Origin of the sequence: Allobosea sp., assembly GCF_035999205.1 — a bacterium.
In the GTDB taxonomy this organism is placed as follows: domain Bacteria; phylum Pseudomonadota; class Alphaproteobacteria; order Rhizobiales; family Beijerinckiaceae; genus Allobosea.
On the sequence record NZ_DASYHA010000025.1, the window covers coordinates 957,784 to 1,013,693 of the forward strand.

53 protein-coding genes (2 of these 53 only partly in view) are annotated in these 55,910 nt (G+C 67.3%); 15 read left to right on the forward strand and 38 right to left on the reverse strand.

Features of this window, described 5'->3' with window-relative positions; translation table 11 throughout:
* From ileS to VGN82_RS19955, 3 genes are all read right to left on the reverse strand, one after another.
* Positions 1-579: the start of an isoleucine--tRNA ligase gene (ileS, locus tag VGN82_RS19945; RefSeq protein WP_327528783.1), read on the reverse strand. It extends 2,442 nt beyond the left edge of the window; 579 of the gene's 3,021 nt are visible here — the first part of the coding sequence; the start codon lies at positions 577-579; its stop codon lies off the left edge, out of view.
* Between the two features lie 207 nt (positions 580-786).
* Positions 787-1,755: a bifunctional riboflavin kinase/FAD synthetase gene (locus tag VGN82_RS19950; RefSeq protein ID WP_327528785.1), complete on the reverse strand. Its 969-nt coding sequence runs from the start codon at positions 1,753-1,755 to the stop codon at positions 787-789.
* A gap of 84 nt (positions 1,756-1,839) precedes the next feature.
* Positions 1,840-2,307 carry a MaoC family dehydratase gene (locus VGN82_RS19955; protein ID WP_327528786.1) on the reverse strand — a complete coding sequence of 156 codons (468 nt, stop codon included), beginning with the start codon at positions 2,305-2,307 and terminating at the stop codon, positions 1,840-1,842.
* A gap of 265 nt (positions 2,308-2,572) precedes the next feature.
* Here VGN82_RS19955 and VGN82_RS19960 point away from each other — a divergent pair, with 265 nt between their 5' ends.
* A complete protein-coding gene (locus VGN82_RS19960) occupies positions 2,573-2,959 on the forward strand; it encodes a response regulator (RefSeq protein ID WP_327528787.1) in 387 nt (128 codons plus the stop codon).
* Between the two features lie 30 nt (positions 2,960-2,989).
* Here the strand turns inward: VGN82_RS19960 and VGN82_RS19965 are convergent, their stop codons facing one another.
* From VGN82_RS19965 to VGN82_RS19975, 3 genes are all read right to left on the reverse strand, one after another.
* Positions 2,990-3,859, reverse strand: coding sequence for a TIGR01459 family HAD-type hydrolase (locus tag VGN82_RS19965; RefSeq protein WP_327528788.1), 870 nt, complete (start codon positions 3,857-3,859; stop codon positions 2,990-2,992).
* Positions 3,860-3,994: 135 nt separating this feature from the next.
* Positions 3,995-5,476, reverse strand: a complete 1,482-nt coding sequence (locus VGN82_RS19970; RefSeq protein WP_327528789.1) for an EAL domain-containing protein — start codon at positions 5,474-5,476, stop codon at positions 3,995-3,997.
* A gap of 161 nt (positions 5,477-5,637) precedes the next feature.
* Entirely contained in the window at positions 5,638-7,356 is a 1,719-nt protein-coding gene (locus VGN82_RS19975; protein WP_327528790.1) for a hypothetical protein, read from the reverse strand.
* A 248-nt stretch (positions 7,357-7,604) separates the two neighbouring features.
* Here VGN82_RS19975 and aptA point away from each other — a divergent pair, with 248 nt between their 5' ends.
* Together aptA and VGN82_RS19985 are read left to right on the forward strand one after the other, a co-directional pair.
* Positions 7,605-8,945 carry an omega-aminotransferase AptA gene (aptA, locus tag VGN82_RS19980; RefSeq protein WP_327528791.1) on the forward strand — a complete coding sequence of 447 codons (1,341 nt, stop codon included), beginning with the start codon at positions 7,605-7,607 and terminating at the stop codon, positions 8,943-8,945.
* A 245-nt stretch (positions 8,946-9,190) separates the two neighbouring features.
* Positions 9,191-10,393 (forward strand): ABC transporter substrate-binding protein, encoded by a 1,203-nt coding sequence (locus VGN82_RS19985; protein ID WP_327528792.1) that lies wholly within the window; start codon positions 9,191-9,193, stop codon positions 10,391-10,393.
* A 7-nt stretch (positions 10,394-10,400) separates the two neighbouring features.
* Here VGN82_RS19985 and VGN82_RS19990 read toward each other — a convergent pair whose 3' ends face one another.
* The 6 genes from VGN82_RS19990 to VGN82_RS20015 all read right to left on the reverse strand — a co-directional run bounded on the left by VGN82_RS19990 (position 10,401) and on the right by VGN82_RS20015 (position 18,048).
* Positions 10,401-10,895: a peptide deformylase gene (locus tag VGN82_RS19990; protein ID WP_327528793.1), complete on the reverse strand. Its 495-nt coding sequence runs from the start codon at positions 10,893-10,895 to the stop codon at positions 10,401-10,403.
* On the reverse strand, positions 10,895-11,689 hold the full coding sequence (locus VGN82_RS19995; protein WP_327528794.1) for a class I SAM-dependent methyltransferase: 795 nt from the start codon (positions 11,687-11,689) through the stop codon (positions 10,895-10,897). Before VGN82_RS19995 ends, VGN82_RS19990 begins: the two co-directional genes overlap by 1 nt.
* Complete coding sequence (locus VGN82_RS20000) at positions 11,686-13,884, reverse strand: 3-hydroxyacyl-CoA dehydrogenase NAD-binding domain-containing protein (RefSeq protein ID WP_327528795.1); 2,199 nt, start codon at positions 13,882-13,884, stop codon at positions 11,686-11,688. The genes VGN82_RS19995 and VGN82_RS20000 overlap by 4 nt, the downstream gene beginning before the upstream one ends.
* Positions 13,885-13,895: 11 nt before the next feature.
* A complete protein-coding gene (locus tag VGN82_RS20005) occupies positions 13,896-15,104 on the reverse strand; it encodes an acetyl-CoA C-acetyltransferase (protein ID WP_327528796.1) in 1,209 nt (402 codons plus the stop codon).
* A gap of 147 nt (positions 15,105-15,251) precedes the next feature.
* The gene (locus tag VGN82_RS20010) at positions 15,252-17,048 is read right to left on the reverse strand and encodes an acyl-CoA dehydrogenase C-terminal domain-containing protein (protein WP_327528797.1); all 1,797 of its coding nucleotides are present in this window, start codon (positions 17,046-17,048) and stop codon (positions 15,252-15,254) included.
* Between the two features lie 253 nt (positions 17,049-17,301).
* Entirely contained in the window at positions 17,302-18,048 is a 747-nt protein-coding gene (locus VGN82_RS20015) for a MerR family transcriptional regulator (protein WP_327528798.1), read from the reverse strand.
* A gap of 74 nt (positions 18,049-18,122) precedes the next feature.
* On the opposite strand from VGN82_RS20015, the gene VGN82_RS20020 reads away from it, so the two are divergent.
* The 3 genes from VGN82_RS20020 to VGN82_RS20030 all read left to right on the forward strand — a co-directional run bounded on the left by VGN82_RS20020 (position 18,123) and on the right by VGN82_RS20030 (position 23,422).
* Positions 18,123-21,515, forward strand: coding sequence for an SEL1-like repeat protein (locus VGN82_RS20020; RefSeq protein ID WP_327528799.1), 3,393 nt, complete (start codon positions 18,123-18,125; stop codon positions 21,513-21,515).
* 207 nt (positions 21,516-21,722) lie between these two features.
* Positions 21,723-22,652 (forward strand): sulfite exporter TauE/SafE family protein, encoded by a 930-nt coding sequence (locus VGN82_RS20025; RefSeq protein WP_327528800.1) that lies wholly within the window; start codon positions 21,723-21,725, stop codon positions 22,650-22,652.
* Positions 22,649-23,422, forward strand: a complete 774-nt coding sequence (locus VGN82_RS20030) for a TIGR02186 family protein (protein WP_327528801.1) — start codon at positions 22,649-22,651, stop codon at positions 23,420-23,422. The genes VGN82_RS20025 and VGN82_RS20030 overlap by 4 nt, the downstream gene beginning before the upstream one ends.
* A gap of 16 nt (positions 23,423-23,438) precedes the next feature.
* Here the strand turns inward: VGN82_RS20030 and VGN82_RS20035 are convergent, their stop codons facing one another.
* The 12 genes from VGN82_RS20035 to VGN82_RS20090 all read right to left on the reverse strand — a co-directional run bounded on the left by VGN82_RS20035 (position 23,439) and on the right by VGN82_RS20090 (position 34,715).
* Positions 23,439-24,695 carry a molybdopterin molybdotransferase MoeA gene (locus VGN82_RS20035; RefSeq protein ID WP_327528802.1) on the reverse strand — a complete coding sequence of 419 codons (1,257 nt, stop codon included), beginning with the start codon at positions 24,693-24,695 and terminating at the stop codon, positions 23,439-23,441.
* 7 nt (positions 24,696-24,702) lie between these two features.
* Positions 24,703-25,233: a molybdopterin-guanine dinucleotide biosynthesis protein B gene (mobB, locus tag VGN82_RS20040; protein ID WP_327528803.1), complete on the reverse strand. Its 531-nt coding sequence runs from the start codon at positions 25,231-25,233 to the stop codon at positions 24,703-24,705.
* Between the two features lie 101 nt (positions 25,234-25,334).
* Positions 25,335-26,345 (reverse strand): formate dehydrogenase subunit gamma, encoded by a 1,011-nt coding sequence (locus tag VGN82_RS20045; protein WP_327528804.1) that lies wholly within the window; start codon positions 26,343-26,345, stop codon positions 25,335-25,337.
* Positions 26,346-26,413: 68 nt separating this feature from the next.
* Complete coding sequence (fdh3B, locus tag VGN82_RS20050; RefSeq protein WP_327528805.1) at positions 26,414-27,010, reverse strand: formate dehydrogenase FDH3 subunit beta; 597 nt, start codon at positions 27,008-27,010, stop codon at positions 26,414-26,416.
* A 14-nt stretch (positions 27,011-27,024) separates the two neighbouring features.
* A complete protein-coding gene (locus tag VGN82_RS20055) occupies positions 27,025-30,003 on the reverse strand; it encodes a formate dehydrogenase subunit alpha (RefSeq protein ID WP_327528806.1) in 2,979 nt (992 codons plus the stop codon).
* A 13-nt stretch (positions 30,004-30,016) separates the two neighbouring features.
* Positions 30,017-30,217: a formate dehydrogenase gene (locus VGN82_RS20060; protein WP_327528807.1), complete on the reverse strand. Its 201-nt coding sequence runs from the start codon at positions 30,215-30,217 to the stop codon at positions 30,017-30,019.
* Positions 30,218-30,249: 32 nt separating this feature from the next.
* Entirely contained in the window at positions 30,250-31,035 is a 786-nt protein-coding gene (locus VGN82_RS20065; protein WP_327528808.1) for a Cro/CI family transcriptional regulator, read from the reverse strand.
* Between the two features lie 109 nt (positions 31,036-31,144).
* On the reverse strand, positions 31,145-31,861 hold the full coding sequence (locus tag VGN82_RS20070; protein WP_327528809.1) for a DUF3306 domain-containing protein: 717 nt from the start codon (positions 31,859-31,861) through the stop codon (positions 31,145-31,147).
* Positions 31,858-32,376, reverse strand: coding sequence for a DUF3305 domain-containing protein (locus VGN82_RS20075; protein WP_327528810.1), 519 nt, complete (start codon positions 32,374-32,376; stop codon positions 31,858-31,860). The genes VGN82_RS20070 and VGN82_RS20075 overlap by 4 nt, the downstream gene beginning before the upstream one ends.
* Positions 32,377-32,393: 17 nt before the next feature.
* On the reverse strand, positions 32,394-33,404 hold the full coding sequence (locus VGN82_RS20080; protein ID WP_327528811.1) for a DUF6352 family protein: 1,011 nt from the start codon (positions 33,402-33,404) through the stop codon (positions 32,394-32,396).
* Positions 33,405-33,426: 22 nt separating this feature from the next.
* Positions 33,427-33,975, reverse strand: coding sequence for a DUF6505 family protein (locus VGN82_RS20085; protein ID WP_327528812.1), 549 nt, complete (start codon positions 33,973-33,975; stop codon positions 33,427-33,429).
* On the reverse strand, positions 33,972-34,715 hold the full coding sequence (locus tag VGN82_RS20090) for a biotin/lipoate--protein ligase family protein (protein ID WP_327528813.1): 744 nt from the start codon (positions 34,713-34,715) through the stop codon (positions 33,972-33,974). Before VGN82_RS20090 ends, VGN82_RS20085 begins: the two co-directional genes overlap by 4 nt.
* A gap of 174 nt (positions 34,716-34,889) precedes the next feature.
* Here VGN82_RS20090 and VGN82_RS20095 point away from each other — a divergent pair, with 174 nt between their 5' ends.
* A complete protein-coding gene (locus VGN82_RS20095) occupies positions 34,890-36,929 on the forward strand; it encodes a 4Fe-4S binding protein (RefSeq protein ID WP_327528814.1) in 2,040 nt (679 codons plus the stop codon).
* Between the two features lie 31 nt (positions 36,930-36,960).
* On the opposite strand, the gene VGN82_RS20100 is transcribed toward VGN82_RS20095, so the two are convergent.
* A complete protein-coding gene (locus VGN82_RS20100; RefSeq protein ID WP_327528815.1) occupies positions 36,961-38,238 on the reverse strand; it encodes a c-type cytochrome in 1,278 nt (425 codons plus the stop codon).
* Between the two features lie 100 nt (positions 38,239-38,338).
* Here VGN82_RS20100 and VGN82_RS20105 point away from each other — a divergent pair, with 100 nt between their 5' ends.
* From VGN82_RS20105 to VGN82_RS20115, 3 genes are all read left to right on the forward strand, one after another.
* Complete coding sequence (locus VGN82_RS20105; protein ID WP_327528816.1) at positions 38,339-38,563, forward strand: sulfurtransferase TusA family protein; 225 nt, start codon at positions 38,339-38,341, stop codon at positions 38,561-38,563.
* A 152-nt stretch (positions 38,564-38,715) separates the two neighbouring features.
* Positions 38,716-39,837: an Mrp/NBP35 family ATP-binding protein gene (locus VGN82_RS20110; protein WP_327528817.1), complete on the forward strand. Its 1,122-nt coding sequence runs from the start codon at positions 38,716-38,718 to the stop codon at positions 39,835-39,837.
* 71 nt (positions 39,838-39,908) lie between these two features.
* Positions 39,909-40,307, forward strand: coding sequence for an SRPBCC family protein (locus VGN82_RS20115; protein WP_327528818.1), 399 nt, complete (start codon positions 39,909-39,911; stop codon positions 40,305-40,307).
* Here the strand turns inward: VGN82_RS20115 and VGN82_RS20120 are convergent.
* The 5 genes from VGN82_RS20120 to VGN82_RS20140 form a co-directional block, all read right to left on the reverse strand.
* A complete protein-coding gene (locus VGN82_RS20120) occupies positions 40,304-40,429 on the reverse strand; it encodes a hypothetical protein (protein WP_327528819.1) in 126 nt (41 codons plus the stop codon). The genes VGN82_RS20115 and VGN82_RS20120 overlap by 4 nt on opposite strands.
* A 73-nt stretch (positions 40,430-40,502) precedes the next feature.
* A complete protein-coding gene (gene mobA / locus VGN82_RS20125) occupies positions 40,503-41,126 on the reverse strand; it encodes a molybdenum cofactor guanylyltransferase MobA (protein WP_327528820.1) in 624 nt (207 codons plus the stop codon).
* A complete protein-coding gene (locus VGN82_RS20130) occupies positions 41,123-41,644 on the reverse strand; it encodes a YdbT family protein (protein ID WP_327528821.1) in 522 nt (173 codons plus the stop codon). Before VGN82_RS20130 ends, mobA begins: the two co-directional genes overlap by 4 nt.
* Before the next feature lie 7 nt (positions 41,645-41,651).
* A complete protein-coding gene (locus tag VGN82_RS20135; protein WP_327528822.1) occupies positions 41,652-42,542 on the reverse strand; it encodes a formate dehydrogenase accessory sulfurtransferase FdhD in 891 nt (296 codons plus the stop codon).
* 20 nt (positions 42,543-42,562) lie between these two features.
* Positions 42,563-43,078, reverse strand: coding sequence for a DUF2478 domain-containing protein (locus tag VGN82_RS20140; RefSeq protein WP_327528823.1), 516 nt, complete (start codon positions 43,076-43,078; stop codon positions 42,563-42,565).
* 197 nt (positions 43,079-43,275) lie between these two features.
* Between VGN82_RS20140 and VGN82_RS20145 the strand changes: the two genes are divergently transcribed.
* A complete protein-coding gene (locus VGN82_RS20145) occupies positions 43,276-44,526 on the forward strand; it encodes a peptide ABC transporter permease (RefSeq protein ID WP_327528824.1) in 1,251 nt (416 codons plus the stop codon).
* An 8-nt stretch (positions 44,527-44,534) separates the two neighbouring features.
* Here VGN82_RS20145 and VGN82_RS20150 read toward each other — a convergent pair whose 3' ends face one another.
* The 7 genes from VGN82_RS20150 to VGN82_RS20180 all read right to left on the reverse strand — a co-directional run bounded on the left by VGN82_RS20150 (position 44,535) and on the right by VGN82_RS20180 (position 51,150).
* Entirely contained in the window at positions 44,535-45,545 is a 1,011-nt protein-coding gene (locus tag VGN82_RS20150; protein ID WP_327528825.1) for an ABC transporter ATP-binding protein, read from the reverse strand.
* Entirely contained in the window at positions 45,542-46,555 is a 1,014-nt protein-coding gene (locus VGN82_RS20155; protein ID WP_327528826.1) for an ABC transporter ATP-binding protein, read from the reverse strand. The genes VGN82_RS20150 and VGN82_RS20155 overlap by 4 nt, the downstream gene beginning before the upstream one ends.
* Positions 46,556-46,560: 5 nt before the next feature.
* The gene (locus VGN82_RS20160) at positions 46,561-47,508 is read right to left on the reverse strand and encodes an ABC transporter permease (protein WP_327528827.1); all 948 of its coding nucleotides are present in this window, start codon (positions 47,506-47,508) and stop codon (positions 46,561-46,563) included.
* A gap of 10 nt (positions 47,509-47,518) precedes the next feature.
* Positions 47,519-48,502, reverse strand: coding sequence for an ABC transporter permease (locus VGN82_RS20165; protein WP_327528828.1), 984 nt, complete (start codon positions 48,500-48,502; stop codon positions 47,519-47,521).
* 110 nt (positions 48,503-48,612) lie between these two features.
* Entirely contained in the window at positions 48,613-50,214 is a 1,602-nt protein-coding gene (locus VGN82_RS20170) for an ABC transporter substrate-binding protein (protein WP_327528829.1), read from the reverse strand.
* 158 nt (positions 50,215-50,372) lie between these two features.
* On the reverse strand, positions 50,373-50,648 hold the full coding sequence (locus VGN82_RS20175; protein ID WP_327528830.1) for a hypothetical protein: 276 nt from the start codon (positions 50,646-50,648) through the stop codon (positions 50,373-50,375).
* A 268-nt stretch (positions 50,649-50,916) separates the two neighbouring features.
* Positions 50,917-51,150, reverse strand: coding sequence for a hypothetical protein (locus VGN82_RS20180; protein ID WP_327528831.1), 234 nt, complete (start codon positions 51,148-51,150; stop codon positions 50,917-50,919).
* A gap of 59 nt (positions 51,151-51,209) precedes the next feature.
* Here VGN82_RS20180 and VGN82_RS20185 point away from each other — a divergent pair, with 59 nt between their 5' ends.
* A complete protein-coding gene (locus tag VGN82_RS20185) occupies positions 51,210-51,443 on the forward strand; it encodes a hypothetical protein (protein ID WP_327528832.1) in 234 nt (77 codons plus the stop codon).
* Positions 51,444-52,187: 744 nt separating this feature from the next.
* Here the strand turns inward: VGN82_RS20185 and argE are convergent.
* Entirely contained in the window at positions 52,188-53,348 is a 1,161-nt protein-coding gene (argE, locus tag VGN82_RS20190) for an acetylornithine deacetylase (RefSeq protein ID WP_327529188.1), read from the reverse strand.
* A 170-nt stretch (positions 53,349-53,518) separates the two neighbouring features.
* Here argE and VGN82_RS20195 point away from each other — a divergent pair, with 170 nt between their 5' ends.
* From VGN82_RS20195 to VGN82_RS20205, 3 genes are all read left to right on the forward strand, one after another.
* Positions 53,519-54,487, forward strand: a complete 969-nt coding sequence (locus VGN82_RS20195) for a threonine ammonia-lyase (RefSeq protein ID WP_327528833.1) — start codon at positions 53,519-53,521, stop codon at positions 54,485-54,487.
* Positions 54,488-54,662: 175 nt separating this feature from the next.
* Entirely contained in the window at positions 54,663-55,052 is a 390-nt protein-coding gene (locus tag VGN82_RS20200; protein WP_327528834.1) for a cupin domain-containing protein, read from the forward strand.
* 72 nt (positions 55,053-55,124) lie between these two features.
* Positions 55,125-55,910, forward strand: partial view of a M20 aminoacylase family protein gene (locus VGN82_RS20205; protein ID WP_327528835.1) — the 5' portion only. It continues 387 nt past the right edge of the window; 786 of the gene's 1,173 nt are visible here — the first part of the coding sequence; its start codon is at positions 55,125-55,127; its stop codon lies beyond the right edge, outside the window.

Consider the following 55,910-nt stretch of genomic DNA (forward strand, 5'->3'; position numbering starts at 1 on the left):
GCCGCTTTCGGCGAACTTCATGATCTCGCGGGCGATCTGCGCCTCGGCCGGATAGGCCATGGTCAGATAGGGATCGTCCCAGTCGCCCTCGACGCCGAGGCGCTTGAACTCCTGGCGCTGGACATCGACCCAGTGTTCGGCGAAGGAGCGGCATTCCTTGCGGAACTCGACGACGGGCACGTCGTCCTTGTTCAGCCCCTTGGCGCGATACTGCTCCTCGATCTTCCATTCGATCGGCAGGCCGTGGCAGTCCCACCCCGGCACGTAGTTGGAGTCGAAGCCGAGCATCTGCTGCGAGCGCGTGACGAGGTCCTTGAGCACCTTGTTCAGCGCGTGGCCGATATGGATGTTGCCGTTGGCGTAGGGCGGGCCGTCATGCAGGACGAAACGGTCCCTGCCCTTCCCGGCCTCGCGCAGCTTGCGGTAGAGGTCCATCTTCGCCCAGCGGGCGAGCAGTTCCGGCTCGCGCTGCGGCAGGCCCGCCCGCATCGGGAACTCGGTCTGGGGCAGGAACAGGGTCTGCGAATAGTCGACGGCGTCGGTCTTGTCGGTCGGCTTGGCTTGGGGCTTGTCGGTCATGGTCCGGCTCGGGCAATGCGGATGAGCCTGCCATGGTTGCCTGGCCTGGCGCTGATCCGCTGAGAAAATCAGGAAAAGCGATCGTCACCCGGCTTGCGCAAGCGCCCACGCATCAGCGCGGGGCGGCAGCCGGGCCCGTAATTCGCCGGGAAACATCGATGAACTTGGCGCAAAAGGCGAGCATGAGCGGCTTCTAGCAGGCGCACGCTAAGGAAGGAAGGGCGCTGTCTTGGCCAGGATGTCGCGCGCCCGCAGGCTGTCGGCATCCATCTGCGCGATCAGCGCGTCGAGCGAATCGAACTTTTCCTCGCCGCGCAGCCACTCGACCAGCGCGACATCAACCTGCTTGCCGTAGAGATCGTCCGAGAAATCGAAGACGAAGGTCTCGAGCCGCGGCGCGCCGTCGTCGAAGGTCGGCCGACTACCAAAGCTGGCGACACCATCATGCCAGAGGCTGTCGATCTTCATCCGCACGGCATAGACTCCGAACTTTAACCGGCAGTCACGGGCAAGATGCATGTTGGCGGTGGGATAGCCGAGATCGCGCCCGCGCTTGTCGCCATGGGCGACCACACCGCGCACGAACCAGGGCCGGCCCAGGAACTCGCCGGCGCGAGCGACGTCACCCTGCTCCAGAAGGTTGCGGATCAGCGTCGAAGAAACCGGCTCGCCGGCCCAGGCATAGGGTGCGACGACGGTCACGGGAACGCCGGCATGCATCGCCCGCGCCTCGAGCATCTCCGGTGAGCCACTGCGACCCTGCCCGAAATGGAAATCATAGCCGCAGACGAGGCCTGCGGCGCCGAGCTTGCCAAGCAGGAGCTCGTCGACGAAGGCCTCGGCGTGAATCGCGGCGATCTCGCGGTTGAACGGCAGCACGAAGGTCAGCGGCAGGCCGGCCTGTGCCAGCAGTTCAGTCTTCACCGCCGGCGGCGTCAGGCGGAAGACCGGCTGCTCGGGACGGAAGACGCTGCGCGGATGCGGCTCGAAAGTGAGCGCCGCTGCCCGGGCGCCGAGCCTTGCCGCCATTTCGCCTGCGACCCGCGCCAGCTCGGCATGGCCGCGATGGACGCCGTCGAAATTGCCGAGCGCGATGACCGAGCCACGCAAGGCGTCGGGAACCGGCTTGTCGAGATCGAGCACGAAACTTGAGGTGGCGTCGGCGGGAGTGGTCATCGGGCAGGACTATCCGGGCGCCCGAGGCGCTGGCCGGGCAGGCCCGTCATTGGGCAGACGCGGCGAGGCGTCAAGCCGGCAAGCTCAATCCCCCGCGCCAGCGACCTTGCCGTCCTTGGGCCGGGACGGCGGCAGGGCCACCCAGGCCTCTCCCTCCAGAACGGCCTTGCCGTCCACCAGGCATTCGCAGAAGAGCCGTGCGCGGCGGCGTTCGGCCACAAGCTCCACGACCTCGACCCGGGCGGTGACGACATCGCCGATCTTCACCGGAGCGAGGAAGGTCAGGGTCTGCGACAGATAGACTGCGCCCGGCCCCGGCAGCCGCGTGCCGAGCAGGGCGGAGACCAGGCTCGCAGTCAGCATGCCATGGGCGATGCGCTGGCCGAACTTGGTGCTGGCGGCGAAGCGGTCGCAGAGATGAATCGGATTGGCGTCGCCCGACAGGTCGGCGAACAGCGAAATGTCGCGCTCCATCACCGTCCGCATCAGGCTTTCGCTCTGTCCGACGGTCAGGTCCTCGAAGGCGTGGACGGTGTAAAGTGCGCTGTTCATCGGTGTGACCGGCTTTCGTCGCCGGCGCGGCGCGGGGTCCGCTGCCGGGATCGCTGTCTCACGGCGAACCTCTCACAGCCGGCGCGGGCCGGCCATTGGACTTTGGTGGCCTCGCAAGAAGTCGAATTACCCTGCGTCAGTCCGAGATCGGATTAACAGCTTTGAAAGCCGGAGCCGGTATGACCTTCGACCTGTAGCCGCCTTGATCGAGGCAGCGCGGCGTGGGTATCGCCCCGCGCCGTCACTGTTTGCTTGGAGCACCGCAATGGCTCTCGACCCTTCCATGCCCATTCTGGTGGTCGATGATTACCAGACGATGGTCCGGATCATCCGTAACCTCCTGAAGCAGCTCGGCTTCGAGAATGTCGACGATGCCTCCGACGGCCAGGCTGCCATCGCCAAGATGCGCGACAAGCAGTACGGGCTGGTCATCTCCGACTGGAACATGGAGCCGATGACCGGCTTCGAGCTGCTGCAGCGCGTGCGCGAGGAAGACGCGCTGTCGGCGACGCCCTTCATCATGGTCACCGCCGAGTCCAAAACCGAGAACGTCATCGCCGCCAAGAAGGCCGGCGTGAACAACTACATCGTCAAGCCGTTCAACGCGCAGACGCTGCGCTCCAAGATCGAATCCGTCGTCTGCGCCGCCTGAAGAAGAGCCTGCTTCTCGTCGACAGACGTGTCACCAGACGAGATGCGGCAGCGCATAGGCCGGGCGATGGCTCTGCCGCTCGAACCAGCCATGGCGCTGGTCCCATGAAGCTTCCATCAGGTCCTGGGCGTGAATGCCCGCCAGCACCATGATCCCCGTCGCGCCGAAGGTGTCGGCGCCGGCGATGTCGGTGCGGATCGCATCGCCGATGGCGCAGATCCGATCGCGCGCGATCGGAGCGCCGCGCTTCTCCTGTGCGAGAGCGAGCGCGGTGTCGTAGATCGGCCGGTGCGGCTTGCCGGCATAGACCACCTTGCCGCCGCGTTCCTCATAGGCCAGCGCCACAGAGCCGGCGCAGGGTACGATCTGGCCGCCGCGCTCGACGACCAGATCGGGATTGGCGCAGATCATCTCGAGGCGGCGCGCAGCGAAGCCGGCAAGCAGGCCAGCGTAGCTCTCGGCGGTCTCCGTCGTATCGTCGAAGAGGCCGGTGCAGAGCACATACCTCGCCTCATCCGGCCCGACCTCCGGCGCATCGAGCCCCGCGATCAGCGGCAGGTCGCGATCGGGGCCGAGCCGGAAGACCGGCTGGCCGGCGCGAGCCTGGATCAGCGCGCGGCAGACGTCACCGGATGTCACGATCGCGTCCCAGGCCGCCTGGGGCACATTGAAGCCGGCGAGCTGGCGCGCGATCTCGGCGTTCGGCCGCGGCGCATTGGTGACGAGGACGACGTTGATGCCCCGCTCGCGCATCGCGACCAGCGCCGCAACCGCGTCCTCGAAGGCGGCGACGCCGTTGTGGACGACGCCCCAGACATCGCAGAGGCACAGATCGAAACGGTCCGCGATCTCGGAAAAGCCCGACAGTGGACGGGTTGCGGCGATGTTCAGAGACGGCACGGCGGATCACTTCCTCTGGCTGCGAGCTTTCGCTCTACAGCATCAGGGCCGATCCCGCATCCGCAGCGATGCGCCGGCGCCCTGCCCGGGCAGCGGAGATCGCGCGAAGCCTTCGGCTCCTTCGACGATAGCCGCTCAGGCGCTGGCGCGGCGCAGGACCGAGCGGAACGACTGCCGCTCCGGGGGCGCCTCACGCGCCGGCGAGCCCTGCTCCGCGTCCTGCCTCGGGGCGGGCGCGGCGGCGGGATGACCGACGACCTCGGCCGGCGGACGTTGCGCGGCCGGCTGCGGGGCCGGTTCGGGCGCAATCGGGGCGGGTTCGGCGAAGACGTCGGGCTTGACCGGCCGCGGCGGCGAGAAGACGAGCCCCTGCGCCATCATGACGCCGAGGTCGATCATGTCGGCGACTGTCGGATTGTCCGCGACCTCGTCCGCGACCAGGACGATCGAGGCCCGCGCGAGCAAGGTCGAGAGGTCGCCGGCCGCAATGTCCGTCGCGGCGCCGCCCTCGGCATGTTCCATCAGCAGCGCCGCCGGCGCCTTGACGAAGCGGATGCCGCGATCGAACAGCGAGACCGGATCGAGCCGGAGATCGACGAGCTGATCGAGCGCGAAGCGCACACCATTGGCCGACATCGCCCCAAGCAGTCCCAGGCTCGTGGGATCGAGGCCGCGGAAGACGCTCTGCGGCATCTCGATGATCAGGTTGCCCGTATGCTCGCGATACTTGTCGAGAATGCGCGACAGGGTCACCAGCGCCTTGGAAGACGCCCAGGTCGCCGCGCCGAAATTGCAGGAGACGAAAAGCTCGCCCTCCTTCGAGCCAAGATGGCGGGCGATGGCGAGCGCGCGGGTCAGGACGAGCGCGTCGAGCGTTGGGCCGAAGCCGCGCTCCTCGATGACGGACAAGAACTCATGCGGCAGCAGGAGTGTATTCTCGTCGAGCCGCAGGCGCACCAGTGCCTCGTAACCCCGGGTACGACGCTGCGGTAATTGCACGATCGGCTGCAGGTGAACCTCGACCTTGCCCTCGGAGAGAGCGGCGCTGATAACGGCGGCACGCTCCGCCTCCGCCCGCTCCTTGGCCTGTCGCGCGGCCTCGGCCCGCTCGGCCGCCATCGCCTGCAGACGTTCCTGCCGGGCCGCTTCGGGATCGACGACCACGACGGGCGCCTCGACGCGCTGCGGCTGGACGGACTTCGACTGGACCGCGGCTAGCGCCGCGTCATGGTCCGCCAGCGTCGTTGCGACCTGATGTATCAGGTCTCCCAGCAGCCCGACCTCGGCGGTCAATTCATTGATGGCGGCGCGTGCGGGCACCGCATCGGCCTCGCGCATCGGCATCTGCTCGACGCGGGCCGACAGGGCATCGAGCCGGATCGAGCTGGTCGCGAGCCGGACCTTGACCTCGCCTATCGCGGCCAGAACCTGCTCGCGCTGAGCCAGGCCACGCTTCTCGAACAGCCAGAAGGAGCCGATCGAGCCCGCCCCCGCCAGCAGCAAGCCCAGCGCGGTGCCCAGCGGGGTCGGCAGCAAAAGCAACAGGACCGCGCCCGCCGACAGCCCGGTGACGGCGCTGGCGAGAGGATGCAGGGCATTCGGTCGGAGACGGGCCAAGGCAGCGATCGCGCAAGGGGTTGATCGGAAAAGGACGGCGAATCACACCACTGCGACAAAGATTAACCTCACGCCCGACGGCAAGCGAGCATTTGCCCCATTCACCACGCGGCGAAGTGCCGAAACCGGTGATAGACGACTGCGGCCAGGGGCTTTCCCGGTCAGGGCTGCACGATGGCGAGATCGGACAGGATGCGTTCGGTGACCTCGGGACCGAAACCGCGGCGCATTAGCCAGACCTGCGGCTCGGTCTCGAAGAGCCGCGAACTCCGGCGCAGGGCGGCGATCGCCTCGGCCTTGTCGGCTTCCTTGCCGAGCTGCGCCGCCTGGAGGGCCCGACCGAGCATGGCATAGGGATTCGAATCGGCCGCCAGAAACTCGGCATGGCCGCGCGAGATCTGCCGGGCGCCGAGCAGATGGGCGCCGAGCAGGGCGAAGAAATCATAGGCAGGCGGACGGCCGGCGCTCAGTTCGATGGCCCGCTCGAGCAGCGGCATGCCCTCGGCGGGGCGATTCAACTGAATGAACCGCGCGCCGAGACTGGCCATGATGTCCGAATCATAGGGATTGCGGATCAGTGCCTCGCGCCCTGTCCTGATCGCCTCCTCCGACGCCCCGCGCGCGAACAACACCTCCATCATCGCCTGCTGGGCCCGCGCGCTGGAGGGCGACAGCCGCACGGCGGTGAGAGCCGCCGAAAGCGCACGTTCGAGGGGCGAGCCCGGCTGTGGATTGAGGCCGGAGGTGTACTCGGCCAGAGTGAGGAAGGAGAGCTGCACCCAACCGGGGTAGAAAGTCGCATCCTGATCGACCAGTTCCTGCACGCATTTGCGGGCCGCAAGATGATCCTCGGGCTTGAGCGAGCGACGGACATCGATCGCCTGATAGATGCAGCGCATCGGCCCGGAAGTCGCGTTCTGGCGGATATCAGCGTGGATGATGCCGAAGGGCTCGGCCAGACGCGTCGCCAGCCGCCGGGCGACGTCCGGCAGATCGCCATCGCCCGAGCTCAAGGTCCGTGTCGAGGACCCCGACCAGACGATGCGGCCATCGCGTGCCGAGCGCAGGCGGGCGAAGCCCTCCAACGTCCCGTCGATCGTCTGGGTACTGATCTCGAAGATGTAGTCGGCCCCGGGCAGCGGTGCCTGGCCGGGAGACGGAGCCCTGACCGTGACGAGATCGTCGAAGCGGGACATGGCGTCGGCAAGTATGCGGGCAAACCGGCGCGCCGGCTCGGCGAGTTGCGGGTCACTGGGCAGGTCCGGAATCGCAATCGCCACGACCGTCACCTCGAGCGGCCGGGTCCGCGCGGTGGCCTCGTGGCTCGGGGCCGGCGCGACGGCGGGCGCCGCAGTCGAGGCTGCGCGCTCCGGCCTCGGGCTGAGCAGGCCGAAATACCAAGCTGCCAGCGGCAGTGCGACGCATAGGCCCAGGGCAGCGACGAGGGGCCAACGCCTGGCCGCCCGACGCTCGTGAGGCGTCTCCGGCACCGGGTCCGGGCTATCGCTCGCCTCGGGCTGCGGAGCGCCGACGGGTTCCTCCTGCGCGGGCTGATCGAGCCCCGCCGCCTCGGTATCCGGCGGCCCGACAAGGTCGAATGCCGGGACATAGGCCCCGACCGGCATGGTGATCCGCAGGGGATCCGCTGCGCCCTCACCGGCATAATATTGTGCCAGTGCCCGACGCAGGCGGCCGGCCTCGACGCGCACGATCGGATCGGCCTGAGGATCGAAATCGGCGGAACGGCCGAAGGCCTCGACGGCAATCGTATAGCCCTTCAGCTCCGCGCTGCGTCCTTCGACGGCGCGCTCGACGATGAAGCCGAGAAAGGCGGAAAGCTGCGGCGCAGCACGAAAGGCATCGGACGCGAGAACACGCACGAGGCTCGCGCGAATCAACGCATGGAATTCGCCATCCGGCCGCTCCGACGCTGGCTCACGATCGTCCATCGGGGTCCGGTTCAGTTTTGCGCCCCTTCCCAATTTACGCCAGAAGCGACGCAACGTCACCTTGCCGTGCGATCAACCACCCGCTCTCCCGTGGGGCGCAGGGATGCCGCGTCGCGCCGACGATTTACACCCCGTGTCGGGCTGTTAGGTTGAAGGAAGATTAATCTCAGGATGGCCCGATGCCCTTGTCCACAACCCCGATCGCGACCCCCAACGACCTCGAAGCCTTTTGGATGCCGTTCACGGCAAACCGCTCGTTCAAGAAGAACCCGCGGATGGTCGCCCGAGCCGAGGGGATGTTCTACTATACGCCCGACAACAAGCCCGTGATGGACGGCACCGCCGGCCTCTGGTGCTGCAATGCGGGCCATTCGCGCGAGCCGATCATCCAGGCGATCCAGGCGCAGGCGCGCGACCTCGACTACGCCCCCTCCTTCCAGTACGGCCACCCCAAGGTCTTCGCGGCCGCCGCCCGCATCGCGGCGCTGGCGCCGGGCGATCTCGACCATGTCTTTTTCGCCGGCTCGGGCTCGGAGGCGGCCGATTCGGCGCTCAAGATCGCGCTCGCCTACTGGAACGTCTCCGGCAAGGCGGCGAAGACCCGCCTGATCGGCCGCGAGCGCGGCTATCACGGCGTCGGCTTCGGCGGCATCTCCGTCGGAGGCATGTCGAACAACCGCAAGTTCTTCGGCTCGCTGCTCACCGGCGTCGACCACATCGCCCACACCTATGACCGCGAGAAGCAGGCCTTCAGCAAGGGCGAGCCGGAATACGGCGCGCATTTCGCCGACGATCTCGAGCGCGTCGTAGCCCTGCACGACGCCTCGACCATCGCCGCCGTGATCGTCGAGCCGATGGCAGGCTCGACCGGCGCCCTGCCGCCGCCGAAGGGCTACCTCAAGCGCCTGCGCGAGATCTGCGACAAGCACGGCATCCTGCTGATCTTCGACGAGGTCATCACCGGCTTCGGCCGCCTTGGCTTCGCCTTCGCCGCCGAGCGCTACGGCGTGATCCCCGACATGATCACCTTCGCCAAGGGCGTGACCTCGGGCACCGTACCGATGGGCGGCGTGATCGTGCGCAAGCACATCTACGACGCCTTCATGGGCGGGCCGGACAATGTGATCGAGCTCTTCCACGGCTACACCTATTCGGGCCACCCGCTGGCCGCGGCTGCCTCGCTCGCCACGCTCGACATCTACCGCGAGGAAGGTTTGTTCGAGCGCGCCCGCGCCATGGAGGGCGCCTGGGCCGACGCGGTGATGAGCCTGAAGGGCGAGCCGAACGTCGTCGACATCCGCACGCTCGGCCTCGTCGGCGCGGTCGATCTCGCGCCCCGCGCCGAGGGTGCCGGAAAGCGCGGCTTTGATGCGATCGAACGGGCCTTCCATGAGCACGGCCTGATGATCCGCACCGCCGCCGATACGATCGCCTTCTCGCCGCCGCTGATCATCACGGAGAGCCAGGTCGAGGAGCTGATCGGCAAGCTGCGCGCGGTGATCCGCGCCGTGGCGAACTGAGATTGCGTTCGGCGGAACGGACCACGCCGTCATTCCGGAACGAGCCAAGGCTCGTCCTCGGAGTGACGGCCTGCCCGAGCACAGCCCGCGAGGGATGAATTCTCTCATTATACGGCCATCCGGAGATAATTCGTTCTCAGTCAGCGTGATTTTTCCCAGCAACGTTCTTTATTCCGAACGAAGCCTTGACCTTCCCCGAGACATTTCCGTAGAGCCTGCGCTTCCCCGCAGCCCTTCGGATGATCATGTCGCTTCGTATCGTTGCCGCCGGCCTCGCCGCACTTCTCGCCCCCGCGCTTGTCAGCCCTGCCCTCGCCCAGTCATCGAAGCCGCTTCGCATCGGCGTGTTGAACGACATGGCCGGCATCTATGCCGACATGGCAGGCCCCGGATCGGTGATCGCCGCGCAGATGGCGGTCGAGGATTTCGGCGGCGAAGTGCTTGGCCGCAAGATCGAGATCCTTGCCGGCGATCACCAGAATAAGCCGGATGTCGGCTCGGCGCTGGTCAATCGCTGGATCGATGAGGATGGCGTCGATGTCATCGCCGACATCCCAACCTCCTCGGTGCTGCTCGGCATTCAGGAGATCGGCCGGCGCAAGAACAAGCTTGTGCTGGCCTCGACCGGCGGATCATCGGACTTCACCGGCAAGTTCTGCGCGCCGACCGGCATCCACTGGACCTATGACACCTATGCGCTGGCGGTCGGCACCGGGCTGCCCCTCGCCAAGGAAGGTCCGTGGTTCTTCATCACCGCCGACTACGCCTTCGGCCATGCGCTGGAGCGCGATACCTCGGACGCCGTGACGAAGGCCGGCGGCAAGATCGTCGGCGGCGTCAAGCACCCGCAGGGCACGAGCGACTTCTCGTCCTATCTGCTGCAGGCGCAGAGCTCCGGCGCGAAGATGGTCGGCATCGCCTCCTCCGGCGCCGACCAGATCGCCACCATCAAGCAGGCGACGGAGTTCGGCCTGCCGCAGACCGGCGTGAAGCTCGCGGGCTTGTATCTCCACATCACCGACATCCATGCCATCGGCCTACAGGACGCGCAGGGGCTGATCCTGACCCAGGCCTTCTACTGGGACCTGAATGAGGAGACCCGCGCCTGGTCGAAGCGCTTCTACGAACGGCACAAGGCGATGCCGACCATGGGCCAGGCCGGCACCTATTCCTCGATCCTGCACTACCTCAACGCCGTGAAGGCCGCCGGCACCGCCGAGACCGAGAAGGTGGCGGCGCAGATGAAGGCGACGCCGGTCAACGACTTCTTCGCCAAGAACGGCAAGATCCGCGAGGACGGCCGCATGGTGCACGATCTCTACGTGCTGGAGGTGAAGAAGCCCTCCGAGTCGAAATACCCCTGGGACTATCTCAAGTTGATCCGCACCATCCCCGGCGACCAGGCCTTCCGGCCGTTGGCGGACGGCGGCTGCCCGCTGGTGAAGTGACGCCGGTTCAGGCGCGCCGCAGCTTGTCGTAGCGCGCCTTCACCCTGTCGCGCTTGAGGCGCGACAGGCGCTCGATCCAGAAGATGCCGTCGAGCTGGTCGATCTCGTGCTGGTGGCAGACGGCGCGGAAGCCATCCGCCTCCTCGACCCGCTCGTTGCCGTCAAGGTCGCGGTAGCCGATGCGGACGCGGGCGGCGCGCTCGATCTCCTCGGTCACCCCCGGCATCGAGACGCTGCCCTCGGTCGCGCGCTGCGTCTCCGGCGACGACCAGAGCAGTACGGGATTGACATAGGTCCGCACCTCGCCCGGCGTCAGCTCGAGCACGACGAGGCGCTTCATCACCCCGACATGCGGTGCGGTGATGCCGACACCAGGCGCCGCCCGCATCGTATCGAGCAGGTCTGTCGCGAGCTCGCGCACACTCTCGTCGAAATCCACCACCGGCGCGGCCGGCAGCTTCAGGCAAGGATCGGGAAAGCGCAGGATCGGACGGATGGACATCAAATGTCGCCCCAGTCACGACGCCGCGCCGTGAAGCAGCGAAAGACGTAAGGGTAAGGCACGAGGCCGTCGCGGCCGATCAGATCCCTCGCCTCAGCGAGCAGGATCCTGCGCGCCTCGTCCTCGCCAAGTGTATCGAGAGCTCCCCGGGCGTAGGAAGACGACAGCACGAGCTCGGTGAAAGCCGATGGCTCGAGGCTGAGCACCACGCGTTCGCTCGCCTCGCTAACGTTCGCGAAAGCCGACAGACAGGACAGTTCCGCCTGATAATTCGGCCGTGAGTTGCCCCGCGGGCTGCCGTGGCGGCCGAGAAAAGCCGTGGCGACAGCCGGAGCCGGAGCGGTTTCGTCTCTTATGTACTCGACGATGGCGAGCAGACCGTCGCCGGCGAGCACGCGGGCCGCTTCGGCATAGAAGCGCGTCCGCTCGAACCAGTGTGCCGCCGTTGCGGCTGTGACCGCGCGGGCGGCGCGGTCCTCGACCGGCAGCGCCTCGGCGGCGCCAGCCTTGAAGGCGATGGAAGGTTGCGTCGGGCGGGCCGTCGCCTGCGCGCGCATCGCGGCCGAGGGCTCGATGCCGACGAGGTCGACGTCGGCCGGCAGCGCGGCCCGCAACTGGCGGGTGAAAATGCCGGTGCCGCTGCCGACGTCGATGACGAGACCCGGCGGCCCGGCGAGGATGGTGCGCACGAGATCGCCGATCAGCCCGGCCGGATAGTCAGGCCGGGCCTCGGCATAGCGTGCTGCCCCGGCGGAGAAGCGCTCACCGTGCTCGGGCGCACCCGGCAGGGTCACGCCGCCGCCTTCTGCGCACCGTAGTAGCTCTCCCCCGTCTTCGCCATGCGCTTGAGCTGGCGGTTGGGCTTGAAGCGCTCGCCATGCTTCTTCGCCAGCGCCTCGCAGAGCTTCACGAAGGCGGCGGCGCCCATATTGTCGATGAAGCTCAGTGTGCCGCCGCTATACGGTGCGAAGCCGAAACCGATGATCGAGCCGACATCGGCCTCACGCGGGTCGGTGACGACGCCCTCTTCATAGGTCCGCGCGGCTTCGAGCGCCTGCGTGACCAGAAGGCGGTGCTTGAGCTCATCCATGTCGACCTGCTCCGGCGCGAGCTGCTTGCCGACGAGATCGGCAAGCCCCGGCCAGAGGCGCTTGGGGCCGGCTTCCGGATAGTCGTAGAAGCCCTTCTTGTTCTTGCGGCCGAGGCGGCCGTGCTTCTCGACCATGTCGGAGAGCAGCTTCTCCTGCGCCGGATCAACGGCTCCCTCGCCGAGTTGCGACTTCGTCGCCTTGAGCACCTTGAAGGCGAGGTCGACCGCAACCTCGTCGTTGAGCGAGAGCGGGCCGACCGGCATGCCGGCCTGCTTGCCCGCCGCCTCGATCATCGCCGGCGGCACGCCCTCCATCAGCATCAGGTGGCCTTCGCGGATGTAGTTGCCGACGCAGCGATTGGCGTAGAAGCCGCGCGTGTCGTTGACCACGATCGGCGTCTTCTTGATGGCGCGGACGAAGTCGAGCGCCATGGCGAGCGCCTTCTTGCCGGTCTTCCTGGCCATGATCACCTCGACCAGCAGCATCTTCTCGACCGGCGAGAAGAAGTGGATGCCGATGAAGTTCTGCGGCCGCTGGCTCGCCGTGGCGAGGCCGGTGATCGGCAGCGTCGAGGTGTTGGATCCGAAGATGGTCTTCGGCCCGACGACGGCCTCGACCTTGGCGATGACTTCGGCCTTGACCTTCGGATCCTCGAACACCGCCTCGATGACGAGATCGCAGCCCTTCAGCGCGGCGTAGTCGGCCGTTGCCGTGACGCGGCCGAGCAGCGCGTCGCGGTCGGCGGTCTTGGCGCGGCCCTTCATGATCTGGTCGGAAACCAACTTGTGAGAATAGGCCTTGCCCTTGTCTGCGGCCTCTTGATCCCTGTCGACAAGGACAACCTCGATGCCCGCCAGCGCCGTGACATAGGCGATGCCGGCGCCCATGAAGCCGGCGCCTACGACGCCAACCTTCCTGAGCTTGCTCGGTGGGACATCGGCAGGGCGGCGTGCGCCCTTGTTGAGCTCCTGCATCGAGACGAAGAGCGAGCGGATCATCGAAGCCGCCTCCTTCGTCCGCAGGATCTTGGCGAAGTAGCGGCTCTCGACGCGCAGGCCGAGATCGATCGGAAGCTGGAGCCCCTCATAGACCGCGGACAGGATCGCGCGGGCAGCCGGATAATTGTCGTTGGTCTCGCGGCGATAGATCGCGTTGGCGGGCGGCCAGATCTGCATGCCGGCCGGCGAATAGACCTTGTTGGAGGGGAGCTTGAATTTCGGATCGTCCCAGGGCGCCTTGGCCTGCGGATTGGCCTTGAGCCACTCCTTGGCGTTCGCGACGAGCTGGTCACGCGGCACGACGGCGTGGACGAGGCCGGTGTTCCGCGCCGGCAGCGCCTTCACCTGCTCGCCCTTGAACATCATCTGGAGAGCGTCGCCGGTCTGCATGAGGCGGGCGACGCGCTGCGTGCCGCCGGCGCCGGGGAACAGCCCGACCTTGATCTCTGGCAGGCCGACGCGGGTCGAGGCATCGTCCGAAACGACGCGATACTGGCAGGCCAGCGCCAGCTCGAAGGCGCCGCCCAGGCAAACGCCATGGATCGCGGCGGCAAAGGGCTTCCCGCAGGTTTCGAGCTTGCGATAGAGCAGCGAGAGCTTGCGGCTCTCGTCGAAGAAGCTCTGCATCGCGGCCTGCTCGCCCTTCTCCTTGGCGAGGCGGATATAGAGATCGCGCAGGCCCTGGAGCATGGTGAGGTCGGCGCCGCCGGAGAAGGCCTCCTTGCCGGAGGTGACGACGCAGCCCTTGATCGCCTCATCGGAAGCGACCTTGTCGATGATCTGCTCGATCTCGGCCATCAGTTCGGGGGTGATGACGTTCATCGAGCGGCCGGGCATGTCCCAGGTCGCGGTGGCGATGCCGTCTGCGTCGACGTCGAAGCGGAAATTGACGAGGTTCATGACGGCTCTCCTCAAACCCGTTCGATGATGGTGGCGACGCCCATGCCGGCGGCGACGCAAAGGGTGACCAGCGCGGTGTTCTTGTCCGTGCGCTCAAGCTCGTCGAGGACGGTGCCGAGGATCATCGCCCCCGTCGCGCCGAGCGGGTGGCCCATCGCAATGGCGCCGCCATTCACGTTCAGCACCTCGTCGTCGATGTCGAAGGCCTGCTGGTAACGCAGCACGACCGAGGAGAAGGCCTCGTTCAGCTCGAACAGGTCGATGTCCTTCGTCGTCATGCCGGCCTTCTTCAGCACGCGCTCGGTCACGTCGACCGGGCCGGTCAGCATCAGCGCGAGGTCGGAGCCGATCGTGGCGAAGGCCTTGATGCGAGCGCGAGGCTTGAGGCCGGCTGCCTTGCCGCCTTTCTTCGAGCCGACCAGCACGGCGGCGGCGCCATCGACGATGCCCGAGGAATTGCCGGCATGGTGCACGTGGTTGACGTATTCAACATCGGGATGGGCAGCGGTCGCGACCGCGTCGAAACCGCCCATCTCGCCCATCTGGACGAAGGAGGCCTTCAGCGCGGCGAGCGCCTGCATGTCGGTGCCAGGGCGGATCGTCTCGTCACGGGCAAGGATGGTCAGGCCGTTGACGTCGGTGACCGGGACCACCGAATTCTTGAAGCGGCCCGCCTCCCAGGCGGCATGGGCGCGCTTGTGCGAACGCACGGCATAGGCATCGACATCATCGCGCGAGAAGCCGTATTTCGTCGCGATCAGGTCGGCGGAGACGCCCTGCGGCATGAAATAGGTGTCGATCGCGACCGAAGGGTCGACCGCGATGGCGAAGCCCGAGGCGCCCATGCCGACGCGGCTCATGCTCTCGACGCCGCCGCCGATCGCCAGCTCCTTCTGGCCGGACATGACCTGCGCAGCGGCGAGGTTCACCGCGTCGAGCCCCGAGGCGCAGAAGCGGTTGATCTGGATGCCCGGCACCTCCTTGCCGTAGCCGGCCTTGAGCGCGACGGTGCGGGCGATGTCGGCACCGGCCTCGCCGACCGGATCGACGCAACCGAGGACGACATCCTCGACCAGCCCGACATCGAGGTCGTTGCGCTCGCGGATCGCACGCAATGTCGTGGTGCCGAGCTCGATCGCCGTGACCTCGTGCAGCGAGCCGTCGGCCTTGCCCTTGCCGCGCGGCGTGCGGACATGGTCGTAGATGAATGCGTCTGCCATCGAGGGCCTCCCGGGCTGGCCGCTCACGGGCGGCTCGTTGTGTCCCCCCGCCGTCATGGTCGGGCTTGACCCGACCATCTCGTGGCGAGGACGATCCTTCAAGAGACGCCCGGGGCAAGCCCGGGCATCACGCGCCGCGACGGCGCGTCAGAACTGATCGGCGTCAAGCGCCATGGTGCTGTCGGCTCCCGCCGTGATCCGTGCCAGATGCACGGCGGTCTCTGGCAGCGAACGCTCCATGAAGAAGCGGGCCGTGACGAGCTTGCCGTTCATCCGCTCGGTGGCGCCATTGGCGCCGGCCTTGAGCTTGTCCTGCGCGACCCTGGCGATCCTCGCCCACATATAGCCGAGCGAGACGAGCCCGAGCAGGTGCATGTAGTCGGTGGCGCCAGCGCCGGCATTATCGGGCTTGGCCAGCGCGTTGTTCATGAACCACATCGTCGCCTGCTGGAGATGGCCGAGCGAGGCCATCAGCGGCGTCAGCAAGGGCTTCAGCGCCTCGTCCTCGGCGTTCTCCTTGAGGAAGCCGCCAACCTCGTTGAAGAAGGCCATGATCGCGCGCCCGCCGTCGCGGCCGAGCTTGCGCCCGACGAGATCCATCGCCTGCACGCCGTTGGCGCCCTCATAGATCATGGCGATGCGGGCATCGCGCACGAACTGCTCCATGCCGTGCTCGGCGATGTAGCCGTGGCCGCCGAACATCTGCTGGGCCTTCACCGCATTGTCGAAGCCGACATCGGTGAGCACGCCCTTCAGCACGGGTGTCATCAGACCGAGCTGGTCGTCGGCGGCCTGGCGGTCGGCCGCATCGCCGGAGCGATGGGCGACATCGGACTGGATCGCGTTCCAAAGCACGAAGGCGCGGGCGGCCTCGTTGAAGGCCTTGATCGACATCAGGGTGCGGCGCACATCGGGATGGACGATGATCGGGTCTGCCGCCTTGTCTGGGCTCTTCGGCCCGGTGAGCGAGCGCCCCTGGAGGCGGTCCTTCGCGTAGGTCACCGCGTTCTGGTAGGCGACCTCGGACTGCGCCAGCCCCTGGATCGCGACGCCCAGACGCGCCTCGTTCATCATCACGAACATGGCGTTGAGGCCCTTGTTCTCCGCGCCGATGAGCCAGCCTTGCGCCCCGTCATAGTTCATGACGCAGGTCGAATTGGCATGGATGCCCATCTTGTGCTCGATCGAGCCGCAGGAGACGTGATTGTTCGCCCCGACCGAGCCGTCCGCGCCGATCACGTTGCGCGGCACGACGAAGAGCGAGATGCCCTTGACGCCGGCGGGCGCGCCCTCGATGCGAGCGAGCACGAGATGGATGATGTTCTCGGTGATGTCCTGCTCGCCGGCCGAGATGAAGATCTTGGTGCCGGTGACGGCGTAGGAGCCGTCGCCATTGGGGACGGCCTTGGTCTTGATCAGGCCGAGATCGGTGCCGCAATGCGGCTCGGTCAGGTTCATCGTGCCCGACCAGGCGCCCTCGATCATCTTCGGCAGATAGGTGCGCTTCTGCTCGTCCGAGCCATGGACGTTGAGCGCCGCGATCGCCCCCATGGTCAGGCCGGGATACATCGCGAAGGCCATGTTCGCCGAGGAGGCGAACTCGTTCATCACGGCGCCGAGCGTGTAGGGCAGGCCCTGCCCGCCATATTCGGGGTCCATCGCCAGCCCGATCCAGCCAGCACCGGCATAGGCTTCATAGGCTTCCTTGAAGCCTTTCGGCGTCGAGACGCTGCCGTCCGCGCCACGTGTGCAGCCCTCACGATCGCCGGACATGTTGAGCGGCTGGAGGATTTCCTCACAAACCTTGGCGCCCTCGCCGAGCACCGCCTCGACCACATCCGGCGTCGCATCGGCGAAGCCCGGCAGGTTGTTGTGGCGCTCGATGTTGAAGACGTCGTTCAGCAGGAAGAGCGTGTCCTCGACCGGGGCCTTGTAGATCGGCATGACGTTCCTCCTCATGTCGTCGCGGGGCCGCCTATTCACGCTTCAGCGGCACTTGATAGTTTACATATAAACCATCTTCGCGCGATTGGCAAAGGCGCGCCAGTGGAATTTCACGCGGTGGCGCCGCCGCATCGTGCCGCCGCCGGCCGAGAAACGCAAAACGCCCCGGCCAAACGGCCGGGGCGCAAAATCTCACAGCTATGAGGCTGATTGCCCGAGACGCTCGGCGCGTCCGGGTTCGGCGTGTCTCGCCTCAAGCCTTGGCGAAGCGCGCCGCCGAGGCCTCGAGCTCGGCGATGGCGCCGTCGATCTCGGCGCGCTGGGCCCGCAGCAGCTCGAGCTGCTCTGCAACCTGCTCACGGCTGAGCTGAAGACCGCCGACCGAAGTTGAGCCAGCCTCGAGACCCTTCTTCTCCTCATTGGCGAGCATGGCGCGGATTTCCACGAGCGTAAAACCGAGCTGCTTGCCCTTCAGGATCAGCGCGAGGCGGGCACGATCGCGGCCCGAATAGATCCTGGTCATGCCGGAACGTGCGGGCGAGATCAGGCCACGCGATTCATAGAAGCGCAACGTGCGCAGCGTCACGCCGAAGTCACGGGCGAGATCGCTGATGGTGAAGCCACCGGCCGTTTCCGGCTCGGATGCTGCGGAGGGAGAAGCGCGGCCGTCAAGATTCGGAGCGGCCGCCAGAGCGGAGCTTTGGCGCGACATTCGGTTATCAATCCTTGATGATGGGAGCGGGCACACCGGCATCGATGGCGGCGGCTTAGGCATGGCGCCGAGATAGGCGAGAGCCTGTCGTTGCGTCAGGTAATATCGTGCTTCCGTGAGGTAAGTTACGGTTAACCGGCTAGCGACCGAGAGCGGCGGCCTCGCGCGTTCGCAGAAAATTAACCGATGGGGCCGGAATTTTAACCGGCTGTTTACCACGCTGGCCAAAAGGTCGGTTTCGCGGATCGGCGTCGTCGCTACGGCAACGTTATCTTCAGGTGTCGCCAACCCGCAGGAAGACAGCGGCGTTCAGGGGCCTGCGTCTTCCGGTTCCAAGGAAAAGCCCCGTAGGCGAGCGTCACATGGCCAATAGCTTGCCCTGGAGCGTGAAGGGCGTCGATCCCCGCACCCGTGATGCGGCCAAGGCCGCCGCACGGCGCGCCGGCATGACGCTCGGCGAATGGCTCGACCACAAGCTGGGCGAGGAAGCGCCCGCCGACCCCGCGCCGCCCGAACAACTCGACATCGCAGCTCTCTCCGAGCGCCTGGCCCGGCTCTCGCAAGGCCAGATGGATACCGCTCCGCAACAGCCCGTCAGCGTGCAGCAGAGCGCCGCTTCGCCGTCGCGCAGCGAAATCGACGCCGTTCTCACCCAGGCCGCCAGCCTCGAGAGGCTGACGCGCGAATCGAGCGCCAAGACAGTCGGCGCGCTCGATTCGATCGCACGCTGGATCGAGAACACCGAGAACCGGATGAGCTCCGGCGAACGCGCCGCCGCCGAACGCCAGGACCGTGCGACCAGCGTGATCGCGGAGGCGATCAAGACGATGGGCGAACGCATCGCCGATATCGAACGCCGGTCGCAGGAGGCGAAGCAGGCTCCAGCCCGCGCCGAGCAGGCGCCGCGCCTCGCTTTCAGCCGCGACGGCCTTGCCGCCGCCGTGACCGACATCCGCAGCCGCCAGCGCATGCTCGACGAGGAGGAGGCCGCGCCCGCCGTTGCGCGCCGGCCGGCCATGGCGGAAAGCCGCATCTCGGCCCTGCGGGACGATCTGCGCGAGCTCAGCGCCCGCATCACGCCCGTGGCCGCCCGCCCCGCAGCCCCGCTGCCGCCGCCGCGTTTGGAGCCCGATCCCCAGCTCGGCAAGATCGAAGCCATGCTCGCCGAACTCGGCGGGCGCCTCGACCGGCTCGACAAGCGCGACCGGGTCGATCCGATCCTGAAGCCGCTGGCACGCATCGAATCGGAAGTGTCGCGCCTCGCCCAGGACCGCTCGGGCGAGAGCTATCAGCGCATCGAGCTCGAGATCGCGCATCTGGCCGCCAAGGTCGATGCGCTGACGGCCCGTGGCGGCGACCGCACGATGCTCGCCCCTGTGCAGCGCGACATCGCGGAGCTGCGCGACCTGCTGTCCTCCAATGGCAGCGATGGGAGGCTCGCGGAGCTGTCCGAGCAGGTCTCGGCGCTCTCCTTCGACGTCAATCGCATCCGCGACGGCCAGCAGGACAGCCGCGAGTTACGCGGACTGACCCTGGCGATCGACGAGATCCGCGACGCGATCCTGGCCGAACGCGGCCAGGCGCGGGTTCACGACCTCGAACCGCTTGCCTCGCTTTCGCTGCAGATCGAGAAACTGGCCGGCAAGATCGACACTCGTCCGAGCAGCCAGATTGAAGATCGGATCGACGCTCTGCAGGAGCGCATCGAGGCTCTCGCCGAGAAGGGGCCCACCGCCGTAACACGCCAGATCGACGCGCTCGCCGGGCGCATCGAGAACCTCGCGGCCTCGACCAACCTCGCGCATCTCGTCAGCGAGGGGCAAGCGATGCCGGTCGCGCAGGTCGATCTCGGCCCCGTCGAGCAGATGCTCCGCAACCTTGCCGACAAGATCGACGAGGCCGGCCGCCCCGGCGCTGAAGCAGGCGCGTTCGATGCCCTCGAACAGCAGATCTCGGGCCTCGCCCAGAGGCTCGACGCCGCCGCTGCGACACGCTCCGCCGAGACTGGCATGGAGCGGACGCTGCAGGATCTCGTGGTCCATCTGCGCTCGATGCGCGAGGAGACCACCGAGGCAGCCGAGCGCGCGGCGCGGGCCGCGATGTCCGACCATCTCGGCAAGGCCGCACAGCCGCAAAGCGGCCTCGCCGAGCTGAGCACGCTCGTTTCGGGTCTGCATGAGAGCCAGGCCTCGACCGGGCGCGAGACTCAGGACGCGATCGGCGCGGTCCACCAGACGCTCGAGACCATCATCTCGCGGCTCTCCAGCCTGGAGGCCGAACTGGTCGCCGACCGGCAGGCTGCAGCCTCGGCCGCCGCCGCGCCGGCGCGTACGCCGATGCCACCGCGCATCGCAGCAGCCGAACGCGCAGCCGCCAGGCCGCCGGCGATGACCGCCGCCATGAGCCTGGCGATGGAGGACCGGATCGCGCCGCCCGAACCGGTCGCCCCCGCCAAGGCCGAGGCGCCCGCACTCGCAGCGCCCGCCGCCAATACCGCCGCGACACAGATCAACGCTGCGCTCGACCTGCCGCTCGAGCCAGGCTCCGGCCGCCCCCGTGCCGATGCCACGCTTGCCGGCGGCCATGACGCGCAGTCGATCCGCCAGAACCTGATCGCGGCCGCCCGTCGCTCGGCGAAGGCCGCGACGGAAGCGGCTTCGGCTGCTCCCGCAGCGGCCCCGGAAGTCGCCAAGACCGGAGGCCGGCTCAAGGAGATCATGGAGAAGCGCAAGCGCCCGCTCCTGCTCGGTCTAGCGGCGCTCGTCCTCGCCCTGGGTACCGCCCATCTCGTCACCGGTGCGCTGAAGGGGCCGCGTACGGCCGCCACCGGCGACACCGTGCAGAGCCCGATCGTTCCGAAGGAAGAAGCTCCCGCCGCGGCGCCTGCCAAGGACCAGACTTCGGCGCTGCAGCCCGCGCCTGCCACCCCTGCGCCGGCAGCTCTTGCTGCTGCCGCGCCGCCGGCCGCGGACGTCACCGGCTCGACTACCCAGCCGGTCGCGCCATCGGCCCCGGCCGCGGCGTCCGAGGTCAGCGAACCCGTCCAGGCCGTGACAGGGCTCGGCGAGCTTCCGGCCGGCTTCGGCAGCCCCGGCCTGCGCAAGGCCGCGCTCGACGGCAATGCACGCGCCGTCTACGAACTGGCGAGCCGCGCCGCCGATGGCCCGGCCGCCACGCGCGACCCCAAACTGGCATTGCGCCTGTTCGAGCGGGCCGCAGTCGCGGGCCTCGCTCCCGCGCAGTTCCGCCTCGGCAACATGTTCGAGAAGGGCATCGGGACCGCCCGTGACCTCCAGCTCGCGCAGGTCTGGTACATGCGCGCCGCCGAGCGCGGCAACGCCAAGGCGATGCACAACCTCGCCGTGCTCCACGCCGAGGGAGTCTCCGGCAAGCCCGACTATGCGACGGCGACCGAATGGTTCCGCCGCGCTGCCGAATTCGGCGTGCGCGACAGCCAGTACAACCTCGCCGTCCTGCTCGGACGCGGGCTCGGCGCACCGACCGACCTCGGCCAGTCCTATCTCTGGTTCTCCGTTGCCGCGAGCCAGGGCGACGATGACGCCAGCCGCAAGCGCGACGAGGTCGCCCAGCGGCTCGGCGCCACCGATCTCGCCGCCGCCAAGGCGGAGGCGGCCAGCTGGAAGCCGAAGCCCCTCGACGCGGCCGCCAACGAGGTCACGCCGCCGGCCAAGGGCTGGGACGAGACCCCGACCGCCGCTGCGGTGAAAAAGCCGATCAAGCCGGCGCGGAGCTGACGTCGGCAAGCCTCGCGACAGCCCACTCCGTCATGGTTTCGACGCGTTGGCACGCCATCACGACAGGCAGCCGGCCGGTCGCCGGCCAGCTCGTCCGCCAGCTCGCGCTGGCCTTTCCGCCAGCATCTTGCCTTAACCGGATCGATGCATAGTCGGACGAGCCGGCGTCGGCCCGTCGTTCGGCGCTGCGGCGCGTGAGGAGTTGAGGTGCAGATCTATCTCCCGATCGCCGAATTGCCGATCAGCATCCTCACGGTGCTGGGGCTCAGCGGCGCGGTCGGCTTCATCTCGGGCCTGTTCGGCGTCGGCGGCGGCTTCCTGCTGACGCCCCTCCTGATCTTCCTCGACATCCCGCCGGCGGTGGCGGTCGCCACCGTCGCCGCGCAGGTCGCAGGGTCCTCGACCACCGGCGTGCTGACCTACTGGCGACGGCGGGCGCTCGACTTCAAGCTCGGCGGCATCCTGGTCGCGGGTGGCATTCTCGGCACGTTGCTGGGCGTGCTGTTCTTCAACTCGATGCGCCGTCTCGGCCAGCTCGAGCTGGTCATCACCCTGTCCTATGTGACCCTCTTCACGATCATCGGCGGACTGATGCTCTACGATGCCCTGCGGGCCCTGATGCGCGTCCGCGCCGGCAAGCCGGCGCGGTTGAAGCGCCGGGCCGGCACGCATCCCTGGTGGATGGGGTTGCCCTGGCGGATGCGGTTCCCGCACTCGCAGCTCTATTGCAGCGTCATCCCGATCGCCCTGCTGGCGATCGTGATCGGCTTCATCGGCGCGGTGCTCGGCGTTGGCGGCGGCTTCATCCTGGTGCCCGCCCTGATCTATTTTTTCCGGATCCCCACGGCCGTCGTCGTCGGAACCTCGCTGTTCCAGATCCTGATGACGATGACGGGCGCCACCATCCTGCATGCGCTGACCAACCAATCGGTCGATCTCGTCCTGGCCGTCCTGCTGCTGCTCGGCGGCGTCATCGGCGCGCAGTTCGGCGGGCGTGCGGCGCGCAACCTCAACGTCGAATCCTTCCGCCTGCTGCTGGCACTGCTGATCCTCTCGGTCGGCATGCGCTTCGCGATCGAGCTGTTCATTCCGCCCACGGAGCCGTTCTCCGTCGTGGTGACGGAGGGCACGCGATGAACCGGTTCGCGCGGCTCGTCATGATGCTGGGGCTGATGGCCTGCGCGGCGGGCCCCGTCAGGGCCGAGTCGCTTATCGCGGCGATGTCGAGCCATCAGATCCAGATCTCCTCGAACTACACCGGCAGCCAGCTCACGGTCTTCGGCGTGGTCGAGCGCGACGGGCGGACGGTTGCCCGCGGCGACCCCTACGACATCGTCGTCACCGTGCGCGGGCCGAGACGCATGCTGCTGGTGCGCGAGAAGGAAAGGCTGGGGCCGATCTGGATCAACCGCACCCAGCGGCGTTTTCCCGATTCGTCGACCTTCCTGACCGTGGCGAGCAACCGGCCGCTCAACGAGATCATCAGCCCGGAGGCTGCGCGACGCGAGCGCATCGGACTGGAGAACGCCCAGCAGCGCAAGGATGCCGCGCTCGACCTCGACGTGACGACGGCGCGGTTCCAGGAGGGGTTGATCCGCATCCTCTCCGACAAGGGGCTCTATTCGTCCGAAGAGCGCGGCGTCACCTTCCTCTCCAACACGCTGTTCAGCGCTCCGATCGACGTGCCCGCCACGGCGCCGACCGGGTCCTACGAGATCGACATCGTGCTGTATGCCGGCGGCGTGCCGCTCGCCCGCCAGACCACCAATTTCGAGGTGGTTAAGACCGGCATGGAGCAGCGCCTCGCTTCCGGCGCCCATGAACTGCCTCTGCTCTATGGACTGATCACGGTGTCTCTGGCGCTGCTGCTCGGCTGGCTCGCCAGCGTCGTGTTCCGGCGTGACTGAGCGGGAGCTTGCTGCTTCAGCCGACCAGAAGCCCATATGCCAGGAACGGCACGACGGTGCCCTCCGCGAGCACCGTGAGATCCTCGGCCAGCTCGACGAGGCCGTCGGTGCGGGTCAGCGACGTCAGCACGCCCGCGCCGTCCTGCGGATGCTTGCGCGCGATCATGACGCCGTCGGCGGAAGGCTCCAGCGAGACGCGGACATATTCGCGCCGCCCCTCCTTCTTGCGATAGGCGAAGCCCAGTCGCACCGGCAGGGCGACGGGCCGCGCCTGCTCCGTGCCGGCGAGCCGCGCGATCATCGCACGCGCGACGAAGGCGAAGGTCACGAACACCGCGACCGGGTTGCCGGGCAGGCCAATGAATGGCGTCGCGCCGACGCGGCCCAGCGCCACGGGCCGGCCCGGCTTGATACCGATGCGCCAGAAGGCGAGTTCCCCAGCCTGCTCGATGGCGGCCTTGACGTGGTCCTCCTCGCCGGTCGAGACCCCGCCCGATGTGAGGACGAGGTCACAGCTACCGGCCGCCTCGGCCAGGCGCCGCGCCAGGCTGTCGCGCTCGTCGCGCAGGATGCCCAGGTCGATCACCTCCGCTCCGGCCCGCGCGACCATGGCGCGCAGCAAGGCGCGATTGGCGTCGTAGATCGCGGCCGGCTCCAGCGCCCGGCCTGGCTCGGTGAGTTCGTCGCCGGTCGAGAACACCGCAATCCGTGGCCGGCGCCGCACCGTGACCTCGGTCAGGCCAAGCGCCGAGAGCAAGGCGAGATCCTGCGGGCGCAAGCGCTGGCCGGCCCTGGCCGCAACCGCACCGCGCGAAATGTCCTCTCCTGCGGGGCGGGCGTTCGCGCCTCGCGCGAGGCCCTGGGGCAGGATCGCGAGCCCCCCCTCCAGAGCGACGTCCTCCTGCATGAAGACCGTATCGGCGTCGGGCGGCATCGGCGCGCCGGTGAAGACACGGACAGCGACGCCTCGCGTCGTCACGCCGGCCGCATCCGCTCCCGCCGCAACGCGGCCGGCGACAGGCAGACGGGTTTCGCCGCCGGCCGCAAGATCGGCGAAGCGCACCGCGTAGCCGTCGACCGCGGAATTGGCGAAGGGCGGCAAGTCGATCGGCGCCGTGACATCCTGTGCCAGCACGCGGCCATCGGCCTGCGCCAGCGTCACCACCTCGATGCCGACCACCGGCCCGACCAGCGCCGCGACGCGCTCGCCCGCCGCCTCCAGCGTCATCAGGGCGCCGCCGAACGCCTCGCTGTCACGGCTCAGTTGCGCCATCGTCCGTTCACTCCTGCGAGCCGGTCCGCGCCAGCATCGTCGCCAGCGGCTGGGCTTCGGCGAGAATGATATCGGCAACGGCCGCGACGTCGTTGATGTCGATCACCGGACGGCCGGCATTGGGGAAGGCGATGTCGCTGGCGACGGCGACGATCGACGCATCGCCGGGATGCAGCGGCGGCTTGCCATTGCCGGCGCGATGGATCTCGATCTTGACGTGCGGCTCGCGCTTGAAACCCTCGACGATGACGAGATCGACGGGAGAAAGACGGGCGAGCAGTTCTGGCAGGGTCGCTTCAGGCTCGCTGCGCAGCTCGCGCATCAGCGCCCAGCGGCGTTCGGAGGAGATCAGCACCTCGCGCGCGCCTGCTTCACGATGAGCGTGGGAATCCTTGCCGGGCGTATCGAGGTCGAAGGCGTGGTGGGCGTGCTTGATCGTGGAGACCGAGACGCCGCGGCCCGCCAACTCGGGAATGAGGCGGGTCAGCATCGTGGTCTTGCCCGCGCCGCTCCATCCCGCCAGTCCGATCACGCGCATAGGCTGCCTTCGTCATAAACAAAACCGGGCGCCTGAGCGCCCGGCTGTCATCGGCCAGTTCGGGGGGCCGGGTCAAGCAAGCCGACCCGGATGCAGCGCCGTCACTCGGCCGGCTGCAACGCCGGCCTGCCGGGGGCGACATGGCCCTTGCGCACCTCCTCCTCGACCCAGAGCGAATGATGCGCCTTGGCCCAGTTGAGGTCGACCTCGCCGGAGCCCATCGCATCGAAGGCCCCCTCCATACCGATGGTGCCGATATAGATGTGGCCGAGGATGGCCGCGATCAGCAGCACCGAGACGATGCCGTGGACGACGTTCCAGAACTGCAGGTTCAGGACACCGCCGGCGAGCGCCGGGAAGATCAGGTAGAAGCCGGAGACCGAGAGCGCGGCGCCGCCGAGCACCACGGCCCAGAACAGGGCCTTCTGGCCACCATTGAAGCGCCGGGCCGGAGGATGGCCGTTGCCGACGATGCCGCCACCGGCGAGGAACCAGCGGACATCGACCATGCTGGGGATGTTGTCCTTGATCCAGACGACGAACATCAGCGCGATGCCGAGCATGAAGGGCCAGGCCAGGAAGTTATGCGCCCATTTTGCCGCGACCGAGAGGTTGGTGAAGGCGTTCGGTCCGATCAGCGGCAGCAGCACGTGCTTGCCGAAGGTGACGTTCAACCCCGAGAAGGCGAGCAGCACGAAGCAGGCCGCGGTCAGCCAGTGCATGAAGCGCTCGAAGCCGTTGAAGCGCGTGATTGTCTGCCCCGCCGGGGCGGTTTCCATCCGGACGCGACCGCGGATCAGATAGAATGCCACCAGGAGCGCGAGCATGCCGAGCACGACGATGGTCGCGATGCGCAGCATCGTGCCCTGGTGGAAGGCGCGCCAGTCACGGCCCGCAGGCCGCTCCAACGTCGCCGCCCTCTGGTCCGGAATGGTGATGCGGCCCTGCAACTCCGCCTGGGGATTGCCCTTCAGCGCCTCGAGGAACTGCTGTTCCCTGACCGATTGCGCGGTTGGATTGACCTGCTGAGCCTGTGCCGGAACCGCTGCCGCCGTGGCGACGGTCAGCAGCAGGGCTACCGCGAGGAGGCGAAGGACAGCGCCGAAACGCATTGCGAAAATCCTTTTGCGAGCCCTCATGCCGAGGAGCCGTTTCGTTTCAAAGCACGGGTCTACCCGCGTCAGATGGCGATCGTTTCCTTGTAGGCAGTCTGCCAGCCCCAGGCGCCCGAGCCATAGCCGCGCTTCACCACCCGCTCCTTGTAGATCTGGGCGATGATCTCGCCGTCGCCGGCGAGCAGGGACTTCGTCGAGCACATCTCGGCGCAAAGCGGCAGCTTGCCTTCGGCGAGCCGGTTCGAGCCGTATTTCTGGAACTCGGCTGGCGAGAGATCGGCCTCCGGGCCGCCCGCGCAGAAGGTGCACTTGTCCATCTTGCCGCGCGTGCCGAAGTTGCCGATCTTCGGATACTGCGGGGCGCCGAAGGGACAGGCGTAGAAGCAGTAGCCGCAGCCGATGCAGAGATCCTTGTTGTGCAGGACCACGCCGTCGGCGGTATTGTAGAAGCAATCCACCGGGCAGACGGCCATGCAGGGCGCATCCGTGCAGTGCATGCAGGCCATCGAGATCGAGCGCTCGCCGGGCTTGCCGTCATTGATGGTGACGACGCGGCGGCGGTTGATGCCCCAGGGCACCTCGTTCTCGTTCTTGCAGGCGGTGACGCAGGCGTTGCACTCGATGCAGCGGTCGGCGTCGCAGAGGAATTTCATCCGGGCCATGGTTCAGTTCCTCCTCACGCCGCCGCGATCTGGCAGAGCGTGACCTTGCCTTCGTGCATCGCCGTCACCGGGTCGTAGCCATAGGTCGTGACGATGTTGACGGATTCGCCGAGCACGATCGGGTCCGTGCCTTTGGGGTAGTTCCCGCGCTGGTCGGTGCCCTGGTAGAAGCCGCCGAAATGGAAGGGCATGAAGGCGACGCCCTTGCCCACGCGCTCCGTCACCAGCGCCTTGACGCGAGCCTTCGAGTTGTTCTCCGGACCCGAGACCCAGACGAAGGCGCCGTCCTTGATGCCGCGTGCCGAGGCATCGGCCGGGTTGATCTCGACGAACATGTCCTGCTGCAGCTCGGCGAGCCAGCGGTTCGAGCGGGTCTCCTCGCCGCCGCCCTCGTATTCGACGAGGCGGCCCGAGGTCAGCACGATCGGGAACGACTTGGCGATGCCCTTCTCGACCGCAGCCTTCTGGACCGTGGTGTGCAGGTTCGGGATGCGCAGCGTGCGCTCGTCGGGACGCGCCGGCCATTTGGCGACGAGGTCGACGCGCGGCGAGTAGATCGGCTCGCGGTGCGTCGGCACCGGGTCCGGCAGGTTCCAGGCATTCGCCCTCGCCTTGCCGTTGCCATAGGGCACGCAGCCATGCTTGAGCGCGACGCGCTGGATGCCGCCGGAAAGGTCATTGGCCCAGTTCACCGCATCGATGGCATTTCCGCCGATCCAGGTGATGGTCTCCAGTTCCTGCGGCGTCAGGTCGGCATCCCAGCCGAGCTTCTTCAGCACGCCCATGGTGAACTCGGGATAACCGTCCCGGATCTCCGAATTGAGCGAGTAGGAGCCGTTCTCCGCCAGCAGCGTATCGTTGACCTTGCTGCCGTCAGCCAGGGTGCGCTCGCGGGTCAGGCCAAAGCGCGGACGGAAGGTCCCGCCGCCGTTCCCCGCCTCGAGCGCGGTATTGTAGAGGATGTGGGTGCCGGGATGCTTGAGTTCCGGCGTGCCCCAGCACGGCCAGGGCAGGCCGTAGAAATCGTTCTCGACGGGCGAGCCCTTGGCGCCGCGCAGGCTGACGAGATCGAACTTGTCCTGGTGCTGCATGTGCAGCTTCAGACGCTCGGGCGACTGGCCGGTGTAGCCGGTCGACCAGCCGCCCCGGTTGATCTCCTTGAGGATCGATTCGGCCGACGGCTCAGGGCCGTACTTGCCCTGGACCATCTCGAAGTTCTTGTGCATCTCGGCGGCGAAGCCGAGCTTCTGCGCCAGCTTGTAGATGACGTAGTAGTCGCTCGCGGCCTCGAAGATCGGCTCGACGATCTTCTCGCCCCATTGCACGGAGCGGTTAGAGCAGGTGCGCGAGCCCGAGCATTCGAACTGGGTGCCGATCGGCAGCAGATAAGTGCCGTTCTTGCGCCCGCCGAGCGAGACGAAGTTGGTCGGGTGCGGATCGGCGACGACCAGCAGTTCCAGCTTCTCAAGGCCCTTCACGGCGTCGGGCATGCGCGGGATGGTGTTGCCGCCATGGCCCATGACGAACATGGCCTTGAGGTTGTCCTTCTGGTCGACCTGCTCGGCCGGCAGATTGGCGGCGTCGAACCAGCGGGTCGAGGTGTGGCCGGAGGTCTCCATATTGGCCTTGGCCGTGCGGGCCGGACGGCCGCCCTTGGCCGGAACCTCGTCGAAGCGGGTGACGAAGTAGTCGTAAGGCACGTCCCAGACACGGGCCCAGTGGCGCCAGGCGCCTTCGACCAGACCGTAGTAGCAAGGCAGATTCGAGATATCGAGGCCGAAATCGGTCGCGCCCTGCACGTTGCAGTGGCCGCGGAAGATGTTGGCGCCATTGCCCATGCCGCCGACATTGCCGGTCGCCAGCAGGAGGTTGCAGATGGCGCGGACGTTCGCTGTGCCGACCGAGTGCTGGGTCACGCCCATGCACCAGATGAAGGTCGCGGGCTTCACCTTGGCGAAGGTCTCGGCGGCGCGCTTCATCTGCGCCTCGGGAACGCCGGTGATGTCCTCGACCGTCTTGGGATCGTATTTCTCGACCTCCTTGCGCACGTCATCCATGCCGTGGACGCGGGCGGCAAGGAACTCCTTGTCCTCCCAGCCATTCTTGAAGATGTGCCACATCATGCCCCAGATCACCGCGATGTCGGTGCCGGAACGGATGCGGATGTAGTCGGTGGCATGCGCGGCCGTGCGGGTCAGGCGCGGATCGAAGACGATGACGTTGGCGCGGTTGAGTTCCTTGCCGGACAGGATGTGCTGCATCGAGACCGGATGGGCTTCCGCCGCATTCGAGCCCATGAACATGATCGTCTTGGAGTTGCGGATGTCGTTGTAGGAGTTCGTCATCGCGCCGTAGCCCCAGGTGTTGGCAACACCTGCGACCGTGGTGGAGTGGCAGATGCGCGCCTGGTGGTCGACGTTGTTGGTGCCCCAGAAGGCCGCGAACTTGCGGAACAGATAGGCGCCCTCGTTGGAGAACTTGGCCGAGCCGAGCAGATAGACCGAATCGGCGCCGGACTTGCCGCGGATCTCCATCATCTTGTCGCCGATCTCGTTGATCGCGACGTCCCAGGAGATGCGCTGCCACTGGCCGTCGACCAGCTTCATCGGGTACTTGATGCGACGATCACCATGGACGAGCTCGCGCACCGAAGCGCCCTTCGCGCAATGCGAGCCGCGGTTGATCGGGCTCTCCCAGGCCGGCTCCTGGCCGACCCAGACGCCGTTGGCGACCTCGGCCTTGACCGTGCAGCCGACCGAGCAATGGGTGCAGATGTTCTTGACGATCTTGGTGCCCGTCGCGGGGCCGAGACCGGCAGCCTCGGCCTTGCGGACAGAGCCGATCTGGAGGGCGCCTGCGGCGGCAATGCCGCCCGCTACCAGGCCGGAGCGGCGAAGGAAGGCTCGGCGGTCGATGACGCCGGAGGACAGGCCGGCGATCGCCGCCTGGAGTCGGCCGCGCTGCACATCGGCCGTCTTGCGCTTGATCAGCATGGTTCTCGGCCTCTCAGTAACGGTTGACCCGGTAGAAGTCCTTGACGTGCTCCGACTCGCGGTAACGCGCCTTGGTCTCTTCCTTGCCGGGGTCGACGGCGGCGGCGGGCGTCACCATCGCAGGCGTCGCGGCCAGCGTGGCGCCCGCGCCGAGCGCCTTGAAGAAGCTGCGCCGGTCGACCGCTGGCTTGCCGGGCTCTCTGGTCTTCGACATCATCATCTCCCACGCATCTTGCTCTGCGGCCGTCATGCCGGCAGCCTCGCCGCCTGCGTCTCGATCGAGAGGAACAGGCTGCCGAGGCGGCCCACGGCCTTGTAGAATTTCGCTGCCTTCGCGACCTCGAGATCGGCGAAGAAGCGCTCGCCCCAGGGCTCGACATGCCGGGCGAAGAAGCGGTTGGCGTCGATGCCCTCTGCCGAGAACTCGCCGCGGATCAGCTTCGCCATGATGTCGAGGAGGACGGCGATGTGGTCTTCCGGTTCGCCGGCGCGCTCGGCGCGCGCGAGGCCGAGCGCGCCCATGTCCTCGCGGACGAGAGCGAGCGGGCGTTCATGCAGGAAGCCGGTCAGGTAATAGGAGGCATAGGGCAGGAGCTCGCCCCGCCCGACGCCGATGAAGAGCTCGAAGAACTCGTCGCGCAGGCTCTCGGGCGTGGCCTCGTCGGCCGCCTCGGCCAGGGCCAGATGCGCCATGCCAAGTGGAGATGCGTCGCCTTGCAGGCCGCGCAGCACGGCCAGCGTGTTGGCGGTCGGCGCCCGCCAGAGCAGCGCGCCGATCAGCTCGCATTCGCGGGCGCGTGCATCGTCGATCTCATCGATCTCACTCGGCGCGGCGCTCGCTACAACTTCGGGATAGAGGTCCGGGCGCAGGTCTCCACGCGGCACGCCAGTCAGCGCCTCGACAGACAGGACACGATCGGCCGGGACTCGCTTCCAGCTCGAGATTGCCGGTTGCGAAACACCCAGGCTGCGCGCCAGGGCCCTTACACCGCCAGCGCTGTCAATCGCCTTTTCGAGTGCCGGGTCGCGCATCGATTCCAGTCGCCGTCCTCTTCACTTGATCGACCCAGCCGCCGACCAATCTTTAGGCAGTGATAATGCCTCCTTATCACTCAAGAAGTAAAATGATTCCAATCTGTTTTCATGTTGGAATTGCCCCACCTCCACGCTTGCGAAGCCGCATGGAAGGGGCCTTCTCGGGCGCAGTATTTTGCACCGCAGCATAGACGGATGAGCCGGATTGCTGCGGCAGCAGGGCCAAATCCTGCACTTCTGCCGCGTCGCTGCTCAGCCTAACCGCCTTGGCGCCCTCGCCCCCGGCCGACGCATCCCGCGTCGCAGCATCGGTTTTCACACCTTCGTCATTAGACGAAAGTGGGTGCGACATGCCGTCACCCTCTCGCTCAGCAGCCGTCAGCACGGTAGCTTCCGGCTCCGGTTTCTCGCCAAAAATGCTCCGCAGCATGCCGGCGACGTCGTCCGATTCCGTCAGCGGCCCATAGCCTGGCGCACCGCCCGGGGTGTTCCAGTCGAGCGCGTAGTCGCGCGCCGGGTTCTCGAAGCCGGCGATCGCGGGGTCGCTTTCCCAGGCGCGCCGCAGCGCCGCGAGCTTCCAGCTTTCCGGCACGTTGCGCTTAAGCCAGGGAGCGAGATCGAAATCCTTGTCGACGAGATCGAGCGCAGGCGGCTCGATCTCCGGCTCCGACTCGGCAGGTACGGTCGGCGAAAGGCCGGCTTCGGCGGGAGCGGACATTTCGGCAGGAGTGGCCGCGCGGGTCGCTTCCGGTTCGGCCTGCTCGCGCTTGCGCCGTGACCAGCGGCTGAGGAAGCCCTCCTCCTCGGGAGCGCCGGCGCTCATGATTCGCTCTCCCGCCGGCGTGCTCCCGGTTCGGGGCGCGGGCCGCCGCCTTTGCGCGGATCGTGCTCGCTACGCTGGCGCTTGATGAACTCGCGTTCGACATGGTGTGCCTCGAAGAAGGCGAGCACCTGCTCGGCAATGGCGACCGGCATCGGCAACGCCTCCACGATGTCGCCGACATTCTCGGCATAGACCTCGCCTTCGAACGGGTCCGCCGTGACACCGACGAACTCGATCTCCGGCTCCATCCCAGTCGGCCTGATCGCGACCCAGAGCTTGGCGCGGCCGGCCTGGAAATTCTCGCGGAAATGGGCGGTGTCGACGGAGTGGAGCGTCAGCGTCGCCGGCCCGAGATAGAAGCTGCGCCTGTCGGCCGAGCCCGGCAATTCGGTCCAGGGGTCGAGCGGCGGCGGCTCGGGCAGCACTGCGAGCGGCGTCCAGGCATGATCGATCCAGGGGGAATCGACCGCACGGCGTTCGGCCACGATGCCGACCTCGATGTGCGCTTGCGTCATCGCCGCCTCCTTGGCGTCTAGTTCGCCATCTCGCGTGTGGCGAGCGGCAGGCCCGTCACGAGGTTCTGCGGCTTCAGCCGGAGCTCCCTCTCGGGCGACATCGCCATGATCAGATAGATCGGCTTGGCCCTGGCCGCCGGCAAGACCGGCACGTCCTCGGGCAGCGTCATCGTATAGAGCCCCAGCACCCGCGACAGCGCCTCCTCGGCCGGCGCCTGCCCCTTCCAAAGCGCGTTGCCGATGATTGTCGCCTGCGCATCGAGCCCGACGAACCAGCGCCAGTCAGCGTCCTTGACCTTTTCCAGAGGCTCGATCGCGACGTCGAAGCCATGGATTTGGCGGACCCAGTGGCGCAACGCCTGGCCAAGCGCCGCCCGGCCCGACGGCGTTCCGCCAAGGTCGAGCACCATGTCGAAGCCGTCCGAACGCTGCCAGTACTGGTCGGCGTTGGCAGGCTTCAGGATATCGAGCGCGGTCGCTGCGGGGCCCCCGAGCATGGCGAGCAGCGGCGAGGCGTGGCGGTCCGCCTCGTGCCCCTCGATCATCTCGGCATCGGCGAGCAGGATCGTGTTCTCGTGATGGGTGACGCGCTGGGGCCGGAACAGGCATTCGGCGGCCCGCACCACGAAGGGGTCATCCACCTCGTCCAGTGCTGCGCGCAGGATGACGTGGACGAGCTGGTCGAGGAACAGCGGCGGGATGCCCGACACGCCCTGGCGGATGATGCCAGTATAGGCTGCTTCAAGCGTCGGCGCAGCCATGAGCCGGTCGCGCCAACCCAGCATGAAGCGCCAGTTCTCGCGCGCATCCGCGTCGACGATAGCACCGATCTCGGCCGACGATACGTCCCGCTGAGGGGTGTCCATCAGTCTGCCATGCAGGGCCCGTTCGGCGTCGCAAGCCTCATCCGGCGGCAGCAGTTCGGGCCGCGCCAGATAGGCCTTGAGGAAATCGTCGGTGACCTTGAGGCCGCCGCCCGCCTCGCGGTCCAGCAGCAGATGGCCCGAGCTGGCCCAGAAATGCGTCATGACAGTCCGGTCTTCAATCTGTTCAACGGGTTTGGCCGAGTTTCAGGAGATCGACCTGCTCGGCCGGCTCGTCATCCTCGCCCGCCACCTCCAGGAACTCGAAGGCGCGGAAGCCTTCGGTCTGGGTCGCGTCGCGCGGGGTCAGCGTGCGGAAGCGCTCGCAGATCTCGTTCTCTTCCAGCGTCCGGTGCAAGGCCAGAAGGGTCTGGGCGGGGTGGTCGCAGAGCGAGGCGGCGAAGGCGATCTCCTCCTCGGCTGCAGCACGCGCCGTCGCGAGATCGGGCGCGCCGAGCTTCTGCATCAGCTGTCCGGCAAGCTCGGCGATGGCCGCCTCGCGCTCGGCCTCCGTCGCCTCCGTCACCACGGCGAGCGTGCTCCAGCCGAAGCTGGCCGTGCCGAGAAAGCCGGAGCGGAATGCCGCCTTGCCCTTGGCGTCGAGCGCGCCGAGCGCGGCCACGTCGAACAGGAAGGAGCCCGTGACCAACCATTCGCCCGGCTCCGCTGCCCGGCGGAAGACGAAGGTGTCCGACGAGTCGAGCCTGATGGCGCGGGGGAGCTTGAGGCCGGTCATAACTTCGGCCCGCCATTCTCGCGGTCGAGCCAGTCGACCCGCGCCAAAGCCTCGACGAGGCTGCGGCGCTCGGTTCCCGCCTGCGTCGTCGCGACGAGGTCGCCATTCGACTCGATGCCGTGGCGCGTGCCGACAACCTTGTCGAGCCGATCGAGCCAGCGCCGGGCCGCTGCCTTGGGTCCATCACTCTGCCAATGCGTGACGCCGAGCATCAGATGGCGGGCGAAGGCCTCGAGCAGGTCGACCGCATCGACCTCCTCGAAGCCCTCCTCGGCCATGCCGACGCCGCTCTGGCCAAGCGCGAAGGGCGTCATTGTCGTGGCGCGCAGCATCGCCCCGAAGACGAGCCAGTCCGGAACCTCGTTTTCGCCGCAGCCCTCGGGCCAGGCAAGCCTGCCGCCGCCGATGAGGCCGAGATCGTAGACCAGCGCATCCGGCCAGCGGAACAGGATCGGCCGCTCCGGCGGGCTGTAGACCGCCAGCGCGTCGGCGAGCGCGTTCATCGCCAGGTAATGCGCGAGCCGCGCCTCGCACAGCGGATTCTCCGGCTCGAGAACGACAGCGAACTCGATGATATCGAAGCGCCGCGTCCAGACGATCGTCGCCGCGCCCGCCTCCGGCGCAATCTTGCAGGCACGGGCGAAGGCATCACCCGATTCGCGCTGGGTCACCAGCGAGAAGCCGGGCGGCAGCACCGGCTCGCGACGAAGATCATCCGGTCGCTGGGCAGTCGCCGCCATCAGCCTGGCCTCCTCAGTCTCGCCGCTCCGGCCGCCATCGCCTCTTTCCCCTCGCCGCGCAACCGCGACCAAATGCTCGCCTGGAGTTTCTTTTGAACCACTCCAATTCCATATAAGCATGGATTATCGCAAGGAGGACGAGCTGCGTCCTTCGCGCCCGAGGATATGCCGCCGATGCCCGACACCACCCGCACGCTGATGGTCTGTTCGTGCGAGGACACGATGCCGCTCGACGGCGCGGCGCTGGCACGCGGCTGCAAGGGCGCCGACATCCGTACCGCCCGCCATCTCTGCCGGACGCAGACGGAGCTGTTCACGCGGGCGCTGGGCGAGAGCGCCGCCGTCACCGTCGGCTGCACGCAGGAGGCTCCCCTCTTCGAGGAGATCGCCGCCGATCTGGACTATGCGGGCGAGCTCGTCTTCGCCAACATCCGCGAGGCGGCGGGCTGGTCGCGCGAAGCAAAATCGACGGGCCCGAAGATGGCCGCGCTGCTGGCCGCCGCCGCAGAGCCGATGCCGCCGATCTCGTTCACGCCCCTCACCAGCAAGGGCGTCGCGCTGGTCTATGGCCGCGACGAGACCGCGATCTCGGTCGGCCAGCGGCTGGCGGAGCATCTCGACGTGACGATCCTGCTCTCGCGGCCGGGCGACGTCACCCCTCCGCGCGTCGTCGAGACGCCGGTGCTGAAGGGCACGATCGCAACCGCGACAGGCTGGCTCGGCGCCTTCGAACTGAAGATCGACGACTATGCCGCCCCTGCCCCGTCCTCGCGGGCGAAGCTCGTCTTCGGCGAAGCGCGCGATGGCGCCACCTCGCATTGCGACATCGTGATCGACGTCTCCGGCGGCACGCCGCTGTTTCCGGCCGACGAGCTGCGCGCCGGCTATCTGCGCGCGGACCCGCGCAGCCCGGCCGCGATCGAGAAGCTGATCGCGGAGGCCGGTCATCTCGTCGGGGAGTTCGACAAGCCGAGCTATGTGCGGCTGAACGAGGACCTCTGCGCCCATTCACGATCGAAGAAGACAGGCTGCACGCGCTGTCTCGAGCTCTGCCCGACCGGGGCGATCACGCCGAATGGCGACCATGTCGCGATCTCGGCCGAGATCTGCGCCGGCTGCGGCGCCTGTGCCGCGGTCTGCCCGACCGGGGCCGTGACCTATGCCCTGCCGCCCAGCGATGCGCTGCTGCGCCGGCTGCGCACGCTGCTCGTGACCTATGCCGAGGCTGGTGGGCGGGCGCCGGTCGTGTTGCTGCATGACGGCGAGCATGGCGAGGCGTTGATCGACGCACTCGCCCGCTTCGGCGAGGGGCTGCCGGCCCGCGTGCTGCCGCTGCGGATCAACGAGGTCACCCAGATCGGGCTCGAGACCTTCGCCGCGGCGCTCTCCTTCGGCGCGAGCGCAGTGCGCGTGCTCGGCCGCGCCAAGCCCAAGCACGACCTCTCCGGGCTGCAGCGCAACCTGTCCTATGCGAACACGCTTGCGGCCGCGCTCGGCTTCGCACCCGACAGTGCCGGGCTGATCGAGACCGATGATCCGGATCAGCTCGCGGCGGCGCTCGCGCGCCTGGCTCCGGGAACCGTCTCGCCGGCGCCGGCCCGCTTCCGGCCGATGGGCGAAGGGCGGCCGTTGCTGCGCCAGACGATCAGCGAGCTCCATGCCGCCGCACCGTCCCCGGTAGCCGCCGTCGCACTGCCGGCGCGCGCGCCGTTCGGAACGGTGCATGTCGACACCGAGGGTTGCACGCTCTGCCTCGCCTGCGTCTCGGCCTGTCCAGTCCAGGCCCTGTCCGACGATCCCGACCGCCCGACGCTGAGTTTCCAGGAAGATCTCTGCGTGCAGTGCGGGCTTTGCGAGGCGACCTGCCCGGAGAAGGTCATCACGCTGGAGCCGCGCATCGATTTCGAGGCCTGGAAGGGCGGCCGGCGCGTGCTCAAGCAGGAGGAACCCTTCCACTGCATCAGCTGCGGCAAGCCGTTCGGCGTGCGCAGCACGATCGAGAAGATCGCGGCCAAGCTTGAGAATAAGCACTGGATGTTCTCGGGCGATGCCGCCCGCCGCATCTCCGTGATCCGGATGTGCGAGGATTGCCGGGTCGAGGTCGTGGTGAACGAGAGCTTCGACCCGCACCTCTCGCCCCAGCGCCCGCCGGTGCGCACCACGGAGGACTACCTGCGCGAGCGGGCGGAGCGCGGTGAGGATCCATTGCAGTAGGGGGCGCCTCCCTCCCCATTGTGGGAGGGAACTACCGCGTCACCTTCTCCAGCCAGTCGACCAGCGCCTGCCGGTCCTGGGCCGAACCGATGGTCTGCTCGGGCATCTTGGTGCCCGGTGTGTAGGCGGCAGGGCCGATCTCGAAGAGCTTCGCCACCGTCTCCTTGGTCCAGACGATATCCATCGTCCTGAAGGCATCCGAATAGGCGTAGCCCGGGGCGCTCGCAATCCTGCGGCCGAAGATGCCGTGCAGGGTCGGGCCGGCGCGGTTGCCGTCCGCGGCGGTGAGCGTGTGACAGGCGGCGCAAGCCCGGAAGACCTGCGCGCCACGCTCGCCATTGAAGGCCGCGAGCAGGTCCTCGCCGGCGCGCGGCACGACCGTGCCGACATGCTCACCGGTCACGGCATTCCAGCGCCGCACGAGCCTGTCCGCCCCACCGGAAAGGAGCTGCCGGCCATCCGGCAGGAAGGCCAGCGACCAAACCGGCAGGCCCGGCCCGACCAGCGTCGCACGGATGCTGCGGGCTCTGCGGTCGATCAGCGCGACCTGACCGCGCAGGCCACCCGCCGCGATCGCCGTACCATCGGCAGAGATGGCCAGCGCGATCAGGGGTGTCTCGCCGATCACGATCTCGCCACGCGCCTCGCCATCGGGGCCGAACAGCCTGAGCCGGCCATCGGCGGCCGCGACCGCGATCTCGCCATCGGGCGCGACCACGACGCCGTTGAGCGGAGCCGGCAGGGTGATGATCCGCGCGGGTCCGGCATCGGCGGGCCAGATCCGCAGCGTCGCGTCGTAGCCTGAGGAGACGACGTTGCCGTCCGGCATGAAAGCGACGCCGTTCACCGGCCCCTTGTGACCTTCCAGGACCTTCGCCTCGCCATTACCCGCGAGCGACGCTACCCGCACCGTCTCGTCCCATGAGGCGGAGGCAAGGCGGCTGCCGTCGGCCGAGATCGCGAGCGCGGAAACCGGGCCCTTGTGCCCCTCGATGACCTGCGCCGGTTCGGCGGCGTTGCCACGCCACAGGGCGATGCGGCCATCCTCGGCGCCGGTGGCGAAACCGAGACCTGCAATCGCCGCCACCGCATTGACCGCGCCCTGGTGGAAACGCAGGACGGCGTCGGCCGTGCCTGCCGCCATGTTCCAGAGGATCGCCGACTGGTCGAAGGAGCCAGTCATCGCCGTCCGGCCATCGGCCGAGACCGCGACCGCCCGGACCGGCCCGCCATGGCCGCGCAGCTCCTGACCTGCCGCGGGGGCAAGCAGAAGCAGGGAGCATGCGAGGCAGCGGGCGGCATTCAGCATGGCGCCATCATGGACCGGCTCGCAGGGCGTGACAAAGCGGGCAGTTGATGCGGCAGGGTGCGCCATCCTATGAAGCGATCGTCCCTAACCGGTGCCCTGCATGTCCGCGATCCCGCTCAATCTGCGTGGCCTGAAATGCCCCCTGCCCGCGCTGCGGGTACGCAAGGCCCTGAAAGGCGCCATGCCCGGTGCGCTGTTCGTCGTCGAATGCACCGATCCGATGGCGGCGATCGACATTCCCAACCTGATGCGCGAAACCGGAGACGCGATCGAGGAGAGCCGCAGCGATGGCGGGCTCCTCGTCTTCCATATTCGCAAGGCTTAAATGATCCTCGATCGAGCCCTCATCCTGAGCGGCGCCGCAGGCGCGTCTCGAAGGATGCTCCGGGGAGCTCCGGAGAGATCTGGAGCATCCTTCGAGACGCCGCTTCGCGGCTCCTCAGGATGAGGGCTGAGGTTGACCAGGAGTTCTCTGACGTGGCCGTGACCCAAGCCGACATCCTGCGCGCACTAGAACTTGTGAAGCTGCCAGGGAGCGGGCAATCGCTCTCAGCCTCGGGGCGCGTCGCCGACATCCTGATCGATGGCGGCAAGGTGATCTTCGCCATCGGCATCGATCCGAGCGAGGCCGGCGCGATGGAGCCGGTGCGCAAGGCGGCCGAGAGCGCGGTGTCGGGCCTGCCCGGCGTGACGCAGGTTCTCGTCGGGCTCACCGCCGACAAGGCCCCCTCCTCCGCCGCAGCCCAAGCGCGTCAGCAGGCGCAGCGTCCGGCGCCGGGTGGGCCGACGCCGAAGGCCGCCGGCGTGCCGGGCGTCAAGCAGATCATCGCGGTCGCCTCGGGCAAGGGCGGCGTCGGCAAATCGACCACCACGGCGAATCTCGCCGTCGCGCTGGCGACGCTCGGCCTCAAGGTCGGCGTGCTCGACGCCGACATCTACGGACCTTCGGTGCCGAAGATCTTCGGCATCACCGGCAAGCCGCGGCTGGTCTCCGGGAGGACGCTGGCGCCGATGGAGGCCTATGGCCTCAAGATCATGTCGATCGGCTTCCTGATCGACGAGGAAACGCCGATGATCTGGCGCGGGCCCATGGTGATCTCCGCCATCACCCAGATGCTGCGCGAGGTCGCCTGGGGCGAGCTCGACGTGCTGGTCGTCGACATGCCGCCCGGCACCGGCGACGCGCAACTGACCATGGCCCAGCAGACGCCGCTGGCCGGCGCCGTGATCGTCTCGACGCCACAGGATCTGGCGCTGCTCGATGCGCGGCGCGGCGTCGCGATGTTCAAGAAGGTCGAGGTTCCGATCCTCGGCATCGTCGAGAACATGAGCTACTTCATCTGCCCGGAATGCGGCCACCGCTCGGACATCTTCGCCCATGGCGGGGCACGGCATGAGGCGGAGCGGCTCGCCGTGCCCTTCCTCGGCGAAATTCCGCTGGCCATGCCGATCCGCGAGACCTCCGATGGCGGCCGGCCGATCGTGGCGAGCGATCCCGATTCCGCCCATGCCAAGGCCTATCTGATGATCGCGCGGCAGGTGATGGCGTCGCTCGAAGGCGGCACGGTGCGCGCTGCGCCACGCATCGTTATCGAGTGACCTGCTCCGGGCCGGCTTGACCTAACCCGCTCTATGTTCCTATTTTGTTCTAAGGCAAAATGGAGCAGACGATGCCGACCAGCAGGGCGCGCCATCTCGGCATTTCCATCGAGCGGCCGGCCGAGGAGGTTTACGCCTTCCTGGCCGAGCCGCAGAACTTCCCGCAATGGGCGGAGGGGCTCGGCCACAGCTTCGACCATGTCGAGGGGATGATCTGGGCGGCGCAGACGCCGATGGGGCCGATGCGGATCGCCTTCAGCGAACCGAACGCCTACGGCATCGCCGACCATGCCGTCATCCCGGCGGACGGGCCGGCGATGCACAATCCGATGCGGGTGATGCCGAACGGCAGCGGCAGCGAGGTCGTCTTCACCCTGTTCCAGCGCAGCATGACCGACGACGAGATGGCCCGCGATGCCGGGATGGTGATGCGCGATCTCGCAGCGCTCAAGGCGCTGCTGGAGCGTTAGAGCCTGACGCCGCTCGTCGCGAATGCGACCTCGACCGGCTTCTGGAAGAAGTCGTTGAGCACGAAGCTCGCTCCGAAGGCCAGGATGGCTGCGACGGCGACAGCGACGACGAATGACTTCATGATCTTCCCCCGGGCGAGCACGGCAGCGATAAGCCGCTCTTATCAGGAGAGATAGCGAGCCGCCGTCGCCGGTTCAAGCCGGCGGGAGGGTGGCGAAAAGCCGCTCCGCCTCCGTCAGATCGTCGGGCTTGTTGGCATTGAAGAACGGATCGACGGGATCGGTCGCCCATTCGGCACTGGCGCAGCCATGGCGCGCAGTCCAGCGGTCGATCTTGCGCTCGTCCTCGACCGTCAGCGCGTGCCGTAAATCGTCGCGCAGCGAGACGGGCCAGAGGCCGATGACGGGATGCGTCCAGCCGCCGGACGCGGCGCAGGCGAGCGGCACATGCTCCGCCTGTCGCGCCGCATGCAGGAGGGTGACGAGATCGCGCGGAATGAAGGGCGTGTCGGCGGCGACGCTCACCAGCCATTCCAGCTCGGGCCGGTGCAGCGCCATCCAGTCGAGCCCGGCGAGGATGCCGGCAAGCGGCCCGGCGAAATCCGGCACGTCGTCGGCGACCACCGGAAGCCCGTAATCGGCGAAGCGAGCGGGGTCGCCATTGGCGTTGATCAACATCCCGTCGCATTGGGGTCCCAGCCGCTCGATCACATGGGCGAGGATGGTGCGCCCAGCGATCATCCGGAGAGGCTTGTCGCCGCCGCCCATGCGCCGGGCGAGACCGCCGGCGAGGAGCAGACCGAGGGTGGGTAGGGTCATGGCGCGGCTGCCTGCAGGCGGCGCATTTCGCGGGCAACGGCCTCGGCCTCTGGGATGCCGATGAAGCCGTCACGCTCGATGGTGTTCGGCCCCTCCGAGTTGCTGATCTCCACGTTGAAGAAAAGGACGTCGCCCAAAGGCGGCTTCGAGGCATTCACTTCGATGAACGGGAGCGTGCGGATCAGGAAGCTCTTCTGCCAGCCTGGGGCTGCAACGATCGTCCGTTGGTCGGTGACGACATATCTCATGCCGGACGCGTCGCGATATCGCCGCAGCGGTTCGCCCAACCCCCATAGGCCCACCCCGAAGAACAGCAATCCGAAGGTCCAGACGAAGCCACCGGCCTTCGCGGCGCCGATCATCCAGAAGATCGAAAAGCCGACGAAGAAGAGCATGAAGGGCACTTTGATCGCCGCGCCTCGCATTGCGAACCGGCGCGGCTCCGGACTGCCCCACCAGATCAGTGTTTCACCCGCATCCAGCAGATCGTCCGGGCGTTTCGTCACGCCCGGCAGCAAAACAGTATCAGTCATCCCCCGCCCCCTTGCGGCGATGGCGCTCGCCTTCCTCCTCGACCCCGGAGGGGTCGGCGTCGAAGACGATGTTCTCCTCGCCCGACAGCGCGACGAAGCGCTTGCCGCGCGCCCGACCGATCAGGGTGAGGCCCGCCTTGCGCGCGAGCTCGACGCCCCATTCGGTGAAGCCGGAACGCGAAACCAGAACGGGTATGCCCATGCGCACCGTCTTGATCACCATTTCCGAAGTCAGGCGCCCGGTCGTGTAGAAGATCATCCGCGCGGGATCGACCTTGTGCCGGAACATCCAGCCGGCGACCTTGTCGACGGCGTTGTGGCGGCCGACATCCTCCATGTAGACCAGCGGCTTGTCGGCTTCGCACAGCACGCAGCCATGGATCGCGCCGGCCTCCAAATAGAGCGAGGGCGTGGTGTTGATCTTCTTGGTCAGCGCATAGAGCCAGCTCGTGCGCAATTCCGCCTTCGGCAACTCGATCTCGTCGATCGCCTCCATCAGATCGCCGAAGGCTGTCCCTTGTGCGCAGCCGGAGGTCAGCGTCTTCTTCTTCAGTTTCTGCTCGAAATTGGTGCGCTCCGGCGTGCGGACGACGACAACCTCAAGCTCTTCGTCGTAGTCGACCGCGTCGACGACATCGCCGCGCTTCAGCATGTTCTGGTTCAGCAAATAGCCGAGCGCGAGATCGTCGGGATGGTCGCCGATCGTCATCATCGTGACGATCTCCTGCGCGTTCAGATAGAGCGTCAGCGCGCGTTCGGTAACGACGCGGGTTTCGACCCGGGCTCCCGTCTGGTCGATGCCGGAGACGGTTGCGCCCAGACGCGGCGCCTGCGGATCGGGCCGGACGAGATAATCGTCGAGGAAGCTCATATCCTGCGCCATCGCGGCTGCTCCAGAGACGATCAGGCGGCGGCGCGCGCCAGCGAAAGCGCCCAGGCCTCGATCGCATCCTGCTCGGCGGGAAGTTCGACCCACTCGTCGCCGGCGAATTCGCGCCAAGCCGGCAGAACATCCTGCCTGACCGCGATCAGCAGCGGCACGCCGGCCATGAGCGCTTCGCCAATCTCCTGACGCAGCCCCTGACCCAGCATCTCCTGGCGGCCGAACTTGTTGACGATGACGAGTTCGGTGCCATCAGCGAGCGATGCGGTCAACGCGGCGCCGGCGGCCGCCAGCCCGGTTGCATCGAGCCTGCAGCCGGAGGATGCGGCGCCGCGGTTCTCGCTGATCGGGAAGCGGGTGCCGCTGGCGAGGTCCTCGAGCGCCATCGACAGGCAACCCGCGTCGCAATCGCCATCATTGTGCTGCACGACGCCGCCGAGGCGCAGCCCCCTCGCCTTCAGGCGCAGCGCGAGATCGGCCATGAACCGGTCGATCTCGAAACCGGAAGCATAGGGAATGGCGGCCAGCAGCGTCATGACGATGTCATCCCATGAAAACGTTCGCCGTGAAAGCGCCGCTGCGGCCGCAGTGTCTTGCGTGCCTGAAAAGCGGCCATGCGTGGCAAGATGCAACCCAAGTGTTGCTCCGGCCCTACAGTCGTGTCCGCAACGGGCCGTTACGGTCTGATCGTCGGCGACATGCCGGCAAAGCCATCGTCCGGTTTCTTCAAGCCATGTCCCGTCGCCACGCCCAGGCCCCGCTCGATCCCGCCGCTGATGCCGCGCTGCTGTTGCGCCGCATCGGTTTCGGCACGCTCGCGCTCGTCCTGCCGATCGCCTCCCTGGTCTCGCGCCGCGCCGCCGTCGTGCTGGCGCCGATCGGCGTCGTACTGCTGGTGATCGCGGCGCTGATCGAGGATCCGGGCGGCTTCGCCTCGACGCTGCGGCGCGCCGTGCTCAGCGTGCCCGGCATGATCCTGGTTGGCCTCGTCGCCTGGGCCGTCCTGTCCCTGGTCTGGAGCCCCTATACCGCGTCCGCGACCGAGAAGGCCGGCAACCTGGTGCTGGCGGTGGCTCTCGGCTTTTGCGGCACGGCGGCGCTGCCGGAGCGGATGCGCGCCGCAAACCTCAACCTGGCGGCTCTGGGCACCGGCATCGCGGCGCTCTTCGCTCTGGCTCTGGTGGTGGTCGCCAGCCTGCGCCAGGCCGACACGGATGCAGGTGTCGAACGCGGGATCAGCGTCATCCTGATCATGGCCTGGCCGGCGCTCGCCTGGCTGCTTTCCCGCGCACGCGGATTGAGCGCGCTCGGCCTCGCGCTGGTCGTCGGCCTGCTGGCGCTGACCCGATTCGAGGATGGCGAGGCCGTGGCCATGATCTGCGGCGCCGTTGCCTTCGGCGCCGTCAGCGCCAACCGCGAGAAGGCGTCTGCCATCATCGCCGCGACCATCGCCGGGCTGATGCTGATCGCGCCGATCCTGCCGTTCCTGCTGATCCCGATCGTCTCGCGCTTCCCGCAGGGGCTGGGAGAGCTCGCACAGTCGCTTGCGGCCTGGGCGGATGTGATCAGCAGCGCGCCGGTCCAGCTCATCACGGGCCATGGGCTCGACACCGTGCTGCGCGGCAGGGTGATCGGCGCCCTGCCGAATTCGACGCCGACGACGCTCCTCTTCGAAACGTGGTACGAGCTTGGCCTCGTCGGCGCGGCGGCGGCTGCATTCTGCCTGTACTTCGCGATCCGAGCGGCCGGCCGCATGCCGGGCGCGCTGGCGGCTGGTGGCGTCGCCGCCTTCACCACCGCCTTCGCCCTGACCGCGCTGGGCTTCGCAACGCTTCAGCCCTGGTGGCTGATGACACTGGCGGCCGTCGTGCTGATGTTCGGCGCCATTGCGCGCGGGCAGTATCGCACCGACCGGCCGATCGCGCCGCTGCCGCTGAAGCCTGCCGGCGTCACGCGCCCGAAGGCGGGAAACAACGGCGGATAGGCTAACGCTCAGGCGGCCGCCTCGCGGCCGGCATTGACGGCATGGCAGGCGACGCCGTCGATCACCGGCGGGTTCTCGGCCCGGCAGCGGTCGAAGACCAGTGGGCAGCGCGGATGAAACGTGCAGCCGGGGGGCGGCGAGATCGGGTTGGGGATCTCGCCCTTCACGCCCTCGCGGGAATTGCCCGCCATGGCGAGATCAGGCACGGCGTCGAGCAGCATGCGGGTGTAGGGATGGCGCGGCGCCGAGAACAGGCGCGCGCCCTCCGACACCTCGACCAGACGGCCGAGGTACATCACGCCGACGCGCGTCGCCATGTGCCGGACGACGGCGAGATTGTGCGAGATGAAGAGATAGGTCAGCCCGAGCCCTTCCTGCAGGTCGCGCATCAGGTTGAGGATCTGGGCCTGGACCGAGACGTCGAGCGCCGAGGTCGGCTCGTCGCAGACGATGAACTCGGCATTGGAGGCGAGCGCGCGAGCGATCGCGATGCGCTGGCGCTGACCGCCTGAGAATTCGTGCGGGAACTTCTTGCCGTCGTCGGGATGCAGGCCGACCAGGCTCAGCAATTCGCCGACGCGCTCCGCGATCGCTGCCTCGCCCTCGACGACGTCGAAGGCGCGGATCGGCTCGGCGATGATCCGCCCGACGCGCCAGCGCGGATTGAGGCTGGCATAGGGGTCCTGGAAGATCATCTGAATACGGCGGCGCAAGCGCTGGCGCTCCAGGGCGGCCGCGGCATCGTGCATGGAGACGCCGGCGATCGTGACCGTGCCCTCGGATGGCGGCAGCAGGCCCACCACCATGCGAGCGACGGTCGATTTGCCCGAGCCGGATTCGCCGACCAGCGCGAAGGTCTCGCCCTTGCGGATATCGAAGGAGACGCCGTCGACCGCCTTGAGATATTGCCGCGGCGCATGCTCCAGCACGCGGTTGAGCCAGGGCTTGGAGACATCGAAGACGCGCCTGAGATCGCGGACCTCGACGAAGGGCGGCTCGGCGGCGGGTTTGCTGTTCACGCGGCGAACTCCCCTCTGGAACCGGTGAAGGAAGGTTCGTCATAGAGGTGGCAGGCGACCTTGCGATTGCCGACCGCGATCGGCTCCGGCCGTTCGACATGGCAGCGGGCGAAGGCCTGGGAACAGCGCGGGTTGAAGGCGCAGCCCGGCGGTATCGCCGAAAGCCGCGGCATCGAGCCGGGGATCTGGACCAGCCGCTCCGCCTCGCCCTCAAGCGAGGGGATCGCCCCCATCAACCCCTTGGCATAGGGGTGGAGCGGTTGCTTCACCACCTCGCGCACCGGGCCGATCTCGGCGACGCGGCCGGCATACATCACCGCGACGCGGTCCGCCGTTTCGGCGATGACGCCCATGTCATGGGTGACCAGCATCACCGAGGTGCCGCGCTCCTGGCAGAGCTTCTTGATGAGAGCGATGATCTGCGCCTGCACGGAAACGTCGAGCGCCGTGGTCGGCTCGTCGGCGATGATGAATTCGGGCTCGGCGCAAAGTGCGAGCGCGATCACCACGCGCTGGCGCATGCCGCCGGAGAACTCGTGCGGATAGCCGTCGATGCGGCGCTCGGGGGCGGGAATCCCGACCTCGTCGAGCAGGGCGATGGCGCGGGTGCGGGCCTCTGCCGCACTCAGGTTTGTGTGGACGCGGATCGTCTCGATGAGTTGCTCACCGACGCGATAGAGCGGGTTCAGGCTCGTCAGGGGGTCCTGGAAGATCATGCCGATGCGCTTGCCGCGCACCTTGCGCATCGCGTCATCAGGCAGGTTGTCGATCCTGTGCCCCGACAGCACGACCTCGCCGCCTGCTATGCGGCCGGGCGGGTCGATCAGGCCGATGATGGCGGCGCCGGTAACCGACTTGCCGGCGCCGGACTCGCCGACGACGCCGAGCACCTCGCCGCGAGCCACGTCGAAGGAGACGCAGTCCAAGGCGCGCAGGGTGCCGCGCCGCGTGACGAATTCGACCGTGAGGTCGCGGACGGAGAGGACGGGCTTCTCTGGCTCGGCGGACATCGCGCTCACCTCAGCTTCGGGTTGAGAGCATCGCGCAGCCAGTCGCCGAACAGGTTGATCGACAGGGCGAGCAGCACCAACACGAGCGAGGGGAAGAGCAGGATCCACCATTCGCCGGAGAACAGATATTGCTGGCCGAAGCGGATCAGCGTGCCGAGCGAAGGCTGGGTCGGCGGCATGCCGACGCCGAGGAAGGAGAGCGTGGCCTCCTCGATCACGGCGAGCGCCAGGTTGATCGTGGCGATCACCAGCACGGGGCCGGCGACATTGGGCAGGACGTGTTTGAGCATCACCGGCCAGGCCTTGAGCCCGATCAGACGAGCGGCGTCGACATAGACCTTGTTCTTCTCGACCAGCGTCGAGCCGCGCACGGTGCGGGCGTACTGCGCCCAGTTCGACAGGCCGATGGCGATGACGAGCACCAGCAGCGTCATGCGCTCCTGGAGGGCCGGCGGGATCAGCCCGCGCGCCACGCCGAAGACCAGCAGCGCCACCAGAATGGCCGGGAATGAAAGCTGGACGTCGGCGACGCGCATGATCAGCGCCTCGGTGCGGCCGCCGACATAGCCGGCGATGAGGCCCAGGCCCACGCCGATGACCAGCGAGAACAGCACGGAAGCCGCGCCCACCAGCAGTGAGACCCGCGAGCCGTAGAGGATGGCCGAGAAGATGTCGCGGCCCTGCGCATCCGAGCCCAGCCAGAACACCTTGCCGGTGATCTCGTTGGGCTGCATCGGGCGGGAGAAGCCGTCGGAGAGATCGAGCGAGGCGGGATCGAAGGGGTCGTAGGGCGCAATCAGCGGCGCGGCGACGGCGGCCAGCACGAGCAGCAGCGCCATCAGCGTCGCGACGACCGTCACCGGCGAGGAGCGGAAGGAATAGGCGATATCGGAATCCCAGAATCGCGCAATGCGGCCTTGCGGCTTCGACGTTGGAAGCGGGGCGCTGCTCATCGCTCTGCTCCTACTTCGCCATGGCCGGATTGCCGGTCCGCAGCCGCGGATCGAGCGCGACATAGATGAGATCGACGACGAGCGAGGTGAGCACGAAGACGAAAGCGACGAAGAGCAGATAGGCGGACATCACGGGCACATCGACAAACTGCACGGCGTTGACGAAGAGCGCGCCGAGCCCAGGCCACTGGAACACCGTCTCGGTGACGATGGCGAAGGCAATGACGCCGCCGAGCTGCAGGCCGGCGATGGTGATGACGGGAATCATGGTGTTGCGCAGGGCATGGCGAAACTCGATGCGATGCTCGGGGATGCCGCGAGCGCGGGCGAAGCGGATGAAATCGCTTCGCATCACCTCCAGCATCTCGGAGCGGACGAGGCGCATGATCAAGGTAAGCTGGAGGAAGCCGAGCGTCAGCACCGGCATCACCAGCGATTTCAGGCCGCTCGTGGTCAACAGCCCGGTCGTCCACCAGCCGAGCGCGACGGTGTCGCCGCGCCCGAAGGAGGGCAGCCAGCGCAGTTCGACGGCGAAGATGTAGATCAGGCCGATGCCGATCAGGAAGGTCGGGAGGCTGACGCCGATCAGCGAGAGCGACATGACGAGGTTCGCGATCCAGCCGTCGCGCCGGATCGCGGCATAGACGCCGAGCGCGATGCCGACGACGAAGGCGAAGATCGCCGAGAGCACCGCGAGCTCGACGGTCGCCGGCAAGCGCTCCAGGATCAGCGCCGAGACCTTGCGGCCCTGGCGATAGGAGATGCCGAAATCGCCGCGCGCCGCATCCGCGACGAAGCGGGCGAACTGCAGCGGCACGGGATCGTTGAGGCCGAGCCTTTCTGTCAGCTCGGCACGGTCCTGCAGCGTCGCCTCCTGGCCGAGCATGTTGACGACCGGATCACCGACGAAGCGGAACATCGAGAAGGCGATGAAGGCGACGGCCAGCATCACCACAAGCCCCTGCATCAGCGAGCGCAGGATATAGGCAAGCATCGGAGCTACTTTCCCAACACCGTCAGAAAACAACTCTTCACGTCATCCCGGGCGGAGCGGAGCTCGGGCCCGGGATGACGGCGGAGGTTCACGAACGAGGCCGAGGAGGCCTACGACCCCTTGAAGCTCACCATCTTAAGCTTGGGGTTGTTGGCGACATCGACGGGGATGTCGAGCGAGGTGTTCATCGCGTAGCTCAGCGACTGGTGGTGGATCGGCAGATAGATCGTCTCGTCCTTCAGCTTGGCCCAGAGCTTGGCGATGGTCGCATCGCGCTTCGGGATGTCGACCTCCCGCGAAAGCGACTGGATCATCGCATCGACCTCGGCGTCCTTGTAGCCGGTCGCATTCCACGAGCCCTGCGAGCCCGTGCGCGAGTGGTACATGTAGGAGAAGATGTAGTCGGAGTCGTAGGTCGGGACGCCCCAGCCGACGAGATAGAACTCGGTCTCAGGCGGGTTCTTCTGGATCAGGTTGAAGTGGATCGACTTGGATTGCGAGACCAGGTTCACCTTCACGCCGATCTGGCCGAACATGCCGACGGCCGCCTGGCAGATGCCTTCGTCATTGACGTAGCGGTCGTTCGGGCAATGCAGCGTCACCGAGAAGCCGTTGGGATAGCCGGCTTCGGCGAGAAGCGCCTTGGCCTTGGCGTTGTCGACGGCCGGCGCCGCGTCCAGCTCCTTGGTCCAGCCATTGACGAAGGGCGGCATGATCACGCCCGTCGGCACCGACTCGCCGCGCATCACGACGCGCTGGATCGCCGGGCGGTTGATCGCCATGTTCAGCGCCTGGCGCACCTTCTTGTCGGCGAAGGGGTTCTTGCCCTGGACGTCGTCGCCCTTCAGGTCGACGGAGGCGACATCCATGCCGAAGAAGATGGTGCGGTTCTCGGCGCCGGAATTGACCCTGAGCTTCGGCTGGCTCTTGAGGCGGGCGATGTCCTGCACCGGCACGTCCTGGACGAAATCGACCTCGCCCGAGAGCAGCGCCGCGACGCGGGTGGCGTCCTGCTTGATCGGAACGAAGGTCAGCTCGCTCACCTCGAGCGGCACCTTGCCCTTGTTCCAGTATGCGTCATTGCGCTTCATCACCGTCTTCACGTCGGTCTCGCGCGAGACCAGCACGAAGGGTCCAGTGCCGTTGGCGTTGCGGACGGCGAAGTTCTCTTCCTTGTTCTTGAAGTCCTGGGCCTTGGTGGCGTTGTTCTTCTCCGCCCAGCCCTTGCTCATGATGCGGATCGAGGAGGTGTTGTTGACCAGCAGTGGGTTCGGCCCCTTGGTCTTGATGCGGACGGTCAGGTCGTCGACCTTGCTGACCTTCTCGACCGAGGTCAGGTAGCCCTTGAAGTCCGAAGTCGGCTGCATGGCGCGTTCATAGGAGAACACCACGTCGTCGGCGGTGAAGGCACTGCCGTCATGGAACTTGACGTTGGGTTCGAGCTTGAACTCCCAGGTCGTAGGATCATCCGGCAGCACCCGCCAGGAGGAGGCGAGCAGCGGCAGGAGTTTGCCGGCATGGTCGCGCTCGGTCAGGCTTTCATAGATGTGCTGGTTGAGCGAGGTCGTCGGGCCCTCGTTCTGGCCGTGCGGGTCGATCGTCAGGGCATCGCCAGCGGCGGCCCATTTCAGCGGCCTCGCCTCGGCTGTGCCCAGCGCCAGCACCGAAACCCCGAGCAACGCGGCAGCAAACCCGAAAACACGCGATTTCATCGGATGATACCTCCCCTTGCAGGCACCGACAGCGCCTGATGGGAGGGATGTTAGGGGTAGGCTGCGCGCCTGTCACGGGTCTAATGCGCGTAGGATGCATAGCCGAAGGCAGCATGTGCGCGATCTTGCGGCAGGCGTTCGGGATAGGGGCTCAGGCCTTACGAATCGGTTGGGCGGCGCGATCCGGTGCTAGCTCGTTGCTTGGCTCGCCGCGCCGCGCCGTCGGTTTGGACGAAACATCGCGCGCCTTCACCCATAGGCACGCATGTGGTTGGCCCCATGCTCTCGGCGGCTGTCTCGACCTCGGTCTCGAAGCTGTCATTCGGCACCTGTTCGACCGTTTGCGAAATAGAGCCCGCCGAACAGGCGGACAGAAACGCGCAAATGGCGATGACGGACGACAGGGGCAGGATGCGTCGCGCGATGGGGCTCATGGAGCTGTCTTACCCTGCCGGACCCCGCCGCGGAAGCCCACAAGCCGCCGCTGCTTGAACGGACTTCGATGTCTGCCGCGGGCCGTTTGCGGACCTTAGCGCTTCAGCCGCGCGAACAGCACATCCCGGCTTGGGCATCCGGCAAGAGAGCTGACAGCGCGCTGGAACATTGCGGAAAGCCGTCGATTTCGCTGATCGCATCTCGAATGGACCCAGGGGCTTCTTCGTCCGCGATCAGATCGAGCTGGCTTCGAAGAAGCGGCCTTGCTCACGTCTCATCGTCAACCGCTATGGGTCGTGCGCCTGCGGAGAAGACGCCGCGCAGGAAGCCCCGCGACGTTGATCGATCGGCATCCTGCAACAGCACGGTCAGATCGTGCAGGAGCGCCCTGATTGCGGCACGCTCGGAACCATGCTCGGCGATCAGATCATTGATCTCGGCTTCGATTTCGAGCTCGGGCGACAGGTCGTCGGCCTGCTGATCGGCTGGCTGCGCGGACATGGTTTGCGTTCCTTGGGGTCAGAACATAATGAGAACAAACTGGCCATCGGAGTCAAGTCATGGCCAGCGTCGCCCCCGTTCCCCCAACCTTTCAAGATGCGTCGCAAGAACCTCTGCCGGCGAGGACGAGCATCATGCACTCAATGAAGGCGAGCGATGAGCGCGCACCGCCGAGGCGTCGCGGTCATCCACGTCTGGTCGACGACGGGCTCGGTGCGGTCAGCGCGCTGGACGTGCTGGCACGGCACGGCTCGATCCGAGAGTCGTTCGAAGGTCAGCTTCGAGCGCTGTGAGCGGATCCAATCCGAGCGCTAGACCAAAGGTCCCATATCCCAACTCTCAGGCGGCCCTCGGTTGGACCATGTCGAACGCCTCCCAACGACCGGCCCCATATGCTCTCCAACCTCGCCTGCCGGGCGTCTGCACTAGGTCGGAGGGATGACCGCACGGATGAAATGTCGGGCTCCTCGCGGAGATGCCTCTCGCCAAGCGCTACAGGTCCTCGCCGGCGGGAATGACGGGCTGCGCTGCAGAGGGAACATCCGCGGCGACGTGGCAGTTGTGTCATTGCAAGCCCAGTTCGATTGCAAAGCGGCGCTGAAGGCGAAGCACCAACAACAAAATGGCCCCGCTCGTTGAAGCGAGACAGGGCCAAGTTTGGCAGCAGCCGGTCCGTTTCCGGCTGATCTCCGGGGGCTTGCCCCCGACGACAATGACCAAACGTCACGCCGCGCCGGAAGTTGCGGTGCCCATTGTAACAACACCGTGATTGACAGAGGTCCGCTCTGCCGAAGCGAGACCGGGCGGGCCACTCTCGGCGACCACGGCGCAACCTCCGGGCAGTCTCCGAGGGGTCTCACATCCGCCGGATATTTTCGGCGCAATCGGCCGGTGGCGGTCCCCGAAGCGATCTCCGAATGTCGCAGATGGGTCGGATGCCTGACAGCCAAGGGTGCCGGCAGGAACCCCCAACAGGCTCCTGCCGATCTCACAGCCAAGTCAAAGGGCTCTACCGTGGTAGCCCCGCCCCCAACGCGTTACCGCGCCAGATCCGCGATCAGCTTCCGCACGAAATCCACGCCGGCATCGAGTTGCGCCACGGTGATGAACTCGTCGGGCTGGTGCGCCTGGGCGATGTCGCCGGGGCCGCAGACGACAGTCGACCAGCCGGCCCGCTGGAACAATCCGCCCTCGGTGCCATAGGCCACGACATGGCGCGCATTGTCGCCGGTCAGGCGACGGCACAGTTCCTCGGCCGCGCCGTGCTCTTCAGGCGCCATGGCCGGCGTGTCCGAAGTGATGGTGAAGTCGATGCCGGTTTCCGGCGCGATCGCCTGCATCCGCGCCGAAAGATCGGCCATCTTGGCGCGGTAGAGCGCCTCGTACTGTTCGTATTGCTCGCCGGGGATCGTGCGGACCTCATGCGTGAAGCTGCAATCCTCGGCCGTGATGTTGACCGCCGTCCCGCCATGGACGACGCCGACATGGAGCGTCGTGTAAGGCGGCTCGAAGCCGTTGTCGGCGGTGGTGCGCGCCTTGTTCTGCGCCATGGTCTCGCTGTGCCAGTGGATGAGCTCGCCCGCCGCCATCACTGCGGAAACGCCCGCATGCATCTGGCTGGAATGGACTGCATGCCCGCGCACCGCCGTGCGCATCCGCAAGCCGCCCTTGTGGCCGGTGACGACCTGCATCATCGAGGGTTCGCCGACGATGACGGCGGCGGGCTTCAGCCCGGCTTCGACCATCGCCTTGATCAGCACGCGCGCGCCCTGGCAGCCGACCTCCTCGTCATAGGAGAGGGCGATATGGATCGGGCGCTTCAGAGACGCAGCTAGCATCTCCGGCACCAGGGCGAGCGCTATCGCATCAAAACCCTTCATGTCGCAGGCGCCGCGACCATAGAGCTTGCCGTCGCGCTCAGTGAGCGTCCAGGGATCCGAAGTCCAGTCCTGACCGGCGACCGGCACGACGTCGGTATGGCCGGAGAGCACGATGCCGCCCTCAACCTTCGGCCCGATCGTGGCGTAGAGATTGGCCTTCTCGCCATCGGCGCTGTGCGCCAGCGTGCTCTCGACTCCGAGCCCCGCGAGGTAGTCGCGGCAGAAATGGATCAGGTCGAGATTGCTGCGCTGCGATTCCGTATTGAACGAAACCAGCTTGGCGAGCATCTCCTTGGGCGTCATTTCTCGGGGCGTCATGGTCACGAGGCTGTTCTCCAAAAGGCGGCCCAAGGCAGGTTTCATGCCTACGGGCTTCGGACCGATCGTCTGATATATTTTGTAGGCTCCCTCGCCCCTGCTGCCAACGCTACGTTTCCGTGCACAGCGAAGCGCCCCTATAAGGGAACCACGAAGCAAGAGGCGCAGGCATGAACTTCGACGTCACTCTGGGCGATATCCAGGCCGCCGCGGCGCGCATCGCCGGCAAGATCAGGCGAACGCCAACCTTCTACAGCGCCGGCCTCTCGGCCCGGCTCGGCGTCGAAACGGTGGTCAAGGTGGAGAGCCTGCAGCTCGGCGGCTCGTTCAAGGTGCGCGGCTGCTTCAACAAGCTGATGAGCCTGAGCGAGGGCGAGCTGGCGCGCGGCGTCGTCACTGTCTCCGGCGGCAACCACGCCATTGCCGTCGCGCTGGTGGCGAAGACCATGGGCTGCCGGGCGCTGGTGCTCATGCCGAAGAATGCAGCGTCCTTCAACGTCGCGATGGCGCGCTCGCTGGGCGCGGAGATCGAGCTGTGCGAGGATTCGATCGCGGCCTTCGCGAAGGCTGAAAGCTACGCCGCGCAGGGCATGACCAATGTCCATTCCTACGACGATCCGGCGATCATCGCCGGCCACGGCTCGCTCGGCCTCGAGCTGAACAATGATGCCGGCGGCCGGCTCGACCATGTCTTCATCTCGATCGGCGGCGGCGGTTTCGCCGCCGGCGTCGGCGCGGCCATGAAGGGGCTCGATCCGGCGCTGCGCATCCACGGCGTCGAGACGGAAGGCGCGACGACGATGACGCAGGCGCTCGAGGCCGGAAAGCCGGTCGCGATCCGGCCGACCTCGATCGCACGCACGCTGGGCGCTCCCTTCGCGACGGAGCGGACGATGGCCGCAGCGCGCCAGTTCATCGAGGATATCGTGATCGTGCCGGACGCCGATGCGGTCCGCGAGATCGACTGGGTGCTGCAGAACGGGCGGGTACTGCTGGAGCCGGCCGCCTCCTGCGTCGTTGCCGCAGCAGTGGCGCGCAAGGCGATGTTCAAGCCGGGCGAGCGGGTCGCTCTCGTCCTCTGCGGCTCGAACGTCGCGCTCGAGGACATCGCAATCTGGCGCACCCAGTTCTGCCTTTGAGGAAAGCGCTGCCAGCCTCGTCGTCGCGCCACGCCGCGGGCGCGCAGCCGGGTCGCGGCGCCGAGCCTTGACGCTGTGCCCCGTTCGGGCTTCTGGAGAAGGCGCGCCGCCTTGGATCCCTTCGATCCGGCGAGGTCGTCCCGACGGGCCACTGGCGAAACGTGAAGGATGCGAGATGGAAATCCTCGACCACAAGACCCAGCCGCAGGACAAATGGCGCGACGGCGTGATGACCGAGATGCGGGTCTCGGCGCTCGTCCAGAGCAAGCAGCTTTGCATCTTCGAGCAGTTCTGCGAGCCCGGCCTCGGCGCGCCGATGCATCTGCATGCGGTCGAGGAAGTGCTCGAAGTCATGGGCGGCACGGCCGAGATCTATCTGCGCGACCAGACGATGGTCGTCACCGCCAACCAGTCCGTGCTGATTCCTGCCGGTGCCCGCCATGGCTTCAAGAATATCGGCACCGACACGCTGCATGTCCGTGCCACGCTCGCGGCGGCAATCTTCGAGGCATCCTATGACGACCGCAACGAGCTGTCGCGCCGCTACGTTCCCGCCGACGCCTGACCGGCGTCCCTCCAACCTGCATTCCTGAAAGTCCGTCGCCGACGGATCGCTGTTCCGAGACCCGAGGATCCTATGCCCAAAGCCGAACTCATCGCCGCGCTTGCGCCCGAGATCACCGCCATCCGTCGCGATTTCCACCGTCATCCCGAGCTGATGTACGACGTGCAGCGCACGGCCGGGATCGTCGCGCAGAAGCTGACCGAATGGGGCGTGGACGAGGTCGTCTCCGGCATCGGCAAGACCGGCGTCGTCGGCGTCATCAAGGGCAGGAACCAGGGCTCCGGCAAGGTCATCGCCATGCGCGCCGACATGGACGCGCTGCCGATCCATGAGGAAACCAATCTCGAGCACCGCTCGACCATTCCGGGAAAGATGCATGCCTGCGGCCATGACGGCCACACCGCCATGCTGCTCGGCGCCGCCAAGTATCTTGCCGAGACCCGGGACTTCGACGGCACGGCTGTCGTGATCTTCCAGCCGGCCGAGGAAGGCGGCGCTGGCGCCAAGGCGATGATCGACGACGGCATGATGACCCGTTTCGGCATCCAGGAAGTCTACGGCATGCACAACAAGCCTGGGCTTCCGATCGGCCAGTTCGATGTTCGCAAGGGCCCGACCATGGCCGCCGCTGACCGCCTCCACATCAAAATCGAGGGCAAGGGCGGGCATGCGGCCGCGCCGCACCGGGTCAACGATCCGATCGTCGCCGCCTGCCAGCTCGTCACCGCGCTGCAGACGATCTCGTCGCGCAATGCCGATCCGCTCGATTCGATCGTCGTTTCGGTGACGGCGCTGAACGCCGGCGAGGCCTTCAACGTCATTCCGCAGACGGTGGAGATCAAGGGCTCGATCCGCACC

Excerpts from the sequence above, each read along its gene's own strand:
- VGN82_RS19950 (WP_327528785.1), bottom strand. The coding sequence starts at position 1,755 with ATGACCACTCCCGCCGACGCCACCTCAAGTTTCGTGCTCGATCTCGAC.
- VGN82_RS19955 (WP_327528786.1), bottom strand. The coding sequence starts at position 2,307 with ATGAACAGCGCACTTTACACCGTCCACGCCTTCGAGGACCTGACCGTC.
- VGN82_RS19960 (WP_327528787.1), top strand. The coding sequence starts at position 2,573 with ATGGCTCTCGACCCTTCCATGCCCATTCTGGTGGTCGATGATTACCAG.
- aptA (WP_327528791.1), top strand. The coding sequence starts at position 7,605 with ATGCCCTTGTCCACAACCCCGATCGCGACCCCCAACGACCTCGAAGCC.
- VGN82_RS19985 (WP_327528792.1), top strand. The coding sequence starts at position 9,191 with ATGTCGCTTCGTATCGTTGCCGCCGGCCTCGCCGCACTTCTCGCCCCC.
- VGN82_RS19990 (WP_327528793.1), bottom strand. The coding sequence starts at position 10,895 with ATGTCCATCCGTCCGATCCTGCGCTTTCCCGATCCTTGCCTGAAGCTG.
- VGN82_RS20000 (WP_327528795.1), bottom strand. The coding sequence starts at position 13,884 with ATGAACCTCGTCAATTTCCGCTTCGACGTCGACGCAGACGGCATCGCC.
- VGN82_RS20005 (WP_327528796.1), bottom strand. The coding sequence starts at position 15,104 with ATGGCAGACGCATTCATCTACGACCATGTCCGCACGCCGCGCGGCAAG.
- VGN82_RS20010 (WP_327528797.1), bottom strand. The coding sequence starts at position 17,048 with ATGCCGATCTACAAGGCCCCGGTCGAGGACACGCTCTTCCTGCTGAAC.
- VGN82_RS20020 (WP_327528799.1), top strand. The coding sequence starts at position 18,123 with ATGGCCAATAGCTTGCCCTGGAGCGTGAAGGGCGTCGATCCCCGCACC.
- VGN82_RS20030 (WP_327528801.1), top strand. The coding sequence starts at position 22,649 with ATGAACCGGTTCGCGCGGCTCGTCATGATGCTGGGGCTGATGGCCTGC.
- VGN82_RS20035 (WP_327528802.1), bottom strand. The coding sequence starts at position 24,695 with ATGGCGCAACTGAGCCGTGACAGCGAGGCGTTCGGCGGCGCCCTGATG.
- mobB (WP_327528803.1), bottom strand. The coding sequence starts at position 25,233 with ATGCGCGTGATCGGACTGGCGGGATGGAGCGGCGCGGGCAAGACCACG.
- VGN82_RS20045 (WP_327528804.1), bottom strand. The coding sequence starts at position 26,345 with ATGCGTTTCGGCGCTGTCCTTCGCCTCCTCGCGGTAGCCCTGCTGCTG.
- fdh3B (WP_327528805.1), bottom strand. The coding sequence starts at position 27,010 with ATGGCCCGGATGAAATTCCTCTGCGACGCCGACCGCTGCATCGAGTGC.
- VGN82_RS20055 (WP_327528806.1), bottom strand. The coding sequence starts at position 30,003 with ATGCTGATCAAGCGCAAGACGGCCGATGTGCAGCGCGGCCGACTCCAG.
- VGN82_RS20060 (WP_327528807.1), bottom strand. The coding sequence starts at position 30,217 with ATGTCGAAGACCAGAGAGCCCGGCAAGCCAGCGGTCGACCGGCGCAGC.
- VGN82_RS20065 (WP_327528808.1), bottom strand. The coding sequence starts at position 31,035 with ATGCGCGACCCGGCACTCGAAAAGGCGATTGACAGCGCTGGCGGTGTA.
- VGN82_RS20070 (WP_327528809.1), bottom strand. The coding sequence starts at position 31,861 with ATGAGCGCCGGCGCTCCCGAGGAGGAGGGCTTCCTCAGCCGCTGGTCA.
- VGN82_RS20075 (WP_327528810.1), bottom strand. The coding sequence starts at position 32,376 with ATGACGCAAGCGCACATCGAGGTCGGCATCGTGGCCGAACGCCGTGCG.
- VGN82_RS20080 (WP_327528811.1), bottom strand. The coding sequence starts at position 33,404 with ATGACGCATTTCTGGGCCAGCTCGGGCCATCTGCTGCTGGACCGCGAG.
- VGN82_RS20085 (WP_327528812.1), bottom strand. The coding sequence starts at position 33,975 with ATGACCGGCCTCAAGCTCCCCCGCGCCATCAGGCTCGACTCGTCGGAC.
- VGN82_RS20090 (WP_327528813.1), bottom strand. The coding sequence starts at position 34,715 with ATGGCGGCGACTGCCCAGCGACCGGATGATCTTCGTCGCGAGCCGGTG.
- VGN82_RS20095 (WP_327528814.1), top strand. The coding sequence starts at position 34,890 with ATGCCCGACACCACCCGCACGCTGATGGTCTGTTCGTGCGAGGACACG.
- VGN82_RS20100 (WP_327528815.1), bottom strand. The coding sequence starts at position 38,238 with ATGCTGAATGCCGCCCGCTGCCTCGCATGCTCCCTGCTTCTGCTTGCC.
- VGN82_RS20105 (WP_327528816.1), top strand. The coding sequence starts at position 38,339 with ATGTCCGCGATCCCGCTCAATCTGCGTGGCCTGAAATGCCCCCTGCCC.
- VGN82_RS20115 (WP_327528818.1), top strand. The coding sequence starts at position 39,909 with ATGCCGACCAGCAGGGCGCGCCATCTCGGCATTTCCATCGAGCGGCCG.
- VGN82_RS20120 (WP_327528819.1), bottom strand. The coding sequence starts at position 40,429 with ATGAAGTCATTCGTCGTCGCTGTCGCCGTCGCAGCCATCCTGGCCTTC.
- mobA (WP_327528820.1), bottom strand. The coding sequence starts at position 41,126 with ATGACCCTACCCACCCTCGGTCTGCTCCTCGCCGGCGGTCTCGCCCGG.
- VGN82_RS20135 (WP_327528822.1), bottom strand. The coding sequence starts at position 42,542 with ATGGCGCAGGATATGAGCTTCCTCGACGATTATCTCGTCCGGCCCGAT.
- VGN82_RS20140 (WP_327528823.1), bottom strand. The coding sequence starts at position 43,078 with ATGACGCTGCTGGCCGCCATTCCCTATGCTTCCGGTTTCGAGATCGAC.
- VGN82_RS20145 (WP_327528824.1), top strand. The coding sequence starts at position 43,276 with ATGTCCCGTCGCCACGCCCAGGCCCCGCTCGATCCCGCCGCTGATGCC.
- VGN82_RS20155 (WP_327528826.1), bottom strand. The coding sequence starts at position 46,555 with ATGTCCGCCGAGCCAGAGAAGCCCGTCCTCTCCGTCCGCGACCTCACG.
- VGN82_RS20160 (WP_327528827.1), bottom strand. The coding sequence starts at position 47,508 with ATGAGCAGCGCCCCGCTTCCAACGTCGAAGCCGCAAGGCCGCATTGCG.
- VGN82_RS20165 (WP_327528828.1), bottom strand. The coding sequence starts at position 48,502 with ATGCTTGCCTATATCCTGCGCTCGCTGATGCAGGGGCTTGTGGTGATG.
- VGN82_RS20170 (WP_327528829.1), bottom strand. The coding sequence starts at position 50,214 with ATGAAATCGCGTGTTTTCGGGTTTGCTGCCGCGTTGCTCGGGGTTTCG.
- VGN82_RS20175 (WP_327528830.1), bottom strand. The coding sequence starts at position 50,648 with ATGAGCCCCATCGCGCGACGCATCCTGCCCCTGTCGTCCGTCATCGCC.
- VGN82_RS20180 (WP_327528831.1), bottom strand. The coding sequence starts at position 51,150 with ATGTCCGCGCAGCCAGCCGATCAGCAGGCCGACGACCTGTCGCCCGAG.
- VGN82_RS20185 (WP_327528832.1), top strand. The coding sequence starts at position 51,210 with ATGGCCAGCGTCGCCCCCGTTCCCCCAACCTTTCAAGATGCGTCGCAA.
- argE (WP_327529188.1), bottom strand. The coding sequence starts at position 53,348 with ATGACGCCCCGAGAAATGACGCCCAAGGAGATGCTCGCCAAGCTGGTT.
- VGN82_RS20195 (WP_327528833.1), top strand. The coding sequence starts at position 53,519 with ATGAACTTCGACGTCACTCTGGGCGATATCCAGGCCGCCGCGGCGCGC.
- VGN82_RS20200 (WP_327528834.1), top strand. The coding sequence starts at position 54,663 with ATGGAAATCCTCGACCACAAGACCCAGCCGCAGGACAAATGGCGCGAC.